The sequence below is a fragment of the Paenibacillus oceani genome (genome assembly GCF_014705615.1).
Lineage (GTDB): Bacteria > Bacillota > Bacilli > Paenibacillales > NBRC-103111 > Paenibacillus_AB > Paenibacillus_AB oceani.
The window spans coordinates 1-57671 of the sequence record NZ_JACXJA010000036.1; the positions used below are offsets into that span (position 1 = coordinate 1).

The window sequence follows — 57671 nt, forward strand, 5'->3', positions numbered from 1 at the left end:
GGCATTCCTACTGTATATGGAATAAAGCTTGTGCATCTTTTCACACCTTAAAAATCTAAAAAATCTGTCTTGACTTCTTGTGCCACCATAATAGGTCGTCCGATTTAGTTTTGTGACATAGTTCTTTTCTCCCTTTACTAATTCAATATATCGTTTGTCGAAGAGAGATTCATATTTGCGAATAAGATCTTCCGACTCGAATGCCACTTGTATTTTATTGCTTGGGACAGATAAAGCGGAAAAAGAAGCAGGTACATTGTTCTCAAGAAGAAATCTATCAATTATAGGTCTTTTATTGATGAGTTCTTCATACGAATTATTTACCGTATAAAAGTTCAATCTGGATCTGTCAGGAGCTTCGTGTAAAAAAGCATCAGTTAAAGTATCTATCTTTTCATTAGGCACTAATCCAATAAATAGCTTATTTTTTTCATGATCATAATACATCCCTCCGAACGATTCCTTATCAATTGTTGCAGCCACTGTTTTGGCTTTATTAATAATGGATTTTCTTTTTTTAATTTCTTCAAACTCCGCCTCAGTAAGATGCACACCGAGGTACTTTAATGCTTGGGGACTATACTTCTCCTCTACAATTATTCCTTTTACATTGGCTTCATCCACTTCTAAAAAGAAATTTTTCTTGAATCGCATGGTGTTTTCTACCGCCTCTAGATCTTTTTCCGTTAACGCAGCAGGTGTCGTATCTTGTGGATTAGACTTCTCTGAGAATACTAAACTACCTTGTGACATGATAGCACCTGTAAGCAACAAAACTGCCGAAATCCTGAAAATGTTTCTTCTCAATATAATTACCTCCTACTTTGTTATATTATGGTATTTAACCACAACTAAAAAATACCATATTCTAGGTTTAATGTAAATGTGCTATAATTAATTATACAAAAAGTAGAAATGAGGTGGCTTATGAGAAAAGCAATACTGATATTCTCTCTTGTTACACTGTCAATGCTTTCAACCCAAAATTCAGCCGAAACTTCTAACGTTATTGAAACTACGTTATTTCCTGCTGATGTCACCGTTAATAACAAACAGCTGACATTTTCAACGACAAGTCCTATGTTAAACTATGGAGGAAAAGCCTACTTGCCGGTAAGAGATTTATTTGAACAAGCCGGAGGAATCGTCAGCTATGACGAAAAAAATAGGACAATCAAAATCAACACCCCTACGTATGAACATAAAAAATCAGAGATCAGCTCCATGAGTAGTCAGGGAGTCTACTCACTTTATATCCATTCCGGCAAAAAGAGTTATAAATATGGCGAACTAATAGATGTATGGGGGACATTCCTTTATACGGGAGAAGAAGATGCTGTTATCGGTCACGGTTCCCCGCTCCTTACGTTTGGCATTGAAGACTCGCAAGGCAATTTGGGGTCAGACCGGAACGATCTATACTTCTTTGAAGAAATGATAACAAAAAAAACGATGTACACCTCCGCTTTTTCATGGGATCTTATTAAAGGATTAAACTACATTAGAAGCGGTATTGAAGATCCGGCATTGTTTGAAGCCAACTTCAAAAACCCCTGGTATTTAGAAAAAGGCCGGTACACAATTCATGTAAAGTTCGGGAACTCGATAGATGGAAAGCCTTTGGATTTAACGAGTAATCTGGTAATTCATGTAGAATGATTGGAGTCCAGCCGGCAGCGTGGATCCTGAACTATTGTCAGACACTCGACTCGGAATAAAAGCAACGAATACTCCACTATCATCAAAACTAGCAGCTCTCAGAGGGAACATCCTTCATGCATGCGTGTACGATAAGTGATGTTTGCAGCGCTTATTTCCTCGAAATCTTCTATTTTGGACGCAATAAGAGATGTTTGGAGTGCTTAAATGCTCGGTTTGGACGGTCTGCAGCCAAAAAAGCTAGTTTTAGAAGTCGCAAACATCTCTTATTTGCCCCCATATGCACAGTATCAGAAAATTAAGAGCTGATAACAGCTCTTATTTCTAGGGATGTGTTACAGATATCCTCATTCAACTCCCAGCAGCATGCAGTAATCCGATTTTCAGCTTAAACAGTTGCCCCTCCTCACCCATGTCGGATACATTCGGACATGGGTTGCAGCTCCGATTTAGGGAAGCTTTTCGTTTGAACACAATTCCGTAAGCGGACTGAAAACCGGTCTTTCCTTTAAAATGCTGGATCTCCTCCTCTCGGCCCGCGTCACATCCGCTCCTCTGTCCTGCAAAAAAGTCTTTTCCGCGCCTCGTGCCACTCCCTGCGTGTGATGTCCGGTCAATCGGTGGCCGTTCCACTCTGTGCAGGAAAAAATTAGTTTTTTGTCTGTTCCCTCTTTGATCTTTTCCCTCCTCCTCCTGGCCCGCGTCACATCCGCTTCTCCGTCCTGCAAGAAAACGTCTTTTCCGCACCACGTGCCACATCCTGCGTGTGATGCTCGGTCAATCGGCGGCTGTTCCACCTTGTGCGGTTAAAAAATATTAGTTTTTTGCCTGTTCCCCCTTTTCAAGCTTCCACTTGTCTGATAACCTGATAATAAGAACAGTAAAAAAACATTGGAGCTCGTCCATTTGTCTGTTTTAACCAGTTCATAACGTTTCAGAACGGTACCAGTTACGAGACTATTTGAAAGCGAGGCAACCAGCCTTATGAAAGTGTCGTTATTTATTACGTGTCTGGCCGACATGATGTACCCCGAAGTTGGCGAAAGCGTTGTCAGACTGCTCCACAAATACGGGTGCGAGGTGGATTTCCCCGAGCTTCAGACTTGCTGCGGGCAGCCGGCGTTCAACAGCGGCTATCAGGACGAAGCGCGCGTCGTCGCCCGGCAATGGATCAGCGCCTTCGAGCATAGCGATTACGTCGTCTCCCCATCCGGCTCCTGCACCGGGATGATTCATCATTATTACCCGGACTTGTTCCGTGACGAGCCGGAATGGAAAGCGAAGGCCGAGGCGATTATCGCCAAAACGTACGAGTTTTCGCAATTTCTCGTGAAGGTGCTCGGGGTTACCGATGTGGGGGCGTCCTTCGCCGGTAAAGTGACGTATCACCCTTCTTGTCATGCGATGAGACTGCTTGGCATCCGTTCCGAACCGGGACAACTAATGGAGCACGTGCGCGGGATGGAGCTTGTCGATCTGCCCCACTGCGAAGACTGCTGCGGATTCGGCGGTACGTTCGCGGTCAAGATGGCGGACATGTCCGAAGCCATGGTATGCGAGAAAGCGAAAAACGTCCTGGCGACCGGCGCCGAAGTACTCGTCGGCACGGATATGGGCTGTCTGATGAATATCGACGGGCGGCTTAATAAGGAAGGCAAGCCGGTACGCGTAATGCATCTGGCTCAACTGCTGGAGCAAGGAGGAACGGCCCGATGAGTGGAACGGCACAGCACAACGAACAAGCGGACGAATTGGCCAAAATCGGCAGCGGTTTAAAAAAGCGGACCGAAATCGCACTGGGCGACGAATTTCTGCGCAAGGCGGTCGCGTTTACGACAGATAAGCTGAAGACGGGACGTCTGAAAGCGATGGACGATTTCGGGGACTGGGAGATGTGGCGCGAACGAGGCCGGGCGATCCGCGAGCATGTCGTGTCGCACCTGGATTACTATTTGACCCAATTCTCGGACAATGTCGTCAAAACCGGCGGCCATGTGCATTTTTGCCGGAGCGGGGAAGATGCCGTCCGGACGTTTCTCGATATCGCCCGGAAAGCGGAAGCGAAGCTGGTCGCCAAAGGCAAGTCGATGGTGTCCGAAGAAATTCATCTGAACCACCGGCTCGAGGAGATCGGCATCGAAGCGGTCGAAACCGATCTGGGCGAGTACATCCTGCAGCTCGCGAAAGAAACGCCGTCCCACTTGATCATCCCGGCTATTCATAAAAACAAGCAGCAAATCGCCGACCTGTTCTCCGATCATTCCGGGGAGAAGTTCCCGGCGGAGACGAAGCCGCTCGCCGATTATGCCCGCCACAAGCTGCGGAATATTTTTCTGGAGGCCGACATCGGACTGACCGGCTGCAACTTCGGCATAGCCGAGAGCGGTACCGTTACGCTGGTATCCAACGAGGGCAACGCGCGGATGGTATCGACGATCCCGAAAATCCACGTTGTCGTCATGGGGATGGAACGGCTCGTTCCAACGTTCGCCGACGTTGAAGTGATGCTGAATCTGCTGGCCCGGAGTGCCACAGGGCAAAAGCTCACCACTTACACCTCGTTCGTCACCGGCCCGAGGAGAGAAGGCGATCTGGACGGACCGGAGGAACTGCACGTTCTCGTGCTAGACAACGGGCGGTCGTCCCAGCTCGGCGACCCGCAGTTTCAGGAAGTGCTGCACTGCATCCGCTGCGCGGCCTGCCTGAACGTATGTCCCGTCTACAAACACGTCGGCGGTCATACGTACGGCTCTGTATACAGCGGACCGATCGGAGCGGTGCTGACTCCGCTGCTGCAGCAGGACTACAAGGAAGCCGGCGAGTTGTCGTACGCGTCCAGCTTGTGCGGAGCGTGCTACGAGGCGTGCCCGGTCAAAATTCCGCTCCACGATATGCTGGTCCAGCTGAGGCACCGCAAAGTGAAGCTGAAAATGACCCCGGTCGCAGAGCGAATCGCCTTCAAAACGTACGCCACGACTTTTGGCAACATCACGTTATACAAAATGGCCGGCAAAGCCGCGTATTGGATGCAGCAGCCGCTCCTTCGCGAAGGGTCGATCCGCCGGGCGCCCGGTCCGTTGGCGGGCTGGACGCAGTCGCGTTTCCTGCGCATGAAGTCGAAGCAGTCGTTCCGCGACCGATGGGCGCAGCTGCAGCAGGAGATGAGCCGTACGCCAAACCGGCCGGAAGCATCGGGTGGAGCCGGATCGAACGGGCAAGTCCCGTCGAATCCGTCGCAATCGTCGCAGCCGGGCGGCACCAGCAAAGAGGAGGGACGAACATGAGCCAAGCCGATAACCATTCGCATACGGGCCCAGGTGCAGCCGGAACGATCTCCGGCCGAGAAGATTTCATGCGCAATATCGCCAGCAAGCTCGGGCGCTCCGCGCCGATGACAACACCGCCCGAGCGGCTCGTCACGGGCGTGCCGGAGCCGTACGCGGCGCGGCGCACTACGGTGCAGGAGCGGATCGACCAGTTCTCGGCGAACTGGTCGGCGCTCACCGGCACCGTCTGGACCGCGCGCGCGGCGGATGCGGCCGATGCCGTGCCCGCATGTGCGCGGCGCGTCTGCGCGGAGCGCGGCATCGATCGGGTGTCCCGCTGGGATCACCCCGATCTTGCCGCGCTGCCGCTGGACGACGCGCTGGCCGCGGATGGCATCGCCGTCGTGCCGTGGCGCGCCGATGGCGCAGCTGACGCCGACGCCGAAACAGGCGCGGCTCCCGGCAGCGCATGGATTGCGCGCAGCCCGCTGCTGCGCGCGACCGAGCGGTGCCGGCTCGGCATCGTGTGGGCCGATTACGCGATCGCGAACACCGGCACGCTCGTGCTGCTGGCGCACGGTGGACGCGGCCGTTCCGTCAGTCTGCTGACGGACACGCTACTCGCCGTCGTCCCTGCCGACCGGATCGTTACACGAATGGGCGAAGCGTTCGAAGCGATCCGCCGCGATTATCCGGAAGCAGCCGCCATGCCGTCGTCGATCAACCTGATTACCGGTCCGAGCCGCAGCGCCGACATCGAGAACGATCTGACGATCGGCATTCACGGCCCGGGCAGCGTGTACGCCGTCATTCTCGAAACCTAACCGGAAAGGAAATGAACGAACCTATGAAATTGGTAACGATTCAAACGGAAACGGGCCCGCAGCTCGGAATAGCGACAAACGAAGGCATTCTGCAGCTCGATAAAGCACTCGGCTTGCTGCCGGACTCGGCAGTGCCCCGTACAACGGAGGAGGCGATCGCAGGCGGCACGACCGCGATCGGGAAGCTGTCCGCCTATGCTGCCCGGCTGTCTGAACAGCCCGCCGAAACGAAAGCGGCCGTATGGGCTGCACCTTCCGATCTCGTCTTCGGTCCCTGCGTGCCGAATCCGGGCAAAATCATATGCGTCGGCCTGAACTACCGCAAGCATGCGGAAGAGACGAACGCCCCGATCCCGCAATACCCGATCTTGTTCAACAAGTTCAACAATACGCTGAACGGACACCTGGGCGACGTTCCATTGCCGAAAGTATCGTCCAAAGTCGATTACGAGGCGGAACTGGTCATCGTCATCGGATCGCCTGCCAAATACGTATCCAAAGAAGCGGCGCTGAACCATGTATTCGGCTACTGCGCGGTCAACGACGTATCCGCCCGCGATTTGCAACTGCGGACCCAGCAATGGCTGCTTGGCAAAAGCTGCGACGGCTTCAGCCCGCTCGGCCCTTATCTGGTGACGGCCGACGAGGTCGGTGACCCGAATCAACTGGAGATCAAGCTGACGCTTAACGGTGAGGTGCGTCAGCATTCCAATACGTCGGATATGATCTTCTACGTCGACGAAATCGTCAGCTACATCTCGCAGCATATGACGCTGCACCCCGGTGACATCATTCTGACCGGAACTCCGGAAGGTGTCGTGCTCGGACTGCCCGAAGACCAGCAAGTATGGCTCAAGGACGGAGACGTCGTAACCGTCGAGATCGAGAGGCTCGGAACGCTGACCAACCGGTTCGTGAACGAAGCTTGATGGAGAGCAAGCCCGCCCCTAAAAAAAAGGGCGGGCTTATTCTTTAAATCGGCCGAGCAATATAAGAAATTAGGGGCCATATGGGAACAACTCGACCTCCAACGCTGTCGATAAAGTTTCTAGCGGGCTAGCGGATTAGTGGTTTAGCGGTTCAATGGTTTAATGGTTAAATGGTTAAATGGTTAGCCGTTTAGTGGTTTAGTCGTTTAGGTGTTTTGCGGTTTGCGGTTTGCGGGTGCGGGCGCGGTCTAGCGGAAGATTTACTTCCGTTATCTGTTGGGTGGAGCCGGAAATCAGCGTTTAGCGGAACATTTTATTCCTCTATTTCACTCACATCCGCCCCTATCCCCCAAGAAAGCAAAAATAGCGGAAACCATAGTTCCGCTATCCTGTGAAATTCGCGACTTTTGCCGCAATAGCGGAAACCACACTTCCGCTCTTCTGCAAAATGTCGAGTTAAATATTGCCAATCCGAGGTACCCGCTTCGACTCAACAAACAAATAACAGTCATTTGCAGCCTCTATTTACGGCAAAATGGGAAGGCGAATGTGAATAAAGGCGGTTTGTACCTCTTATTTCCAATCGAATGGTTAAGTCAGCACCATTTAGCGAAAATAGAAGCTAAAAACCGCTCTTATTTCCTTGCTCACGCGGGTTTCAGACAAAATAGAAGGTACAAACCGCTCTTATTCGGCGGCTCCTTCCTCATCCTCTCCGCCCACACGACTCCCGGCTCGCGGTGCCGCGTCACACGTCAGCTACCCAAGCTCGTGAAGCCCGGGACCGGTAGTAACTAGTAACCAGCGACTAGCAAACTCTAACCAATAACTAGTAAACCAGCAACCAGTACCAGCAACTTGTAAGTTGTAACTTGTAACTTGCAACCAGTAACCAGTGACCAGTAACTAGCAACAGTAACCAGCACAAGCAGCCAGTAACAACCAGCCAACTACCGTTCTTACAGCGCAGCCGCTGCGCCGACCGCCTTCAGCCAAGCTTTGGCGATCAGAGCGTGGCCGGCGGGCGACGGGTGAACGCCGTCCGGCGCCCAATACGAAGGCGTGGCCGATGTGGACGCCTGAGCGAACAAACCGTCCAGCGGAACGAGCTTCGCGCCGAATTCGCGGGCCAGGTGCCGGACGACGTCGATTTTCGGGTCCAAATCTTCGCGCCACTTTTTCCGGTCCTCCGGTACGGGCAGCACGAACGGCTCGACCATGATGATGCCGGCTCCCAGCTCTTCTTTGGTACGAGTGAGCAATTGGCGATACTCCTTCTCGAATTGCTCCGCGGATGTTTCATCGCCCCGGTCGTAACGTCTCCATGTATCGTTGATGCCGATGTAGATCGACACCCAGGCCGGACGCAGTTCGATGCAGTCGGCGTCCCAGCGGCCGACGAGATCTTTCGCGCGGTTGCCGCTGATTCCCCGGTTCAGAAATCGGACCTGCAGCTCCGGATAAGCGGCCGCGAACAACGCAGCCGTCATCAGCGCATAACCTCTCCCCAGATCGGCGGACGCCTCTTTATTGCGCCCCGCGTCGGTGATGCTGTCTCCCTGAAAAAGTACAGTGTCTCCTTGCTTGATCTGCAGCTCCATCTCGATTGCCCCTCCGCCTTCTCATTTTTTCCGGTATTCATACCCGATAAATCCGCGAAATACGAGCTCGATGTCTTGTCTAAGCTGCTGTACAAACTTGCGATCCGGATTCAGACCGATGAGATTATCCCGACCGGAACCCGAGCGCGAGCAGAAGCAGGACACGCCATCCGGGCATTGAAACGTTCAGCCGCCCCTGATCATTCCAGCAGCCTCTTCCGTTCCTTGTTGGCCCGGGCCAGCATGTCCTTGCTGTAAACCGTAACTTCCCCAGCGGATTCCGCATGAAGGACCGAATACACCGTGATCGTCTCCGGATCGGGGATCGCCGAGGAGAGCAAGCTCCACAGCTCGAAGTAATAACCTGGCTTGCCTTCGATCGCCAGTACAAAACCTTGATTCATCCTGTGACCGCTGAGCACGTCAAACAGCGTTTTCTCGGAGATCTTCAGTTCAGACCCGTTCCACCGGTATGAAGCGGTGTTGGCCTCATTAAGCACCCGGTCTCCCTGAACGAGTGTACGTCTGCCTTCCGCATCCGTCGTTCGTTCGGCTTTATACAAAGCGAACCGGATCTTATCCTTAGACGAGCCTCCGGCAACCGACATGCCGATCCACAAGACAACCGCACTGCACGAGACCGCCAAGAAAGCGAAAATCCATCTTTTCACTCGGTATCCTCCGGTTTGCGTAATGGATGCTTCGGACGAACTTACCCATCCATTTTATTCCACTCGGGACACTTTGTAAATGATGAAAAGGGTCAAAATCATTGCTCCCGCCGATTAAGCGTTTTTACCAAAGACGACCCCTCCGTCGATATACAGCGGGGAGCCCATCATAAATTTCGATTCGTCGGAAGCGAGAAACAACGCGGCGTTCGCCACGTCGGCCGGTCTGCCCAGATCGCCGCTCAGCTGCCGCTTCTTCAGCGATTCGATCGCGGCTTCGGGGTCGTCGTAGGACGTCTTCAAATAGTTCTCGACGAACGGCGTCATAATCGTGCCGGGCAGCAGGGCGTTAATCCGGATGCCGTACGGGGCATAGTCGACCTGCATCGATTTCGTCAGCGACAGCACCGCTCCCTTGGTAGCGGCGTACGAAGCTCTGCGCGCCAGGCCGATCTCGGCGATGCAAGACGACATGTTGATGATTGAGCCGGACTTCTGCTCCATCATAGGAGGAAGCGCATACTTCGAAGCCAGGTAGACGCCCTTGATATTGACGCTCATGACCCGGTCCCAGGCTTCCGGTTCGATTTCGTGCAGCATGCCGACGCCGCTTATGCCGGCGTTGTTGAACAATACGTCGATCCGGCCGTACAACCGTATCGTCTCATCGATCATCCCCTTCGCGGAGGCAGGATCGGTGACGTCCGCGTGCAGCGATACAGCCTGTCCGCCCGCCGCTTCGATAAGTCCGGTCGTCTCCTTGGCTTTCTCGAGATCAATATCCGCGACGACGACGATCGCCTGCTCGCGGCCGAACAGCAGCGCCGTCTCCTGACCGATGCCGGAGCCCGCTCCGGTAATTACACATACTTTCTGATGCAGTCTCATCGTAAGTTCTCCTTCCGTTCCCATAAAAATGCGTTATCCCGATACAAGAATAATATTCGCGTACGGCGTGCAATCTCCTGTCCGGATCACCGCACGGGATTCGGGACATAGCCGTTTAAAGGTAACATGGGGTACGGCCATCATCGCAATCTGCGGAAATTGCCGCTTCAGCAGCTCGTAACGTTCCGGACTCGCCTCGATCATCTCTTCCGTGACGATGATCCGATCGATCACGAACTCTTTGTCCACGGCCGTCAACACATCCACAACCGTCGGGATATCGTCGACCAGCGCCAGATCGAGGCGCTCCGGCCCCGGGGGGACGGGGAAGCCGCGGTCGCATACCGTAAGCATGTCGGTATGACCGGTCTCCGCCAATATGCGGCTAAGCACGGGGTTTAAGATGCCGCCTCGTTTCATCACTTCCTCTCCCCTTCCGATACGGCCAAAACGTGGTTCCGCTGATCCAGCGTAATTTGTTCGCGTAAGGAAGGGAGCGGCCGCTTCAAATAAAACCGCTCCTTGCCATCCACAGCCGTCACCCCTACAAGCTCCCAGCCGTCCAAACCCAGCTCGTTCAGCTTGGCGCTTGTATCGGTATCGCAATATTCCCAGCGGAGCCATCCCGCCATCTTCATTCCTCCATTCGGAACGCGACGACCCGGGCGGGCGCGCCACTGCTGTCCCTGATTTTGACCGGCATTGCGAATACGTGCCAGTTACCTGCCGCGAGCTCCGGTTCGTCCAATTGCAGTCCTTCCGCGACCCAAATATCCGCCCCGAGCAGCAGCCGATGCGTCTCCCGGTTCTCGTCCCCCGTGCCGCCGATGCTGAAATGATCAATGCCGACCCCGCGGACTTGATGCCGGACCAGTAGACGGGCCGCCTCGTTCGAGACGTAAGGAGAGCCGAATACCCATTCCTTCGACCAGCTTCTTTTCTCTCCCCAACCTGTATACAGAAGCACAACGGTCTCCTCGTTCATCCGCTCCGTATACGGCTCCAGATCCGCCGCCGTAATCGGCTCTCCCGACTGCTTTCCGTTCAGCGGAATGAACAGCGCCGGGCCTTGAAACTCGTCAACCGGGTACTGGTCCAGCGTTTTGGAGAAATCGCCCAGATGCGCCGGCGCGTCCATATGCGTACCCGAGTGCAAGTTCATCGTAAGTTTTTCCAGCGTCCAGCCGTCCCGCGCGCCGATTAGCAAGTACTCCAACTTCGGCGGCTCGAACTCGGGGAGAACCGGGCTGTTATGGTACAGCTCCTGCGACAAATCCACCATTTTACCGATTCGCATAGCGCTGCCTCCTTTAACGGTCCATATGGTCGTCTGGCTGCGCAGCTTTTACGGTAAGACCGCCGTCCACCATCAGCAAATGCCCGTTCACCTGCATCGCTTCATCCGAGGCGAGGAAAACGACCGCATCGCCGATCTGTCTGGCCGTCCCGAGCCGTTTCATCGGATTCGCCTCCACCTCTTTACGCCGGATTTCCGGGTCGGCCAAAAAGTCGGTGCACATATCCGTGTCGACCGTGCTCGGCCCGACTGCATTAACGTTGATGTTATACCGGCCAAGCTCGATAGCCATGCCTTTCGTCAACATGTGCGCCGCCGCTTTGGACGACTGGTAATGCGGAATGACCGGACTGGTCACCATCAGGCTGGCGGTCGACAGCACGTTGACGATTTTGCCGTAACGTCTCTCGGTCATACCGGCCGCCGCCCGCTGGGAGCACAAAAAGATCGATTTGACGTTCGTATTATACGTGCGGTCCCACGTTTCTTCCTTGATTTTCAAAAACGGCTCGAACGGAGCGATCCCGGCGTTGTTGACCAAAATATCGACGTGCCCCAGCTCGTTCTCGATCTGATCGAACATGGCCTCCACCTGTTCCTTGACACCTACGTCCGCCCGGACGACCATCGCTTTGACGCCGAGCGTCTCGGCCTGCTCCTTCACCTTCTCGGCCAGTTCACGCGACCGTTCCGATGTATAATTCACAGCGACATTCGCGCCTTCCTCCGCCAGCCGGATGACGACCGCCTCGCCGATGCCGCGGCTTCCTCCCGTTACCAGCGCGACTTTGTTACTCAATCGTTTCATTTGAACGCTTCCTCTCCGTTGTCTGGATACCCTGCCCGGTGCCGGCGTCAGCCTACAAGCTAGGACCGATCCGGTTAATGCTGAACTCGATATGTCCGAGAATTTCTGCCTTCGTCAGTTTCCCGTCGCTAATCTCGCGGATTTCCTGCCATATCCGTTCTCCCGCCTCTTCGAGCACAAGCGTGCCGCTTAACATATCGCTCACATCGACGTCCATATTGTCAGTCATCCGATCGTACATTTTTTTGTTGCCAGTAATTTTAATGACCGGAATTACAGCCGACCCGGTCGGCGTTCCGCGGCCGGTCGTAAAGCAGACGATGTGCGCGCCGCCCGCCGCCATACCGGATACGCATTCGATATCGTTGCCGGGAGAATCCATAAAGTACAGGCCGCCCTGCGGAATCGTCTCGGCATACTCGATAACGCCTTCGATCGGCGCGGTGCCGCATTTGGATATGCAGCCAAGCGACTTCTCCTCGATCGTCGACAGCCCACCGGCAATATTGCCCGGACTCGGGTTGCCGCCGCGCATATCGGCGCCCATCCGCTCCACTTCTTTCTCGAAACGGTCAACGATGTGATATAGCTTCTCCGACACGTCCGATGTCCGGCAGCGTCCGGCGAGTACATGCTCGGCGCCAATAATCTCCGTCGTTTCGCCGATGACGACCGTTCCGCCCTCCTGGATCAGGCTGTCAGCAGCCGCACCGAGCGCCGGATTGGAAGCCAGCCCCGACGTCGCGTCGGAGCCGCCGCACTTGACGCCGAGTTTCAGCTCGCTTAGCGGAATCGCCGTCTTCTCCATCTCATCCAGCTGCCCCCGCATACGCCGCGCCAGCTCGGTGCCGTGCTGGATCGCCTTGACGGAGCCCCCCACAGATTGGATGTCGTACACTTCGACAGGTTTACCGGTAACCTTAATCGCTTCGGCCAACTCCACCGGATCGATCACTTCACAGCCGAGGCTGATAATGATGACGCCCCCGACATTCGGATTTTTGCCTGTGCCCGCCAGCACGTCGAACGTCCGCTGCTTATCCGCCCCGATCTGGCTGCAGCCGTGCTGATGCGGAATCGCCACCGTTTCCGGCACAAGCTGGGTAATGCGGCTGCACACTTGGTTGGCGCATATTACAGTTGGGATGATCAACAAATGATTGCGAATACCGGCCTCTCCGTTCGGCCTGCGATATCCGAGAAATGTGTTTCCGCTCATATCGATTCCGCTCCCTTCGCCTTGTCCCCGCGTCCGCGGATGCCTTCGAGATTGTGCACATGCACATGGGCGCCCTTCGGAATCGCTGTCGTCGCCTGTCCGATGACTTCGCCGTATTTGCGTACTTTCGCGCCTGCTTCGATATCCATTATCGCGATCTTATGACCAAACGGAATCGGCTCTGAAGCGGTAAGCGCTTCCTTTCCGCCCGGCACCATATAATAAAGCGTCTCTCCGGCTGTTATGTCCCTTATTGCGGTCGCCACATGATCCGAAGCGTCCATGACGAGCGCATCGGCTCCAGCCTGAATGTGTCCTGCCATCGTCCCGACATCCTTTCGTTTTCAATTAAGTTTATCGATAACCCCAATCTAACAAGGTTTTCACTTGCTGTCAATCGTTTTGTTCCTGTACAATGTGAATAACCCAATCACACCGATTTATCGGTAACTTCATGCTGCGAAGGAAGAGAACCGTTGGTCACCATATATGATATTGCCAAGCAAGCGAATGTGTCCGCCATGACCGTATCCAAAGTCATTAACAATACCGGTAAAATCAGCGAGAAAACCCGGAGCCGCATCAAAAAGATTATGGAAGAAATGAACTACGTGCCCAACTCGATGGCGCGCAGTCTCGTGCTGCAAGAAACGAAGATGCTGTCTCTGCTCATCCCGGACATCACGAATCCTTTCTTTACGACACTGGCCCGCGGCGCCGAGGATGCCGCCATGCGGCTCGGCTACAAGCTGCTGTTCGGCAACAGCGACGAAAGTCTGACGAAGGAAAAAGAATACGTTGACATGATTTTATCGACGCGGGTGGACGGCGTGCTGTTCTCCGCAGCTTCCGATCTGTCCGGTCCGCATCTGCAGACGCTCCGCCTGCACCGGATTCCGTTCGTTCTGCTCGACCGAGCCGTTCCCGGCCACGAATGCGACACCGTCACGGGCGACAGCCGGGAAGGAGCGCGCAAGCTCGTCGAGCATCTGATCTCGCTCGGCCACCGCCGCATCGCGCTCGTGAACGGCTCGCTGGCCGTATCGACCGCCAGAGACCGGCTGGCCGGATACAACGATGCATTGAAGCTTAACGATATTGCCGTCGACGACACACTGCTGCTGGAGTCGAACTACAAACATTTCGAGGACGGACCGCTGCTGCGCTCAATGCTGGAGCTGCCCGATCCCCCGACCGCCGTGTTCGCGGGCAACAACTTCCTCGCCGTCGGCCTCATCCGCAAGCTGCTCGAGCTGGGTGTCCGGGTACCGGAGCAAATGTCCGTCGTCTGCTTCGACGACCTGGGAGCGTCGGTCATCGATCCATTTTTTACGGTCGCCTCGCAGCCCGCTTACCAGTTCGGGGCGATGGGCATCCAGCTTCTGGTCGACCGGATCAAGGGCGCGACTACGCCGGAATGGAAAAAAATCGTGCTGCCTTCCGAGCTCGTCGTCAGAAGCTCATCCGCCCCGCCGCCTGCCGAATAAGCAAGCAAGAAAGCCGTCCGGTATTGATTGATGCCGGGCGGTTCTTTGGCGTGCAAGCCTATCCGTTGATGCGTGGAAGCAAGGGATGGGTCCCTACGATCCAGCCGCCCGTGGATGAGGTGGTGTTGGGTACACGCACTCCGGCTTCAGATCAGACCCGTAACTAGCTTTCTTCGAACTGACCTGTTCAGATGCGCCGAATACGTAAAAAGTAAGTACGGGCTCTTTCACAATTTAAGAGTCTCTGGCATCCTCTATTTCCGGCCTTTTCGAGAAATTCATGCAAATAGAGGCGGTTTGTAATCCTTATTTCAATCAAACGGGTGGGATTGCGCCCTATTCGCCGATTTTTAGAGCCTCAAACCGCTCTTATTTCCCCAGCCAAGCGGTTATTGAACAAAATAAAGGCTGCAAACCGCTCTTATCCACTTTATCCGGCTCCTTCCCGAATCGGGATAAAACCGCCTCTCTCGATCGCGTGGCCGCCCGCTTCGCTTTGGAGCCATTCCAGCATCCGGGACGCCGGGCTGTCCTGCGGCTCATCTTCGCGCGTAACCGCGTACAGGACGGCCGTATACGGGTACGTCCCCGCGCGGATCGTCTCCTTACTGGCCGCAACGCCGTTCACCGCGACAAACTTGACGCTCTCCCTCTTGTGCATCTCGCTGGCAAAATAATAAAACGAATAGCCGAGCGCATTTTTTGCGTTGGAGTAGGCCGCCACCGTATCGATCAGGCCGCCCATGCCGGTTATTTTGCGTTCTTTCGGCGCTTCCGCCAAATGGCCTCCTTGCATCACCTTGGACTCCATATACGTCTGGCTGCCGGAGTTCGGCTCCCGCTGATAAGCGACGATCGCATCGTCCGCTCCCCCAACCTCGCTCCAATTTGCAGCTTGGCCCGCATAGATGTCGCGGATTTGCTGCACGGTCAGGCTGTCGACCGGATTGTCCCGGTGGACAAGGAAAATAAACGCATCCTTGCCGATCGGGGTTAGCTTCATCCGAACCCCTCTGGATTCGGCCAAACGGCGCTCCTCCTCCGAAGGACCGGCCGCGAGGATCAGGTCCGCTTTCTTGTCAATCAGATTCAGATAGGCGTTATGCGTCGTATGAAAATGAACGAACAGCTCTGTCTGCGGCCGGTTCATGCCGGTCAGCCGGTGGGCCAGTTCCCTCCCCAGCGGAATGGCGGCAGTCGCGCCGTCCACCTTCGGGTAGGTCTGAACGGTAAAGGGATACGTCCGCGGCAGCAGCAAACCAACCGCCAGTACGGCCGCAAGCACAGCCGGGACGGAGAGCAGCCCGAGGATCACCTTCCATAAGCCCGCCCGGTTCCGCTGCAAATAAACGAGCAGGATAGCGCAGCACGCGGCGAATAGACCCGGAGCCGCTGCCGCGGCAAGTCCGATATATTTGACGGAAAAGGCAGGAACATAATGACGGATATGTTCGATCAGAGGCGACGCCCAATAAGCGTACACCCAATAGAGAAACCATTCGGAGCCCTCCATGCCGTCCATCGGCCCTTCGCTGATGCGATAAGCGGCGTACCAGATGACCGGGCCCAGCAAAGTCATCGGTATCGTGCAGCCATATACAAACAGCGGTCTTCTTCGGCTAAAGGCTGCCAGCATCATACCGGCCGTACCGAACAACAGTGCTGCCGCAAATCCGTATATCAGCTTAAGCGACCATAAGCCCGTGTCGTTTAACCGGTCCGTTTCGATCCGGGAAAAGGCACCGTTTTCAATGACGGCGGCCAGAAGTACAGTCAGCACGAAGTAAAAGATTCCGTATAAAATACTCATTCCCGCCGCATCCGCCAGCTTGCCCGCAAAACCTTCCCGCTTCCGGGGAGCCGGCGGCAGCGGCGCTACGGAACCTTTCTCCTCCACTGTTGTCATGGACATCGCCCCATTTCTCAGCCTTAAGCGCTCAGTCTCTTCTCTATGAAACTAAACTCTCTTATATTAGCCTCTTTCTTGCCGTTCAGGTCATCCATACAAGCTGCATCCGTTCGAAGACATACACTGTACGCAAAAGGAGGAGATTACATGAAGCGAACCATTCCATCAAAAACGGCAGTCAAAAAAGTAGCAATCCAAAAAGCAGCAGTCAAAAAAATAGCAGCCAAGAAAACGGCGGCTAAAAAAGCAACGGCCAAAAAAGCGGTCATTGCCCAACGGCTGCCTTCGCTTTCGTTATGGAGCGATATCAACTTTTCGGGGAGACGGCTTCGGTTCCGCGGCAATATCGGAGTGCGCAGTCTGGTCGTTTTCAACTATAATGACGTTTTGTCCAGCTTTGAAGTGGACGGTACGAATCAGAGCACACTCGTCCTGTTCCAGGACGCCAATTATCAGGGTGCCCGCCGTGTGTACCGCGGCTCGACCGCGATCGCCAATCTCGGCGACTTCAACGATCTGGCGTCCTCTTTCGTCTTGTCCCGCGGCCGGTTAAGCGATGCGCAAATCAACCGGATTCAAAATCGCGGCACGGCGCCCGGAAACTTCGCCGAAGTGTTCTCCAATGGAGTGCTACGGCGTTCCAAATCTGTGAAGTAACCCCCGCTTCGCGGTCTGTTGCCATCCCGCCCCGAGCCGGCCCGCCCTATGCGCGGTGTCCGGCTTGGCGAGTTTCGGCCTAGCCCTCCGCCTGCTCCAAATGCTTCGTGCAGTTAAACAGCTCGCACGCCCACGTGCCGTCGCCGGCTTTACGCACCAGCGTTACCGACGTGTTCCCGATAAAAGAAAACGTTTCGCCGAGCGGGACCAGCCTCCGTATCGTCTGGCCGATCAAGCCGCCGTGACTGACGACCAGTATCCGCTTGCCCGGATGAAGCGTTGCTATTTCCTCCAACGCCTGCACGCCGCGGTCCGCAACCGATTCCCGCGGCTCCGCGCCGAGATCAAGCTTTTTCCAGTCCGCCCCCCACTTGCTTACCCGATCTTCTTCGGTCGTCCCTTCGATCTGCCCCAAATTCACTTCGCGCAGCCTGATATCGGTCCGAATTTCGATGCCTCTGCCCTCAATCGCTTTACGAGCCGTCTCCAGAGCGCGGATCAGATCGCTGCTGTACACGGCGTCCCAGGATTCGTCGAGCAAACGGCGAGCCAGCCGCTCCGCCTGCCTTCTTCCCTCTTCGTTCAGAGGAATATCCGTATGCCCTTGCGCCCTCCACTGCGTATTCCAGTCGGTAATCCCGTGCCTAACCAATCCGATTACAGTCATCGTCAGCTCTTCGCCTCCTCTGGTTTCGTTTACGCCTGCTTTGGGTTGTAAAGTATTATTTTAACAAAAATCGTTCATTCCTGTATATCCTTTTGTTCGCTGCCGTTTCAAAAACGCCTGATACGGGGTAAGCCTTAACTGTTGAGACTGACGTGCAGAGAGGAGATAGATCCATGAATGACTCCAGACCCTTAAACAACGGTTCCTTGCCGCCATGCTGAAGGATCATATCCGCGGCCAAACCCATCCGCTAGTCCGGCTGCTGAACCCGAGACGAGCTAGAATGGCTGTGTAACGACGGCCGGCGCCAAATGCCCGGAACAAGACGAGTCCCGTATCCGGTACGCCGGATACGGGACTCGTCTTGTTCATCGCATCAGAGCCGGGCGAACAGCATCGCCGCCGCCGACAAGAGCAGCAGGGCACCCGCCAACAGCAGCAGCCTTCTGCCTCCGATCTTATCCGTCAGCCTGCGCCACAGCTTCTGCCGGATGTCGGTTCCCCAGCCCTCGTATTTGCCCGAGAACGAATGAGTGAGGTTGTACAGCTCGCGGACCGAATCGTTCATCGCTTTGACGGCGATCGGATGGATCTTGCTCAGGATGAGCGTATGCGGATAAGTTGCCTTGTTCGCGTCCACGTCCGAATTCACGACCGTGTAGCCGAGCCGCTTCGCCTCGTCCGCCGCCTTGCGCACATCGTCACCGCTTGCGAAGCGGAGCCAGTGATACACTTCCCGGGGGATGCCGAACCGGTCCCCTTTCTCCGCCAGCGATTGGAGCAGCACATTATTTTTCGAATACAGTTTCTCGACCTGATTCGGTTTCAAGTATTCGTAGAACGACCAGTCCGCGTCTTCGCGTTCGGAAGCGATCCACCGGTACTTTGGATATTCCGCCATCACATTCTCCGCCAATTGGCGGTGGGGCGTACCTCCCGGCTTCGCATAATAATAAAACTCCAGCCGGGATTCGGTATTGATGCGGCCGATATACACAGCTTGCAGGGAGTCGGAAAATATATGTTCCAGACGTCTCTCCAGAATGCCCAGCTTTCCTTGTGCAGTATCCCGCTCTTCCTTGTCCGTCGCGATCGCATACAGATTAATGACGATCGAGAGCAGACGGGAAAATCCGGGAAGCGGCGTTTGTCCGGAATGAGACGCATCGATGAGCACGTTCATCTGTTCCTTCTGATCGGTAGTGCGATGAAAGTAGTCCCACTGTTTCGACTTGATTGCCATGGATTCATCCCCTGTTGCGGCCAAATTCATTCAATATTCGGGGTTGCGTAAACCATTCTACGTCAACGTCTCCTATCTGTAAACCGCAAATCCAATAGTTGCGGCTTAAATTTATTAAACCGGAATTGCGCCGAATTAACCGGAATGGAGAAATATATCCCGCCGCAACAGAAAAAAACCGGGGAGCCGTTTTCGTCGGCTACACCGGTTTTTCAATAAACCACTATTTATTCGACTACGATCGCATCGCGCTGGGCGATCAGACAAAGCTCCGCCGCCTTGAACGCGTGCGCCTGGGTCATCGCGATCTCGGTCCGGTTCAGGCAGTCCAGGATCAGCTCGCCGAAGAACGGATAGCCGATCTGGCCGCTGACCGCGAAATGCTTCTCACCTTCGCCGTTTACGAGGTACAAATGGTTGCCTTCCTTCGTGCGGGCGATGTCGATATATTTACGCAGCTCGATATACCCTTCCGTTCCCATAATAATCGTCCGCCCGTCTCCCCAAGTGCCGAGACCGTCCGGCGTCAACCAGTCGACGCGGAAATAGTTCGTCGCTCCGTTATCTCCGACAAGCGTCGCGTCCCCGAAATCTTCCAGCTCGGGATATTGCTTGCATTTGTAGTTCGCCACTTTGCTATGTACGACCTTGGCGTCCTGGCAGCCGGAGAAAAACAAAAACTGCTCAATCTGATGGCTGCCGATATCGCACAAAATGCCGCCGTACTTTTCTTTCTGGAAAAACCAGTCGGGCCGGGACGGAGCGTTCAGCCGGTGCGGGCCGGTGCCGATTACTTGCACGACGCGCCCGATCGCGCCTTCCTTAATAAGCTGCCCGGCATAGATCGCGCTCTCGACATGCAGCCGCTCGCTGTAATAAACCATATATTTAAGCCCGGTGCGGCTCGTCATTTCTTTGGCTGCGGCTAGCTGCTCCAGCGTGGTGAACGGCGTTTTGTCGGTAAAATAATCTTTGCCGTGCTCCATCGCACGAAGTCCAAGCGCACAACGCTCGGATGGCACCGCAGCGGCCGCAATCAGCTTGACTTCCGGATCTTCCAGCACTTGACGCTCCGATTCCGCAACGTTCACCTTGGGAAATCTGGCGCAAAACGCCTGAACCTTGGCCGGGTCCGGATCGTAGACCCACTTCAGTGTAGCGCCCGCCTCAGTCAAGCCGTTACACATGCCGTAGATATGCCCATGATCGAGCGCCACGGCGGCAAAGACGAATTGCCCGGGTTCGACTACCGGTTTCGGTTTTCCTTGCGGGGCGTAGTTCATGCCGTCGCTTTTCTGCATGCCTAAGGCTCCTCCTCCACGCTTTCTGTGCGAAAGCTCCACATTTTCCAATTATCCTCTTCATGCTACCACGGTTGGGACGAATTGTCTTTATCGTGAGTATACAATCCGTCCTCTGAATTAACTCTCATTGGTCTGAATCGGATGTTTGCAGGAGAGGAGCCCAGATGCAGAGACACGGCCGGTGCTGTGGACCGGATAGCAGACAGCCGCTCCTGACAGATCGGGGCGATACGTCCGCTTGATCGTAGATGGCTACTGGCTTAACTTGGTTATTTTCTGACTGACTTGTTCCGCAGCTTCGCGGAGCGCCGTATTTAAATCTTTGCTCCCCAGAATGACGCTGTCCAGCTTGCCGCCCAGAACCCCGTTCGCCATCTGGGTATGTTTGCTGTAGGGCACCGCAGCTGCATATTTCAATTGGCGAATCCTTTGTACGTAACCCCTCTTAATCAGCCCTTCTGGGTGATTACCCGGGTTACGGGTTGTCCGCTGTATATCGAGACGGACGAAGCAAAATACAGCGTCGAGCCGGGGCAAGCGTTGATCATACCTGCGCATACCCGGTACAGAATCAAGCCGCTTGGAAGGGAATACGTTACGCATTGGCTGAATATGAACCTGATCTTGTTCGATCACCTCGATTTACTCCATACCCTTAAAACTCCCTATGTCACGACCGTTTCCGCCGGAAACAAGATCGGCCGTCTGCACGGGGAGATTACCGGTTTAATGAACCGGGAGCATGCCAGGGGCCGCGCTTCCCTGATCGCCATGTTACAGCTCAAACGCCGGATCTATTCCCTGCTTGAACTGATTATGTCTTTCCCTGACGTCAATTTTGCCACTGTCGAAGAAATCGGCAAGTTCGAACGGTTTCGTCCTGTTTTATCCCATATCGAACGCCATCTTGCCGGGAATATTAAAGTATCCCGTCTTGCCGAGCTGATGTATATATCGAACTCTCATTTTTACAAAGAATTTCAGGAAGCTTTCGGTTTGCCTCCGATGCAGTACTTCTCGCAGCAAAGACTGAGGAAAGCGCAATATTTACTCGCTACGACGGATTTGACCATCAAGGAGATCGGCAACCGGGGCGGCTACGGCAATCCCTATTCGTTTAACCGGTTTTTCAAATCAATGCACGGTTCCAGCCCGGGCCAGTACAAAAAAACGGCGGCAAACAGCATGCATTCCATCCCCTTTTAGCAAATACATGTTCAAAGCATATCCTATCGGTTGAAACGACGGTATCAGTACTCCGGTAGTCTGCTGTGTGTTTCCGGCTTCGCGGGCTTTTGCCGGAGGGCCCCGCCGGCCGATGCTGCCTCCCCCCCGACGCGATCGTCGTGTCGCCCCGCCGGTTGTGGTACAATAAACTTGTTTTATTACAACGAGTTCAGCACACAGTGGGAGGCGCAGCACATTATGGAACAAGTTATTATCGTAGGCGCGGGGCCTTGCGGCTTATCGGCAGCACTGGAGCTGCAGCGGGCCGGCTTCGATCCGCTCCTTATCGAGAAGCAATCGGTCGTTCATTCGATCTATTTATATCCGACCTATATGCATTTTTTCAGTACGCCGGAGCTGCTGGAGATCGGCGGCATCCCGTTCTCGACACCGAACGAGAAGCCTACGAGAGCGGAAGCGCTGAACTATTACCGCAACGTGGCGCTTCGCGCGAACATCCGAATCCGCTCCTACGAGCAGGTGACCGGGATCGTCCGGACAGACGACGGGTTCCGCGTAACCAGCCTGGACAAAGCGGGACGCGCCGGCAGCTACGAAGCGAAACATGTCATTTTGGCGACCGGATATTTCGATCATCCCAATATGATCGGCATTCCCGGCGAGCAGTTGCCCAAGGTCAGCCACTTTTTCCGGGAGGCGCACCCTTACACGGGTATGAAGGTGGCGATTATTGGAGGCAACAATTCGGCCGTCGATGCAGCGATGGAGCTGATCCGGGTCGGTGCGGAAGTGACGGTCGTCTACCGCAGAGACTCGATCTCGCCAAGCGTGAAGCCTTGGGTCCGCCCGTTGTTCGACAGCATGGTGACCAAGGGACGCATCCGTATGCTATTCCGGTCGCGGGTAGTTGCGATTGAAGAAACGCATATTGTTGTGGAAAGCGGCGACGACACGACCGAGCTGGAGAACGACTTCGTGCTCGCTCTGACCGGCTTTCGGCCGGACCGCGAGTTTCTGCAATCGGCCGGCATCCGCATGGAGGGCGATCCGGAGAAGCCGTTGTTCGATCCGGAGACGATGAAGACGAACGTACCCGGCCTCTACCTTGCAGGCGTCATTGCGGCAGGCGCCGATGCGAACGAGATTTTCATCGAGACCGGACGCCACCACGGGGTGGCCATTACCCGGCATATTTTGCAGCAGCGTTCGGAATAGAAATGGAGGGGGCCGTTGTTGATTGAAAAGGATTGATGTAGCTTCAACGATACTTCTGGACGAGACCCGCCAAAAAATCGTCATGGTCCGAAGTCACAAGGACGGCAAGTTTAACTGGACGACGCCGGGCGGAGCCGTCGAACCGGGCGAGACGCTCGAACAGGCGGCCATCCGCGAGACGAAGGAAGAATGCGGATACGACGTGCGGATCGGCAGCCTGCACTCGGTCAGGGAGATGTTTTTTGAGACAAGCGGCCATCATGTCGTCATCTTTACCTTTTATGCGACCATCACCGGCGGCGAACTGGAGATTATGGACCCTGACGGCGATATTGTGGAAGTGTGTTGGATGGAGCTCCCCGCGGCCAACGAGCTGATGACGTATTTGCCGGAGAAGCTGAGCGGCATGGATGACGCTCCTTCCGGTTCGGCCCCTTACTATTTTCAAGGCACCTTGTAGTTCGAATAACGCCTGAACGGTAACGTAAATGCAGCCATTCCGCGAGGTAGGCCTTGCCGGAAGAGGAGGTTTTCTTGCGGGCATGATACGCCTCCGCTTCGCTGAAAGCGAAATCCGCTGGCATTGGACTGGCGATAGGCTAATAACGAAGTAAGCGTCTTTGGCACCCCCTATTCCCGTATTATTCGGCTGCTAGAGACGAATAAAAGCGATTTGTACCTCTTATTTCATCCAACTGACGGGGTCCGCACCCTTTTCGCAGATTTTAGCATCCTCAAACCGCTCTTATTTCCCCGATCGAGCGAGTTCGGACCCAATAAAAGCTTCAAACCGCTCCTATCCGGTTCCTCCCTGCTTATAACGTCGAATGTCACAGCGTAAACAGCAGGCATTGGAGATCATGAAAATGTCCTCCCCCTTTCGCACTTTAGATGCAGAGACAAAGTGAAATATTGTTTAGTAAGCGCCGGCAACTCGCCTCTCAAGAGTTCCCGGTGCTTTCTCATTCTTCCGATCGCTGCTTGGGTTAACTCCGATCACATCCCCCATAAACAAAACCGGATTAAAATACGTCGTTACCTCAAGGGTTGTTACGTCATTTCGTTTACAACGTAACAATGTTACGTTACACTCGTTTCGTCAGGAGGTGCCGATGTGGAGCAAGAGCTAATCTCCAAAAAGGAACTGCTCGAATTAACTTCGATCTCGTACAGGCAGCAGTACCGGTGGAAGCGCAAAAACTTAATTCCCGAAGAATGGTTCGTCCGCAACTCCACCTATACCGGTCAAAAGACGTTTTTTCCAAAAGCGGACAATTTGGCCCGGATCGACAAAATTAAAAATATGAAGGGAACGGCTTCGCCTGAAAGGGATTTTTCATATCGGCGGTCTTGTAAATGCCGGGGCTATCGAGCTGCTGCTCCACAACTGCTGTAGGGTGAAGGAGATCGGCGGAGAGCAGATCGTCGTTCGGCGGGCCGAAGGCCTCTGGTGAAACAGCTGATCGGGTCGATGTTTCTGCCCGCCGACTTTTATGAAGGTACTTTGACGGTAGAGTCAATCGAGGGGGATTCGATCTATGTGGAGCAAATTTTGCAGGAGTTGTCCAATGCGCCGGAGAGTTACGAATCGACGGATACGCCAAAGTCGGAAGTCAATTTACCTGTGAACGGATCGGATTAAACGGTTTTATGTCGCTTAAAGGAAATTGCAGCGCCGAATCGTTCGAATCCCGGGGAAGCTTCCGCATACAAGGTTTACTCAACGCCGGGACCATCGATATCGAACTGCATTCTGAATGCCGGGCCCGGGAAATCGGCGGGGATCGCATCTGCGTCCGTAAAAGCAGGAAAGCCAACCCGATCGCGAAGCTGGTCAAAGCGCTGACTTTTAATAACGAACAATTAACCGTCGAGACAATTGAGTGTGACGATATCCAATTGGAGTATACGAAGGCCGACATAGTCCGTGGAAATCACATATCGATCGGTCCTGGCTGCGAGATCGGATTGGTCGAATATTCGGGCAAGTTTGCCCAGCATCAGGACGCCAAGGTGAAAGACCGCCGAAAGATCTAGATGTTGCGAAGCAACTGATTTATTTCCCAAGAAATAATAGGACCTTAGACTCATCGCAATCCATCGAACTTAGCTAGTTACCCCTGAAAGAAAGCTAACCTATCCAGAAAAATGCTAACCTATCCAGCTTTGTTGAAAGTCGCAAACTTAAACGGCTCAGGAACAAAATAACAGTTTCTGGCACCCTTTATTTTCGGCCATATCGAAAAATCGATGAAAATAGAGGCGGTTTGCACCCCTTATTTCAATCAATTGGTGGGTTCTGCGCCCTTACCGCGGAATATAAGAGCTCCAAAGCGCTTTTATTTCTCCATTCAAGGGCGTTTCGGACAAAATAAAAGCTGCAAATCGCTCTTATTCGCTAGTTCCCTCCTCTTGCCCAAAGCAGGGATGCGAGCCGTGCTGCCACGAGGATGAATGGCCCTATATAAGCGGTGTCTATTCTACGTTCGCAATATCCCGGTTCTCTCTAACGCCTCAGTCGGCTTGAACATTTGAACCATTAGGAATAACTTCGAAACAAATCCTTTCCACTTCTAAGGCCCCTACATAAGTCGCAGCTTTTCAGCTTTTCAACTTTTCATCGTTTACCGTGTCCCAGTTAGCCTGTCGCCACAGCGGGTTTGAATATCCTCTCCATTGTACACAAGAAGAGCACGAGACCCCTCGCGCGAAGTCCCGTGCCCCTTTACTGCGCTTCATTCGTTCCGGCGTCGCCGTTACCCGGCTGCTTCGCCCGGTACGGATACTCGTCGATTTGCCTGCATATTTCGTGCTGCCAATCCGTATCTCGGGTCATCGAGGCCATGAGCGAAGCATTTTCCAAATAAGCCATTTCCCAACATATCTTGGCATTCACTTGCATGCATTGTTCAAGCTCCGTTTGTTCCGACGGAGTTAATTTCCTTTTCACCGAAAACGTCCACAATTCCGCCAATCGCAAATGTACCGGATGCAAGGTCATTCCCATCTTCGTCCCTCCATAGTTGCCATTGTACCCAAGAATGAGACGATTCAAAGCCGGGAGGTGAAAAAATGCATGCTGGACGATGCAAGGACGGAGCATACGACGGAGCACAGAGCACAGGACGCACGCAACAGCCTCAATCGACCAAGATCCGGCCGGCCGTAGCGATCCGGGACCCGTGCCGCTGTGGCAGCCCGGTCCGAAGACAAATTCACTGGCACTTCCACTCGCCTACTGCCATGTGCTTGACCACCACTATGTGACGTCAAAGCACCGTGCGCTGGGAACTGCGCACGGTGCGGAAAAGCGATCTATCCTGACTAGCTCTAGCCCTGCTGTTCGGTCGGGACCGCACCCCCGCGCTGCTGCACAACATGGGTCAGCTCATGACCCAGCAGCTCTTGGCCTTGGCGGCTGTCCGGATTGTACTGGCCTTGACGGAAAAAGATATCGCTGCCGGTCGTAAACGCCGTCGCCCCGATCGATTCGGCCATCCGGTCCGCGCTCGCATCGGTGTGGATGTTCACATCCGAGAAGCCGGAACCGAAGGCAGACTCCATCTTCGCTTGAACCTGCATATCCATCGGACTGCCGCCGCCCCGCTTCTGCTCGATCTCTTGCTCCAAGGATGCGTCGGCATCGAAGCCTTCGCCCGAGCTTGCTCGCTGAATCGCTTCTGCCGAGCGCTTCATCTGGAGCTCCTCTTCTTCCAGCTCCGGGCCTTCGGATTCGCGCTGGATGCCTTCCGCCGAGCGCTTCATCTGAAGCTCCTCTTCCTCCAGCTCCGGACCTTCGAATTCGCGCTGAACGGGCGCCGTATCCGCAGACGCCGAGGAGATCCGGTCCGCCACCAGCTTGCCGACCTGATCCGCTTCCTGCTCATAAGCATCGCCGGCAGGTCCCACGGTCAGCTTGGCCTGAACTCCCGCCGGCAGCGGGGCAGCGCTGGGACCGGCACCGGTCAGTATGCTGCCGATCGCCTTGTTGCCGATCGTTCGCTGCAGCTGCATCATCGGATGATCGGCGGCCGCCCCCGCCGGTTTATGGCTTTGTTTCGATTGTCTCGCCAGATCGCCGTCCGGACGTTTATGTACGCCGCTATGCATGGACATCTGTACGACCTCCTATTTAGATGGATCGGATTCATGTTACGGATTCGTTCCGATGATGATAAGCCGATTATCGAATAATTCAACTATACCACAATTCCAGCCGACCCGATGGGACAAATTGTATATCGGTCCTATTTTTTCTCCAATGTCATAATCGCAATATCGTCGAATTGTTTCGCTCCGTCTGCAAACCGGTCAACGTCACCAAGCATGGCCTCAAGCACCCCGGGACCGTCCGCCCCGCGAAGCAGCTCCAGCAGCGTTTGCAGCTTGTGCGAGCCGTACTGCCGGCCCGAGCGGTCCTCCGCTTCCGTAATGCCGTCGGTGTACAGCACGATCCGGTCTCCGCTTTCGATCATCGTCTCGTGATCGGAATACACGGTGTCGTCCATAACGCCCAAGGGCAAATGCTTTCGCGCCGCCAGCGGAACGAGACCGCCGTCGCGCCGGAGCACGTACGGGGTGCAATGGCCCCCTTCGCTGTAAGTCAGCGTCCCGCTTTCGACGTCCAGCACACCGCAAAAAATGGTCGCAAACATCGTTGAATCGTCTTTGTACAGCTCCCGGTTCACTTCCGTCAGCAGCTCCCCCGGAGACATCCCCTCCGACATCCGACCTTTGATAAGCGTCATAATCATGGCCATAAACAATGCCGCCGGAATCCCTTTATCCGAGACGTCGCCCAGCGCGAAAAACAGTTCCCGCTCCCCCAGCCGGAAATAATCGTAAAAATCGCCGCCGACCTCACGCGCGGGACGGAGCAGCGCATGGACTTCAGCAGCAAACCGGTCAGCCGGCCGATGATCGTCCGTCCCTACCTGATCTCCGGCAAGCGCCGCCGATACGTCAGGCTCCTGCCAGAGCGCCGACGCCGCTTTTTTCCACGACAGCTCCTTCGGAAGAAAGCTCATCTGGATCCGCTGGGCGATCCGCAGCTCGCTCTCCATCCGCTCTTTGGCCGCAACCGTCTCCTTCAGCGCCGCCATCGATTTTTCCAGGGCGTCGTATAACATCGCGTTCTCCAGAGAGACCGCCGTCGGCGATGCGATCGATTCGAGCAGCTTGACGTCGCGGTCGGTGAACGCCTTGCCGTCCCGTTTGTTCAGCACCTGCAGAACGCCGATCACCGCGCCTTTGCTAAAAATCGGGACACAGAGCAGATTACGCGTCGCATAGTCGACCCGGTTCGCCACCTTGGACGACCAGCGCGGATCTTGCGAAGCGTCGTCGATTTTTACCGGCTGTCCGTTCTCCGCTACCCAGCCCGCTACGCCCTCCCCCATCTTGAGGCGGATTTCGCGAACTTCCTCGCCCTTCGAACCGGTGGCCAGCTCGAAGTACAGCTCCCCCTTCTCGCGATCTACGAGAATGACCGAGGACGCTTCCGCATGGAGGACACGGGCGCTCGTCTCCATAATTTTGCGGAGCAGATCCTGCTTGCGGATCGTCGAATTCATTTCCAGACTCACTTCGAACAGCTGCATGGTCCGCCTGAGCTCCGCATCCGAAGCCCGGCGTCTCCGTTCCCCCCATATCCATCCCGCAAACGCCAGGATGGCCGGCAGCAAGAAAGGGAGCGTCTCCATGACGTCATCTCCCCCGTCTATCCTGTAAGTAACGTTAGCCGCTTCTACGCAGCCTGACCGCGCCCGCCGCATGTATCGAACGGGAAGCAAGCGCTACTCGCGTGTTGCCTGGAGCGCTTCGTCCTCGGTAGCGCATAGCTTGAAGATGCTGCTGAACCCGGACATGTCGAACACTTCTCTAACTTGCTCGCTCAGATGGGCCAGGGCGAGACGGCCCTGGATCGCCTTCACTTTTTTGGCGGCAAGCAGCAGGCTGCGAAGCCCGGCGCTGCTGACATACTCCAGACCGCCCAGATTAAAGACAAAACGACTGGCCCCCGCTTCCACCGATTGCAGAAAACTTGCCTCCAGATGGCCCGATGTGTTCGCATCCAGTCTTCCGCTTATGGCAAACACCATAATCCCGTCGTCTGTTCGCTCAGCAATGTTCATCCGTCTCTTCCTCCTCCTCGTGCTGACGCAGACGCATCGTCAAGCACAGCTCATTGCGTCCCTCTACACGGGCATAAGTCTTGCTCTCGGTTAACGATTTGGCGAAATGAATGCCCAGCCCGCCGATCTTCCGATCCTCCAGACTGGCTTCCACATCCGGCTCCGGCCGGTTCAGCGGATTAAAGGCGATGCCGTCGTCCGAGATCGAAATATCCAGAACGTCACCGTTCAAGGCAAGTCCGATCTCGATCCGCCGGCTGCCTTCCTGCCCTTCTCCGTACCCGTATGAGATGATGTTCGTGACCAGCTCGTCGCAGATCAGGTTCACCCGGTACAACACGCGATTATCCATGCCGAGCGCTTCGGCCGTTTCATTCAGAAAGAGGCGGAGCCGCTCCAGCTCCGGCAGTTCGTTTCGCAAGCTTATGCTTGTGGTTTTCATCCCCCTGCCCCTTCCACGCCATATAGTTTACCGCACGATCATGCCATCTTCATCAGCATATTCTCGAGCAGCCGGACACGCGCGCTTGTGGCGTGCAGCAATCCGATGCCGATCTCGGGATACAGCCGGATCAGTCTGGATAATTGAGCGCCATGCATCGCCAGCAGGAGAGCATCATCGAAGATCACCTCCGCCGTAACCGAAGAGGCCGCCCCGTCCAGCGCCGACGTCTCCCCTAACGACTGCTTGGAGCTGATGACACCGATCGTTCCGCCGCTAACCCCCTCCAAGCCGTTGCTCAGCTCTACGGTTCCTTCGATGACGATATACAAGCTCGGCGACGGCTCTCCCCGGCGAAGCAGAATCGCTCCCTCCGGATGCACCTCTTCCTGCGAGATGCCGGCCAGATGCCCAAGCTCGTCGACCGACAGATCGGAAAACAACGAGACTTGCTTCAAAAAAATCACTTTGTCGAGCATCGACAGCATTTTCCGCGCTTCCTTCACGGCGGACCGCTCCCCTTCCTCTACCGCATGCGCCGCAATCCGGCTCAGCCATTCGTCCGGCCATGTCCGGGCGTCTTCGATCAGCGCTCTCGGATGACCGGAGCCGCTGTCGTCCGCATGTTCCATCCGTTTCAAAAAATCGAGAAGCGCACCCGACAACCGCCGGTCGCCGATGCCTTCCGCCAACACTTCCATGCCGTTCTCGCGCACTTCCTCGTTATCGTCCCTTATCGTATCCTGAAGCGACAGGACGACACGTTCGTCCGACAGCTGGGCGAGCACCGCCCACACCCCTTCCAGAAGCGAAAGATGAATCTCGACGACCCGCTGGGCCGCAAGCTCGGACAGCTCCGGCTTGCCCAGTCTGTCGAGCGCTTCGGGCAAAGCTCCTTCGCGGCTCGATGTCGTAATCCGCTGAATGCACAAATCGATCAGATCTTGACGGATCGTCTTTTCATCCAGAATGTACGCCAGCGCGGTTACGGACAAGTTCCAGATGAACGGGTTGCCGCCTGCGGCATGCTCCAGCAACACCGGTACGGCAGGCTGGCCGATATCGATAAACGCATCCAGAATCGCTTTGCGAATTTCTTTATCGGCAAGCGGGATCATCGCCAGCAAAGCAGGGGCCGCTTCCGTATACCCCAGCTTGCCGAGCCCGTGGATGGCGGCGGCCCGGACTGCGGGCTTCGGGTCCTCCAGAAGCGTCATCAGCCATGGCGCGTACGAGGTCAGCTTCAAATCCGCCACCGTGCGGCAGCCGTAAATCGCCCATTCTCCGCCCTTGTCAAGCATCGAGACGAGCGTCTCCTCGCAGGCGGGATAGCTTTCTTCACTTTCGAGCGCATACAGCGCCTTGATCCCTTCGTGCACGACCCGGGGCTGGGCGTCCAGCAGCTTGGCTCTCAGAAAGAAGTGGGCCTGGCTTTTCATATGCTTCGCCCGCCCTAGCAGCTTGACGCATTCCGCTCTCACTTCCTCATCGGGATCTTCGAGAAAGGCGGCGACCTGCACGAGTTCCTGCAGCGATGCCGTCTGTAAATTCATTGCCCGCAAGGCGGCGAACCGGATACGTGCGCTGCCGTCGCCGGTCAGGCCGATCAGATGCGGGAAGAAGGTGGAATCCTTCACCTTGCCGATCAGTTCCAGAGCCAGCTCGCGGACATAATCGTTCGGGTGCTTCAGGTAGCCGAGAATGGCCGATAACGATTTGGAGCTGTTCATCGCCCCCAGAAACGAGACGGCGTTTTCGGACAAGTCCGCAAATAACGACTGTACGCTGCCGACCAGCTCGCGAATGTACAGATGCCGGCCGTACCAGGCTACGACGATGAGGACCAGGCTGAGCGCGATACCGATCCACGCCAGCGGCGCGAGCCCGAGCCAGCTCATTGAATGAGTCATCGACAGAAACGACCCGATCAAAATCCCGCCCGAAGCAGCAAGCCCTTGCGCGTAATAACGAAACCCGTCCCGCTCCGAGATCGGCATCATCTTAAAGAAAAGCTGGTAGCACGGCTCGGCGATATAATAAAGTAAAATATACAACACCGCATATGAAAACGATATGACGCCGAGCCCGTAGGGTCCGTTCATCGACACCGAGACGAGGCCGAAGCCTCCGGCGAACAGCAAGGAGATGCCGAGCAGCACATTGCTGGCGCCGAGCTTGTTCATCAGCTTGCCCGAGACGGTCTGCAGGCCCAGACATAAAGTAAACTGCAAGGCGGTGATGAGCCCGTAAAATGCGGTCAAGTCCCCTTCGTTTGTAAAATGCGCTTCCGCAACGTTGAAGTATTGATACTCCATCATAAAGTACAGCGTAGGCATCAGCGTCATTAATCCGATCGCCGTGAGCAGAAACGGACTGGCGACGATTTGTTTCATATAATACCGGTTCGTCCTCTCGTCCTGCCGGACCGTTTCGGGAGCCTCCTGCTTGCGCGCCGCTTCCTTGATCATCAGCGGCGTTAAATAGCGGGCGAGCGACTTCCTGAAAAACCCGTACCCGATCAGCAGCATCACCGGCGCAAGCGCATATACCGCCACCGTGCCGAACCATTTGCCGATCAGATAAGCGCCGATCCCCGCCGTAATGCCTCCCATCGTCGTCGAAGCGACGAACACCGGCATCAGCCGCTTCGCCTGCTGGGTCGGGCACAGATCGAATGCCGTGCTCCACAGCAGCAGCGTCAGCTGGCGGACGACGAAGTTCGAGGAGACGAACAGAATCGGATAATAATAGCGGAAGTCGAAGCCGCCGGCCATAAAAGCCAGCAGCACGGCACCGTTTCCGATCAGGATGAACAGCATGATCAGGTACAGGATCCGCATAAACCGGTCCTTAGCGGTCCGTCCGGCGAGCTTCGCAAGCAGCCAGCCTTCGACCGGCATGATGACCGCTTCCGCGATGTAGACGTAAGGCAGAAACTGTACGCCGAACCGTTGATTGAATAAAGCCATGAATGCCGTATAATTCAGCGACTCCGCTACTCCCCCGAAATAAAAAACCGGAAGCATCGTGAACAGCTTCCGGGCATCCTCTCCACGCAGCCCGAACCACCGATTTAAGGCAGCTTGCATGCAATCAAGTCCTATCCGTTGGTCTATGAATCCGTTGCTTCATTCAAAGATCCAGTTTTTTATAAAATGCGATCCGGTCTTCGCCGTCGTAATAATAATTCGGATACCGGCCGATCAGGCCGAAGCCGCGCTTCTGAAACATCCGTTGAATCGGGATATACTCCGGCAGGTCGCACGTATAAGTCAAAATGTAACGGCCGTTGATGGAGCGGATGTACCGCTCCAGAGCATCAAACAGCATCCCTGCAATGCCGAACCGTCTGTAATTCCGGTGGACGACCAGATAGTCCCATAGGTAGCCATCCGTCCGGTGCTCGTTTTCCTTGCAGCTTGTAACGCCTACAATATCGCCATCTTCATTTTCCACATACCAGTACTTATGGTGCATCTGCTTCAGGCTCTCGAACGGCCCTTTGCGAAAATGCTCGATCTCTCCCGGCGTGTGCCGCTGATCGTCAAACGACCATTCAGACAAAAAAAACTGGCTGATCCGCGCAGCGTCTTGCTCGTTTTCCATTAACATAATGCGAAACTCGTCTTCCTTGCTACTTGCCGCTTGCTGCCCCCCGCTCACACCTGTTCCTCCCTTTCTCCCTCGTCAGGAAACCGACAATGTTCCGTTCCAGTCTTCGGTCGTGCCTTTCTGGAAATATTCATCACAGATATAGAAGTACAATTGAGCTGCTTTATCCTGCCTGTTTTGCTTAATGACCATCAAAAACGCTTCCCGCGCATCGTAAAACCGGCCTACCTGGTAATACGTGACCGCTTCCTCGAACCGCGCCCTCGTCTTGTCTTTAAGCGTCCGGATCGTATCCGGATCACCCTGATATACATCGTATAGATGCAGCGGCTCCTTCATGCCGCCCACTTGAATCAGGCCGAGATTCCGGTACTGGAAACCGGAGGCTCCGTCCAGCGACTGCACGATGCTGTCCGTGATCAGAATCGAAGCGCCCAGCGGCTCCGTCAAACGTTCCAGAATCGTGGATACGTTCACGTTGTCCGAGATGACGTTGCTTTCCAGTCTCTGCTCCTCACCTATAATGCCGAGACGCAGCGGCCCTTTGTGCAGGCCGACTCCGATATCGACCGGACGGTAACCCGAGTTGGCGCGGTGTGTATTGTAAAGCTCGACCTCCCGCCGCATCTCGATGGCCGCCTTCAGCGCATCGTCCGCTTGGCCGGGAAACAGCGCCATAAAGCCGGCTCCGGAATATTTGTTGATCATCCCGCTGTTATTGCGCACGTACGGCCCGAACCGTTTCAAAAACGAATTGACGAAATTGAAGTTTTGTTCCGGCGTCATCCGTTTGGACAGCATGTAAAAGCTACGGATATTGAATATCATCGTACTCATGTTTTGTTCGACTTGATCGCCCAGTTCGACGTCCAGAATCGTGTCCTTGTTCAAAAAGCGCAAAAACTGCTGGGGCACGAACCGGTAATACGCCTGGCTTAACGCCTCGACCTTCCCGATATATTCGCGGATGCGCTCGGCCATCGTATTGACGCTTTCGCCGAGATCGGCGATCTCGTCGCGGGTGCGGATGTTCACCGCCGTATCCCAGTTGCCCCGGGCGATGTCTCCGACCGTGCGGCGCAGCTTGCGCAGCGAGGACAGCTGAATGAACGTCATAAGCAGCAGCACGGCCAGCAGCCCCGCCGAAATCACCACAATATTGCGGACGATCGTCTGCAGCAGCTCCCGCCGGTGAGACAGCAGCGACTCCATGTTTTTGCTCGTTTCGAAAACACCGACGATGTTCCCCGCCGAGTTGTAGATCGGTGCGATCGCGTAGTTCCAGACGCCTGTATCGTCCTGCCAGCCTCCGGTCATGACTTTCCCTTCGAACGCCACCTTGGAGTTTTCCTCCGTGATCGGGAACGGGTTGAACATATGCATCTCGTCGTCATCTTCCAGGATGCGGTAGATGAGTCCGTTCTCCACCTTGTATACCGCCTTGTAGAAGCCGCGGTTGGCGCTGTCCGAGTTGTTGTCGAACATGGTGTTAATCTTCTGACGGAACGCGTTGAACGTCTCCCCGCGATATTCGACGGGAGAGTCGATCGCCTCCAGCCTGTCCCCGTCGATCAGATTTTGCCCGTTCGCGGCGAGCAGCGACAGCTCACGGTACGTCTCCTCATCCATCTTGGATACGAAATTGTTGAAAATCAGCGTCGACAGCAGAACCATAGCGGCCGCAACCGCCGGGATGAACACGATCGCCTGCTTGAACAGCAGCGACGTCCGTCTGTTAAGCAGATCGATATAAACCAGTCTGAGCGCAAACAGGACCAGAAGCACGCCGAGCGCCGCAACCGTCCATACCATCCATCGGTACGCGGCGTACCCGGCCGAGTATCGCACGCTTGAAAAAGAAGGCTTCAGTGTGCCGTCCGTCAACCGCCAGTTCATCTGCGTATCGTCCACGATGATGATGCCGCCGTCCGGGCTCAGGCTGATGTCCGTCTTCTCATACGGGATACTGATGCCGCTGGCCTCGGTTTTGGCGGTGTTGACCAGCTCCTCGATGATGTACGGCTGTGCCGGATCTAGACGGCTGATCGCCTGCGAATTGTAATCGATGAAGACGAGCCGTCCCGCCGAATCCAGCCTTAGGCTTTCCGGAAAGTTGCGCCTCGTCCGGTCAAGCCCCGGCAGCGGATAAACCATACGCGACGTTCCGTCCGCCAGCGCCTGATAAATTTCTCCGCTGCGGGCCGAATAAAAAATGCTCCCCGCGGTGACCCCGTCGATTTCGGCCAAATATTTGTTGCCAGGCAAGTTAAACGCGTATACCGCCCTAGGCTCCGCATCTCCTTCGGCGAACCGGTATTCGGTCACTTTACTCCCTTCGTCGTTGAAAAAGTATAACTCGCCCTGTTTGATTTGCGGGCTCTTCAATCCGCCGATCCGGTACCGTTTGTTTTTGGGATCGTTGTAGTCCTGATTGAACAATACCCGCTCCAGCTTACCGCCCGCGTCGTACCGGACGATCTGCTCCGATTTGACCGTAAGTCCGTAAGGATCGAGCAGCGTCCTTACCGTGTACAGCCGGTTTAACTCGTCGACGGCCATATCGTTGAACCGGAACAGCTCTCCGTTTCTGCCCGCCTCGCTGTGGATCGAGTATTGCAGCGTGCCTTCCTTGTCCAGCTTGTGAATCGTCTTCTTCGAGTTGTCAATGACGTACAGATTGCCCGACTGATCGGCAATCGCCCTCGAGAGACTGACGAACGGAAGTTCGCGGCTCAGCGGATTTTGCTTAATTAGGTGCCGCTCCTGGAACACGAACATGGCCGCGGCAGCGGCAAGCAGCAGGGCAAACACCAATACCGCTACGGACTTCTTCATGGGCTTCTCCTCGTTTTCTCGTATTCCATCCACCGGTTTACTCGTGCAGCTCGATCGTGAACGCAGCGGCGTTCCAGACGACCTCAAGTCCGATCGCCTCAGCCAATAGGCGAAGCGGGATGTACGTTCGTTCCGCGATCAGAAGCGGGGCCGTATCCAGCGCAACCGGCACGCCGTTCACATAAGCCGTCCCGCTGCCGATCGTAAGCTCGGCCGTTCCGTATTCCGTACTGACGGTAGCGGTTTGCGTATCGCCGTCCCATTCGACCGCCGCGCCTAACGATTCGGATACGGCGCGAAGCGGAATGAACGCCTGGCCGTCCAGCACAACCGGAGGCACGTCCAGCTTTAAGGGGATCGTGGGCGATATCAGGTTTTGCACCGGCAGCGGCAGCGCACGGCTTCCCGGCTCGCTTGCGATCTGTTCCGCGACGGCTCCGAGAGCCTGCAGCTCCGCTTCCGTGTAAGTTTCGAATTGCAGCGCTTTGATCCGTTCAAGCAGCTCTGCCGTCAGCCCGCCCAATTCCGCGGCGATCGCCGCTTGAATATCCGCGGCGGCGCCGTCCGGCGCCGCCTGTTCCGTGGCCGTCCATTCATCGAGCAGCCCGGACAAGCCATCGATCCTTGCAAAGAGCAGCTCTTTCTCCAATTGCCGCGCCGCAGCTTCGACCGCAGACAGCGTGCGGACGGCCGATTCGAGCCGTTCCGTCTCGCCGGCTGCTTCCGCCGACTTCTTGTCCGCCATGATGGCCGACTTGGCCTTCGCTAGCACCTCGAGACCCTCTGTTATGCCGCCGGACTGATCGGCTGCAGCGCCAAGCAGTTCCACAAGCGTCTTCATCGCTCGCAGCGCTTCGTCCTTGTCCCCGGCCGCGGCGGCTGCAAGCATGGCGGCTTTCGCGTCTTCCGCCTGCGCCTCGAGCAGTTCGGGGCTTTGCGGCTCCGTGCCGCCTCCGCTTCCCGGTTCCGCTTCAGGCGCCGCCAGCTTGGCCATGATCGCCTCGGGATTGTTGACCAGAGACAGATGACGCAGAGCTTCCGCCGTCTCGCCTTTCTTGAGCGCTTCCAGCATCGCGGATCTTGCTTTGGCATCTTCGAGCTGGGTCGACAGTCCCGCAAGCATATCCAACTTGCCTCCGGCAGTGGCCGCTTCCTGCTCCGCCTCCAATTGCTTGATCTGCGCGGCGAGAACGGCGATCTCCTGTTCCAGCTCGTCCGGTGTCAGGAGCGATTTCAGTTCGCCCTTGCCGGGCACCTCCATCGTGACGCGTAGGGCGTCGACCTCATCCGGCGATAAAACCGCTTTCCCTGCCGGATCATTCAGCGATTCCGCGCCGGTCACCCGGTCCATGCCGAACCAGGCTGTCCCGTCGGGGCTGTAAAACAGTCCTTGTCCGGACGGCTTCACCGTAGAAGACGCCGCCTGGTAAATTTCCGGCGTAAGCGCGTCCAGCGCCACCTTAACCGTCCCGATAATAACCGCCGCTGCGGCGGATTCGGATTCGCCGACAGGCGCAGACGGGGCCGGCCGGGCTGCCCCGACCCGAAATGTTCCCTGTGAAGATCCGCCTTCCAGCCTCGCTTCCCCGATCGTCTCCGTACCTGCGAACAAGACGATTTTGACCTGGGCAGGATCGGCGACATGCAGATTCAGAACGCGGACCGGTTTGCCGGCCGGGGTTCTGCCGGCGATCGGCTTTCCTTTGGAATCGAACAACACATAATCGGTAGCTTTCAGCTTTTTGTCCGGGCTCGCCGTAAATTCGCTCAGCAGCTCGCCGACCGCCGGCTTTAAAGTCCATTTGCCGGAGAAGGGCTTGTCCGGAGGCGGCTTAGCCTCTCCTAAACCGTCGTCGATCGTCTCGTAAGGGAGAATACCCGGCCGGTAAGTCCGCACCAGCGCTCCCCCGGCAGAGGCGTTCAGCTTGCCGACTGCGTTCAGGTAGGCGATCTGTGACGTCAGGAGAGCCGCTTCCGTCTGCTCGAATGCTTCTCTCGCATCCGTCCGTTGCTCCGAAGCCGCCAGTCCGAGCCGGATCATCGACTCGGTCTTCTCTTGGGCTTCCAGCGCCGCATCGCGCGCCCGGAGCGCTTCGGCATACGATTCTTCCGCGCCCTTCGCATCCAGATACGACTGCCTGACGGCCGTTATGACGGCGCTCCTGCTCTCTTTCTCCTTCAACTCCGCCGCTTGCTGCTCCATCGTCGCGAGCGGCAAGCCGTTGCGGAGATCGTCCAGATAACGCAAGCCGTCGAATTCGCCCTGAAACAGCTGCTTCGGAATCGGGAGGACGATCCACACATACCCTTCCCAATCGCTGCGCACCTGGTCCAGCAACGACTCGTAGCCGGCCGAAAACAGGTCCATATCGACCGGCTGACCCGCATACATCCGGTCGAACACTTTCATGCGCGCCGCACCGAATTTGGCAGCGTACAGATGACGGGTTACGCTCAGCTTCTCGTCTGCGAGACGACGATTGTGCATATCCTGAATCAAGCCGATATTCGTCTTCAGCGCCTCCGCAATATATCCCGGCAAGGCGTTTTGCGACAGGTCCGCATACAGCGGCTCGAAGGTCATCGCAAAGGGCAGTTCCGTCCGTTCCCCGAGCTTCTCTCCGAACGCCAGCCGGGAGCCCTTGGCTACAAGCTGTGCCTGCTTATATGCCGAAGCCGCCCGGGCAAGTGCATCCTCCGCCGTTTCTTTGTCCGGCTGCTTGGCCAGCCCGTACCTCAGCCGCTGCTGGACCGCTTCGAGCGCCTTCCCGGCCTCGTCCCACCGCTGCCGCGCCTTCTGCTCCGCCTGCATGTCCTGATAGACTTGCAAATACGCGCTCTCCGTCTCGAATCGCACCTCGAGCGCCTGCTGCCTCAGCTTCTCACGCCACACTTCCAGCTGCATGCGGGCTTGCGGCACCTTCATCCGGATTTGAAGCTGCTGGCTTATATTTTTCGGCTTCGCAAACAAGCCGGCAGCTTTCTCCTCTTCGCTTTTTTGCGCGTAATGCGCCTGCTCGAGCTCCGCTTCCTTCAGCCTGACTTCGCTTCGCCCGTCGCGGAGCTGCGGGCTGCGCTTAAGCGCCAGGTCGACCGCCTCGGTCATCGTCAGCGATCTCAGCTCCGCTCCCGCCACTCCAGGAGAAACCGCCATCGGAGCGGCGATCGCGAGCAGTAGAGCCAGTCCGAGCTTCATTCGGCTTGCCATGTTCACAGTGAGGCTCTCCTTTTACTGATTGGATACATCCCGATTCACCGCTATAGTGAAAAAGTCCCTGCCGTGCTGCAACTGCGTTTTTTGGCCCCCATCCGGGCCTGACCCCGATACTTCAAGCCGTTCCCGGAAATTTAGTTCCTCCGGAAGTCGATTCTTGTACCTGGAATATATTGCTGGCCGATGGTTTTTCTAGTACTATGAAACTAATTATATCATCTCTTCATCTATATAGGTGAACAAGATTGGAAGAATGTGATAATGGGAAACGTTGTTTGCGGAGGGGCCATGCTGCAGTGCAGCTTCGGTGCCGCCCCCAGTTCTTTAATGGTGCTGCCAGCGAATCGGGTGATCACTTCGATGCCGATCGCAAACATTATGGACAACAAACCGATGCTGAACATCTTGCCTTTCGGGATGTGCCAGTCCATGGCGAATCCGGCGGTCGCGGCCGCTACGGCGGCCAAGTTCGGAACGTTAACTCCGGTTCCGTGCGTCCCGGTCACCGCTGCGCCGTGGGCGCCCGGTTGTCCGACAGTGCAGATCGGCAATATGCCGGCGCTGAATAATACGTCCAAGTGCATGTGCAATTGGGGAGGCGTCATTCAGATCGTCCAGCCCGGTCAGATGACCATTCAAGTACCATGATATTATGCGTTAGGAAGTGAACTCGTTGGCTTTAAATACCAAGACGCTTGAAAATGTGTTCAGACCGATTTTGAATCCGCTGGTCTACAAAGTGCTGAGGCCGCTCCGGGAGGCCAAAAAGCTTCCGGGCATCCTGATCAAGAAGTTCCAGGCCGCCGTCAAAGGAATAATCGGGACGAGAGAAACGTCTCTGAAAAACTACGTAGCCGTCGGTTCTTATTACGTATCAAAACGTCTTCTCGTCGTCGCAGTCCTCATCGTACTCGTTCTCTCGTACTTCCTGTTTATTAAACCGCCCGCCCTCGTAAACAAATGGTTCAACCGGGTCCCGGTCGTTATCGAGAACAGCCCCAAGGCGATGACGGTGTCCGGCCAAGCGAAAGTTGTCGACCAGGCCAAGCAGCCCCGTTATACGGGCGGCCTCGAAGGCGGTCTCTACATGGGAAGCGGCAAGCTGTACAGCGAGACGGGAAGCCTGCTATACGAAGGCGAGTTCGACAAAGGCCTGAAGCAAGGAGGCGGCTCCTTGTACGACGGGCAAGGAAAGCTGCTCTACAAAGGCCAGTTCGCTGCCGACCAGTACAACGGTCCCGGGACGTTGTTCCAAGCCGACCGCAAGATCCGGTACACCGGCGAATTCCAGAACGGCAAGTTCGGCGGCGCGGGCAAATTGTACGCCGATAACGGCTCTTTGCTCTATGAAGGGCTGTTCCTCGAGAACATGTACCATGGAGCGGGCAAGCTGTTCGGACAGAACGGCCAGATCCGCTACGAAGGCGAATTTGCCGCCGGCGAATTCAACGGAACCGGCAAACAGTACGATGAATTAGGGCGGCTCGTCTACGAAGGAGCGTTTAAAGGCGGACGCTACTCCGGAGAAGGCGCCGAGTATAACCCGGCCACAGGCTTGGTCAAGTACAAGGGCCAGTTCGCCGCCGGAGCTTACGCCGGTTCCGGTGAGCTATCGGACGACAACGGCGTTGTCCGGCTGAAAGGAACGTTCCGGGGCGGCCTGTTGACGGGAACGGGCGAAGCGTATGACGCCGCAGGCAAACCGCTTTACAAAGGCGATTTTGTCGACGGGCTGTACGACGGTGTCGGGACGCTGCTGGATTCGGCTGGAACCCCGGTGCTGAAGTCGTTTTTCGAGCAAGGCCGGATCAGCCTCCAATCGTTTATCGACCTGCCCAGCAAAAAGATCGAAGAGCTTCTCGGCAAGCCGGGAGAAGTCGCGCTGCTGGATCAGGTTCAGCCGCTGGACATGACCGCGGCCGGGAACGCTTCGGCTGACGCCGCTGGTACGGATCGCGCAGGCGCCGCAGCGGCCGACACCGCCAGTCTCAAGTTCCAGCTGCATTATCCGGATTACCAGATGTCTTTTCTTGCCGTTCCCTCCAAGTCCAATCCGAAGGAAGCCGTCGTCTCCGAAGTATCGGTATGGGGCAGCAAACCGCTCTCGGTGCTCCAGCCGGGAATCGAGACGTTTAACGGCTCGGAGAAGACGAATGCCGAGGGCTTCACCGTGCTGGAGCTTCGCGCGTCCGCTCCTGGCGGAATGACGGTCAACCGGTATTACCGCGGCGACTACTTGTATGAGCTCACCTTCAACAAAGGCGAGACCGCTGCGTTCCAGCTCGAAATTTCGGCGATCGAACGGGCGAAGCGATAACAAGCCGCCCGTTTCTGCAAGCAAGAGGCTGTCTCCCGCGAGGGGACAGCCTCTTCACTTGTCTTATCGGACCTGCCGGTCCGCGGACGGGCCGTGGGAGCCGCCTGCTCCTGCGGCTTCTTAGCCGTTCCCCCGCCTTACTCCGGCTTGTTCTCCAGGCTGACGGCCGCCTCGGACAACGTGACGATCTCCGGGTTGCCCTTCGTTTCCGCCTCGGCAGCCCCCTCGCCCTCGCCCGTTGTGCTGCGGTACGCCCACCAGCGCACTCGTACGGTCCGCGCCTCGGCTACTTGGCGAAGCTTGATGCCGATCCGGAACGTTCCCTTCTGCGGGTAAGCGACGATACCAGTCTGGATATCCGGCAGCTCGGCTTCGAATTCGCTCCCCGTAAATACGTCCGCCGCCCCGAAATAAGCGCGCTGGCCGCTGTTCAGCATATCCGATACCGCGTCGTACGTCCGTTCCTCGATATTCGTCACGATATACACATCCCCAGGGCCGTAACCGTGCTCGATTTCTTGGGATACGAAGCTTTTGACCGCCTTGCCGAACGACAGAGCCGACTTGGCAAACGGCGATATCGGGATATCAACGAAGCCGCTGCGCAGCTCCTCCGTGCCGGACAGCGGAGCGGCCTGCTCCGTCTTCTTCGCCGCTTCCGGCGTTTCCTTATCCCGCTCGGCGCTCCGCATCGCTTCGCGAATAAGAGCCGGCGAAAGCTCAGGCATGCTGTCCGGCCCCGCCGGAACGCTCCGGTTACGTCTTGCTTCGGCCAAAGCAAGACGGTACGCCGCCGAAGGATTATAGACGAACTCGCCGAACGGAACCTGCTCCACCCGTTCGATCACATAAGTCGGTCCCATTTGCAGCAAGCCGATTTTGGCCAAATAAATACACGGATCGGACGAGGATTCCAGCGACACTTCCAGCGGCTGCTTCAGGAAATCGTCCATCAGCTGCTCTTCGACCGAGCCGTGCATAATATGGACGACTCCCGTTTCTCTGGACATCCCGTCGATCCGCTTATCACCTACGCGCAGTACGGCCGATCCGGGAATAACGCCGATCTGGGCTTTCCCGGAGCCTACAGCATCCGCACACAGCTCGATTTGAAATGCATATTCGGTCTCCTGGGCGTCCGAAGGCTCGGCAAATCGGACGGTGCTGCCGCCGGGAGCGGCGAGCCTTTCCGTAGCCAGCTCGTATTCCAGCTCAACCTTACCGGCTTGCAGCGTCTTCTCGATCCGGATCATCGCGTGGAACGTCTGCCCAGGGTTCACATATTTCGGCGTAACCTGCAGCACCCGCACCTGGGAGCTCTGATAGAGGACGACCGTCTGTTCGGTCAGGCCGGCCATCGGCAGCGCGGACGGGTCCGGAGCCTCCTCCCGGATAAACAGTCGGTAGCTTTCCAGCATCCGGTTGTACTCGCTCACTTCATCGGAACGAACCGTCGAGTTGGCGATCGAATGGACCGGCTCCTTGCCCTTCTCGTCGTAAGAGATGCACAGGTAGACGTTTTTGGCGTATTCGTTATTCGTAAAACCGTCCATCATCGACAGCTTCAGCGTAACCGGCGCAGGTACGACAATCTCCCGTCCGAGTGCATCGATCGCCGCCCCCATCTCCACCGATACGGATTTGTCGTCCACGGCGATCACCTGCATCCCCGTAATGACACCGCTGCCGAACAACAGCCGGTTCATCATGCGCCGCTTATCGTTGAAATATTTTTGCTCCGATTCGAAGTCCCGTACCGTCAGAAGCTTGCCGTAAAAATACCGGTTCCTTTCGAACGGGTAATATCGCGATTTTTTCATTGGGGTCCCTTCCCTTCGGTTTATTCCAAGCCCGAGTCCAGCTCCAGGCGGGTATGGATGTCGATCCTCTTATCGCGGTCCACATCGATAAGCACCGTGCCGTGCGGCATGGACGATTGCCGATCGAGCGTAAGCAGCGTCGGCTCCGACAGTACCGTGTTGATTCCGATGTACGTATGCATATCCGCATGCATCCACGGCTGCAGGATGACGAGTCTGCCTTCCGCGTATGCCGGCTGCTGATCCTCGATAATGTTCTCGACCATCATCCGCTGCTTGTCGCTGCGCACGCATTCCGGCGGCAGCATCACGCAGAAGCAGTACGGATTGTCGCCGTACAACCGGGTGAACATCTGCCGCAGCTCAGACGACTCCTGCATATGCTTCAGCTGATGCTGCTCCACGATGAAAGGCTCCACTCCCGTATAAATATGCAGCATCTGCGACAAACCTTGCCTTGTTCCGCGTAATTTATACAGCTCGGGCGCCCGCTTCATCAGCGTCCGCAGCTTCGGTTCGTCCCAGCTCTCGGCGATATCAAGCGCCAGCCAGCGGCTGAGCCAGGTCAAGTACGGACCGGCAACTCCGTCCGGATCGAACGTGGAGCTGATCTTGTCGATCTTCTCTTCCATTTCCGCGAAAAACGTGCCGAACAAGGCGAGAAACCGTTCCAAAAACTTGGAACCGCCCGGATCTTCCTGATAGATGGACGGCAGGTGGACGATCGGAGACTGCCTCGGAAAATGAACGCGCAGCCTGCTGACAACCGGGGCCGTCCGTTCGCTGCCGGCGAGCTCGAGACGGTACCACAAGTACCTGCCTTTTGCGTTCATCAGCAAGGCGTCCCGCGGATTGACGATCGGCTCCGACCATAAGTGGCGCGAAGCTTTCCATTTGCGCGCCAGCGGGATGTCCGGATTGCCAAAATACTCGCTGTAATCGACGACTTCGCCTTCCAGTACGCCGTACCGGTCGTCCGTGGCAAAGCAGGTAAAGCGGATTTGCGTTTCTTCCGGAATATCGGCCAGCAGCTCGATTTTGTGCCACTCGGTCTCTTCCTCCACACTGTCCAGCTCTCCCGACACGTACCACGCTTCCGGCAAGCCCGCATCCGCCAGCGTCATCGTCCGCGATTGCAGCTCGAGGAGAGTGATGACGCCCTTCTCCCGGTCGAGCGCGTAGATCCGGTTTTTGCGGTCATGGAGCAGCTTATCGACCCGGGAGCGATAACCGGATACTTTTGCCGTACATTCTCCGGAAGCCGCGTATTGGAAAATAAACCGCTCGTCCTCCGAAGAACCTTCACGACTTCCGTCTCCTACATACACGGCGCCTTCGGCATCAACAGCCACCCCGGCCGGCGTACCGGTCTGAACGGTCCGGGTGACTGCGGGGTCTTCCCCGTACCGGCCGAACCGCGTGACCGTCTTACGGACCGAATCCAGCAGCACCGGCTCGCCTTCGCCTGCACTCACGAGAGAAAACCGGCCGCACAGGTCGCGAACCGACGCGGCGCTGTCCAGCCGCATCGTTTCGTGTTCGAATACGCGGACGACCTCCCCCGAAGAATTCCACTGCAGGACGGCGATACGGCTCCCAGCCGGCACCTCCGCGCTGTCAGGCGAGCCGCCTGCGGGATCGAGCGGAACGACCGTGTACAGATGGCGCCCTTTGTCGGCTGCCGCCGCAAGCGGGTACAGTTCGATTCCGTTCCAGCGCCGGGCCGTCCATAACAGCTGGCCGTTGGACGGCGCTACGGAGCTGATCCGGTTATCTCCGCCGGGGTCGGCCATGTACAGGCAGTCTCCCTCTGCTGCAAGATAGGACCGGTTCGTAAACAGCTGGTGCCCCGGCGAAAACAACGGCTCCGTATGGCGGTTCTCGTAGTCGTGCACCCAAAGTCCCGCCCGGGTGTCGAGCACGTACAGCTTGCTGCCCGGACCTACGGCGAAATCGGCCACTTCGTCCGCACCGTCGATCTCGTACGAATGTACCGATTTGTACACCGAATATTTGTCCGTCCGCTCGATGGAAATTCCCGAGCTGCGAACGCTCATATTGGCCATCCGGCCGTTGTGCCAGTCCGCCGGTTTGTTGAATGAGAAAAACCGTGCCGCCCGCCGCATGCGGTCCCCCCCTGTCTGAAGCTTAAGCAAGCCGCTGCACCCGGCGCGCCGGTTCTACAAGTCCGACACGCCGATCAGCTCAATCTCATGCTTTCCTGAATAAACGAGCCCGTATGGAGGAAGATGGATGTCGCCTCCTCCGTCCTTGCGCACCGCAGTCCCTTCGGCGTCAAGCCACAGATCCTGCACGTAGACGACACCCTTCAGCCTGCTTACCGCCCCGTATATGTCGCCCTTATACACCGTCCGGCCGAACCGCCAGCCTTCGCCGTCTCCATGCCCCATCGGGCGGAGAAGACGTCCCAGCTCGTTTACGATAAACGCGGGGTTGTCTTTGTAGGAAGGCTGGACCACGACGACCGCATGCACGGTGACCTGGATATACTCGGCCGGGATAACATGCAGTTCCGTCGTCAGCAGTCGGTGCCGGTCCAAGTGGCGGCGGACCGTCTCCAGAAACCCCGGTCCGGCCCGCGGCTTCTCGCTCTCGCTGTAAGGGACGACGACGACCGTCATATGCGCGGCCGCTTTCTCCCGCGGATAATCTCTCATGTCCGGCTTATACAGCGGAATCGCCTTAACTCTGGCGACGCGCAGTCCCGGCGTTTCTTTGGCGATCGCCTCATAGTCTTCGACCGTCACGGCTCTTGTCGGCCTGTTCAGCTCATGCATCACCCGAAGCTTGGCGTTCTCCAGCGTCTCCTCCTCGGTGCCGCCGGAGGCTGCGGCCGGATTCGTCACTTCGATGCCGGCCCACTCCGGATGCCGGGCGGCGAACGAATCGATCATGCCCTTCTTGACGTTCCCCCGCTGCCCGCCGCCGGACTGCAAAGCGGCAAACCGGATGTTCGGTACGCCCGACTTGGCCGGGATGGCGCCTTGCTCATTGTTGCCGAAACGGATCAGCCCTTCGGCCCGATCATATATGTAGTGCCGGTCCGTCGACCGGGAATTGTCAAAGTCGTCAACCTGGCTCCAATCCTCCCACGTCAGCTGTCCCGAGACGCTATCGCGGGAGGCGACCTGCAGCTGCATGCCCGGACTTCGGAACGTGCCCGAACGGGAAATGTCGAACTCTTGATCCGGCAATCCGTTGCTCGCTCCGACCCACAGCCGGTCTTCCGCAGCCGGATCGAAGGCGATCAGACGAATCCGATTCTGGCCTTCCGGCGGGACCGCTCCTTGGCGGCCGTCTCCGAAATCGATCCGGAGCGAACCGGCGGAAGAGTCCTTGGACAGGACGCAGCATTCGTCATCCACACGGCAATTCTCCAAAGCTTCCACCGTTCTCCATTCCCGCCAGTCGCCTTGATCATCCCGAACTTGCACGACGACACGCCCGGTCCAAGCCAAATACCGGGCGGTCTCGCAGCTTTGTCCGGCTTCTCCGTCCGAGTCGAAATGGACGGTCTCGCTGAAGGTCCGGACCTGTTCGGCCCGAACCGCATTGATGCACAGGCTCTCCAGCTTCGGGGAAAGCTCGTACCCTTCCCGCTCCAGGACACAGACGAGCCAGTACCGCTTCTTGTCGTCCGCAGGATACATCGCTCTCGGACTCATCCGGGACGTCAGCCGGAACGTCAGTCTGCCGGACTGCGACAGACTCGCCGTCGTGTCGCCGATCGTCTGCACCGGAACCCAGCCGTCTCCGTTCTCCCCGCCCGCGTATTTCCAGGATACAGCGGCGGACGAGATCGGCGGCGGCTCATGGTCCGTATCGCCGCGCCCGACCAACACCGGATACCGGTCCGACAGCCGTACCGACAGCTCGATGTCGGTGTCCGGCGGCAGCTCGCGGTCGAAGCCTACGAACAGCCGGCTGCCTTTGCGCGCTTCCGGGCCGAACGCATAAAAGGCGATGCCCGTCTTCAAGTTCGCCGTAAAATCGCCGGCCGCCGTATCGGTCCTCACCATCACTTTCTCGAGAACGGCGGGGATCAGCCGGAGCGCCTCAAGCGTCTCGTACGACTGATCGAACGCTTGCAGCGGCGTCCCTCCGGGAATCGTGAGCGGCTGACGCGCACCGAAAAAGGCGACCTCGCACGAGGCGGAGGCAGCCAGACGCGGCTTTACTCCAAGCAGCTTCAAAAACTTGAGCTCGCTTCTCGCCGTAATCCGGTTTAAATAATACTGCTGCATTTCCGTCATCCACGCCATCAGCTCGAGCATCGTCAGCCCCGGATCGTGAGCGTTTTCGTCCGTCCACTCGGGAAATAGTTTCGGTATCGCCTCGCGCGCTTCCCGAACCATTTGCTCGAACATGCGATCGTCCAAATTGGGCAACGGCAGCATCGTCTATCTCCTCGCTCTCCGGCCTTCAGGCCTTGATGGTCTCCCGATCCTACAAAGCATGGACCGACACTTTATGGGTTCCGCTGACGATAACGCCGTGAGGAATATGCAGGGGGCGGTTACCGTCGATTTCAACCCGGCGGTCGTCTTCCAGCATATAAACGGACATGTACAGCTTCTCTACAAACGAGATCGAACGGATCGTCTTCAACAACGCGTAAAATACGGACGGATGCACCGTTTGTCCGATTTCCCATCCCTGTCCGTCAAAGTTGCCGCCAAGCGGATCGAGAAACCGGTTCAGCTTCTGAACCGCCTCGAGTTCCGCCGGAAGCACATCGTCGAAGTGCTCCACCGCGACTACCGCCGTAATCGAAATTTCCAGAAATACCGGGGGGACGACCCGGATATTTTCCGGCCAGGCCACCAGCGAGGAAGCGCGCTGCAGCACATACGTCTCAACCCGTTTCTTCAGCTCGGGAAATGCCGGCAATCCCGCCTGGCCTTCCTTGGGCAGCACGACCAGCGTCATCGCCCCGGGCGCTTTCTCCATCTTCGCATTCCGGTTCGCCATACATTTCACTTTGGCTATATTCGGATAAGCGTCCCGGGCCAGCCATTCGAAGTCTTCCGCCGTAACCGCCCTGCCGTGATGCTTCAACAGCTGCGGTCCGCGCCGGACGGCCGAATCCATCGTCTCCGGATCGCAGCCGCCGGCGGCCGGCTCCACGTTAGTAACGCCGCCGACGAAGGCGATCGAGTTCTGCAGAGCGGTAATCGTGCCTGCCGGCGTATTGCCCTTCCTGCCTGCCGTCACCCGGTAGGTGACCCTGACTTTCTCCAGTCCGTCCTTCGGCGGCTCCAGCCCGTGAACCCCATCGCCGAACCGAAGCTGGCCGAACGTGCGGTCAATCGTATAGTGGCGGGATTTGGCAGTCGAGCCGGCGAAGTGGGCGACCTCTTGCCATCGGACCCAGACGCGCTGCAGTTGCCTGTCGCTGTCGCGGATCGCTTCGTACTCGGGCTCTCCCGCTTCGTCGAACGCCGCGACGTCTTCTTCCGTAATCCGTACCGTCTCGTCGACCCATACTTCCTCGGAGACGATATTTTTCCGGCTCAGCTTGTACACGCCCTCGTCGAGCGCCCGGCTTTCCGGATATTCCGCGGCTACCGTTTCCTGCTGAACGACTCTTACCGTATTCAAAAACAACCCTTTGATCCGCGGAAAATCGTCGCTGTCGCTTATATGATCGTAGCGGTCGTCCCGGTTCACGGCCCGAATCCAGCAGCCCCTCTCTCCAAAAACAACGTCTTCGGCGAAATCTGCAGGCCCGACGAATTGAAGCGTCCCGCTTTCGGTTAACCCTTTCGTACCGTCGATCAGCTTCAGCGGAGCCCACTGAGACCGGACTCCGGGAGCGGCCGAGCGCAAATATTCCCATTCGAGATACGGCACCGACTCTGCCTTCATCCGCTGCGGCACGACGGCGGCGTAGATCGAGACCGGTCCGCGGACCGGAGGGCGGTCGAAGCCGAGGACGAGCGTAGGATGTTTGCCTTCCAGCGGTACGAACGGCTCGAAGCCACCCTTCTCGGAACGGCTGTGACGCGTCCGGTTTTCATAAACCGTATTGTTGAGCGTCAGGCACCGCTCCAGCGCGTACACCCGCTCCTCATACCGGTAGGCCAGCTTCACCTCTTCCACCCACGGAGACAGGTACACGGGGAACGGAGCGTACGCGTTCTCCATCTGAAGAATACGTCCGCGAATCCAATAGTTGAAATGCCCGTTCACGTACACGGGAGCCAGATCGCCCGGGCACCGGAAGCCGATCCGCTTGCGGACCGCTTCGCTGCCGGGGTGATAGAACAGCTTCTCCGCTTCTTTGCCTGCGTCCAGACGGACCCAGGACGAGCCGTTCCAATATTCCCAGATGACCCCGGTGATCGATACTTTCGGCGGATCGGGCTTCTCGAACTGCGATTTCTTCATGACCAATTTCCAGTCAATCGCCGGCACGTGCTCCGGTATAAACCGGTTCTCGATCGCTTTTAATGAAAACGACAGGTCGATCATCCCGTCCCTCTTGCAGAACGCTTCCCGGCTTGCCAAGTAAAAAGTACCGTACTGGGCGAACTGGTCGCCGAAAGGATAAAACCCGGCGGGATCCGCTTGTATATCGTTAAAAAACATAATGTCCGGATTCAGTCCGCCCTGACTGGCGCTGTCCTCGTAGTCTGTTTTCACCGCAATCCGGTCGAGCGACAATCCGCTCTCCGCCAGCGACTTCTTGCCGGGCTCATGGGGCTGCAGACGGCACTGAATCCAGCGTCCCTGCGTACCGTTCACTTCAACCTCGGCAATTTCGCCCGGAGTCGACTTGGTCAGCACGATCCGGTTGCCCGCACCCCACACCGCATCGAACGGAAGCCAGCCGTCCTTGGACGAATACAGCCACTGCACCCATTCCGGCCGGGTCAGCTGACTGCACATCTGAACCTCGTCCCTCCGGGCCGAATTGCCGATCTCCACTTCGATTCTAGCCGTCTCGAATACCGTGAACATATCGTCATGGGACAAATACATCGCATGCGCCTGCAAGTTGTCCCTGCCCCCGATCACAAAAAGCGGGGTTGACGCAGCTTGCCCCCTCGCCGGATCGGTTAGCAGCTCTTCCGGGACCCGGACGATCGAATCGTGTTTTTTACTCGACAAAAAGGCGGCGTGCCAGCGGGCCGGCGTCAAGAAGACGGACCTTTCCGTCTCAAACGGAACTTCTCCGTCCGCTCCGGCCGCATGAATCCGCGTCCCGGCTTGGATCAGCACCGGCTCCTTCGTGCCTTCATTCAGCGTGAACGCCGCATAACTGACGGACGGGCGCGCAGGCAGAAGCGATACGTCGAACAAGTTCAAAAAGGCGACTAAGTTTTTGGCAGGCACCCGGTTGAGCCTTTTGACGTTTTCGTGGTACATGTCCGCAAACAGGGCGAACAGGGCGGCACCGGGATCCGGATCTTCCGGCGTAAACCGCCATTCGGGCGTGTAAAACGGCGCCAGTTCTTTCATTCGTGCGAATAAATCCGCCATCGTGCGGGGATCAAGCTGCGGAGGATTCACGATTCCACCCCCTCGCCGTATGTAGGTTGGACATTGCGGCCGGTTCCTTCTTTCCGTTTAGTGCGTGCCTTCGAATAAATAGAACGGATATACCTGATTGAACAAATTGTTAGTCGTGCGGACCGTGTACTGAATCCGGACGTGGACCTTGCCCAGCATCTCCCGGTCGGGCGTCGCCGTTACTTCCACTTCGTCCACCCTCGGCTCCCAGATCCGGATCGCCTCCCGCACATTGCCTTCCAGCAGCGCAAGCGTCGTATCGTCGGTCGGTCCGAAGGCGAATTCCGCAACTTCGCAGCCGAAGTCCGGGCGCATTACCCTCTCTCCCCGCGTAGTGCCGAGTATGATCCGGATCGATTCGTATATATCTTCCTCGTATTCGGACATCCGGATTTTCCCCGTGGCCGGATCGACCTGAATCGGGAATTTCCAGCCGCGTCCCAAAAACTCGTTTGACATCGTAATCGCGCGCTCCTTCCTCTGCGCAGCTTTCCGCCGCCGGCACGCCGGATCAGTTGATTTTGACCATCGTCCCTTTAATATTGATCATTCCGTCCGACTTGATATCGAGCGCGGCCCCCGACTTGATCGTCATCGTAGCGGAAGCTTCGATATTGACCTGCGTCGATTTGATGTTGATCTCTTTGGCGCTTTCGATCTTCACGCTGCCCTTGGCATCGATCTTGATTACCGTGGAACTGCTGGATATCGTAATTTCGTTGGCCGAGCCGCCCTGGATCGATATTTGGTTGTTGCCGCTGCTGTCGGCGATCGTCAGCGAATCGTCCTTGTCTGCGAAAACGGCGGTTTGCCCTTTTTTCGTTTTGATTGTAATCGTTTCTTCGCCGGCTTTATCGGTAAATAAAATCTGGTTGCCGGAGCGGGATACGATTTTCCGCTCGTCGTTTTTGTCCGCAGGAGAAGGCGGCGCCTGCTTGCTGTTCCACAACGTGCCGATAACGATCGGATAGCGGATCTGGCCGAGGTGAAAGGCGACCAGCACTTCGTCTCCGACCTCCGGGATGAACAGGCTGCCCATCTCCTTACCCGCCATCATCGTCGCGATCCGCGCCCAGCCGGTCTCCGCCTTCTCGTCGTGAAGCGGCAGGTGGAGCTTGACCCGGCCCAGCTTGTCCGGATCGTTATTGTTCGTTACGATGCCGATCATGACGCCGTCGATACGCGTATTCAGAACGTTCGGCGACAGTTCTGCGGGAAAATTCATCATACGGCGTTCCCTCCCAACTGGAATCGCGTCACATAGCCGTCATCGTCGAGAACGTGGCTGGCAGAAGTGATGTAATACGTCTGATTGTACGTATCGCCCACGCCGCTCAGCTTCAAGTACCGTCCGGCCCGTATCTCCGGAATGCCGATGCACTCGGCGTGTCCCGTCACCAGCTTCATCGAGCGGTGATTGAGATAAGCGTCCGCATAGTTTTTCGCTTCGTCGTTCGAGCTGGCGTTCATATATAACGTTTCCGTATAGTCCCCGATTTTGGAGAGCACGTCTTTGCCGGTTTTCGAATTGCTGCCCAGCTTCGTGATCGATCCGGCTTCGCTTTGCACGACCTTTTGCTCCTTATCGTCCCAGAACCGGATCTTCACCCCGGTCAGCTGTTCGGCCAAATTGTGCTCGATCGATAACGCGCGCAGTTCTTTGCCCAGCGCCAACGTCGTCACCGGCGTCATCTGGGTGAGCGGCTTGCGAAAATAGAGATGTTTGCCGACCACGAAAAAGTCGTAGTTGAGCAGCCCGGCCAAATGCTGGATATAATGAAAGTCGTCCATCATATTTTGCGAGATCGTCGGCAGCTGGATCGTCGTATCGTCAACATGCGCCGTAGCTTTATGCCTTGAAGCGATTTCTTTGACCACATCGCTGTATTTTTTGTCGTTCCAGGTTTGCATCCGGGTCCCCTTCATCATGAAGAAGCTTAAATCCATCCCTCTGACGTTCACAACGCCGCCGTCGTTCTCCATAAATTCCACGGTGACGGAGGTAATATATCCGCTGAATACGAGCTCGAGCTTGTCCAGGTAACCGAGCGAGATGTCGATGGAAGCGCCGAGTTGGAATACGTTCAGCCACTTCCAACTGCCGGAATCCCATTCATACGCATTCGTGACGCGGATCAGGAACGAATCCGCAGTCGCTTCCGTCGTCGTTTCGACGCGGACCATGGAGAGCGGAATACTGTCGTCGATTTTGCTTCCGTTTACTTTGACGACTGCGGCCGGAGCGAAAAATTGAGCGTACTTCTTTTCCAGACTGTCGAACGGGTACGAGTCGGTTTCCAGCTTTAATTCCGCCATCGCTCAGTCCAGCCTCGGAACGGTAATTCGTCTTCCGGTTTGCAGCCTGGCCGGATTGTCGATCCGGTTCGCTTTGGCGATCTCCCGCCACATCCCGGGGTCTTTGTACTCATGGGCGGCGATCATCCACAGCTCCTCGCCCTGGCTCAGCATCTTTTGTTTCGTCCGGTCGGACGAATGCCGGGGGATATGCTGCAGCTGCTCCTCCTTCGTATACCAGGAACGGAACGTAACTTTCAGCTTCGCGCGCACCGGTATGCCCGAATCGAGAAACATCGTGAACGAATGCGCCACTTTTTCGACAACGCCTTTGAAATCGACGGAGCCCCATACGAACCGGCACACGGGAGGAGCGTGAAGCTCTCTTTCCACATCGAGCAGGCCCGTAATCTTTTTGGTGTAATCCCGCACGTCCGTTCCTTTTTCGTAGGTATCGAAAAATAAATCCATCGTGAGCGTCGTCGTATTGCCGCTGACGAACTGCCCCACCGGCATCGACAGCCCGGGAACCCGTTCCCATTTGTAATGATTGCTCGCATCCATCGCGTATTCGCTCGGGTTAAACAACACCTCGATATTTTCTTTGCTGTTGCCCCGGTCAACGATGATCATCGCTTTTTTGAGCGCCAATCGGTTTCACTGCCTTTCCTGTTAGTCCGGCGAATCCACTATAACCCGCGCGTCTGCCTGTCGAAGCGGATTTTTTTCTCGATCTCGCGGTAGACGCGGTCGGCTATTTTTTTGATATCGAACTGCGGCAGCTTCTTCACCATTTCCTGAAGCTCGCCCAAGTCGAGCGCCGGAGCCGCTTCTTCGCGGGCGGTCTCCGCAGCCGGCGGCGCGGCTGTCTGGGGCGTCCGGCGGTAATCCAGCTCGGCCGGATCTTCGGCCCATGAGCTGGCCGACGGCTCCGCTGCAGCGGTTTCCAGCTTGTGCTCCAGCGGAGCCGCAACCCGCGCAAGCGCCGACTCGCGCCCGGTTGGCGGGAATGCAGCCGCCGGCACCTGCTGCGAAGCCGCTGCAGGGAGCGGGCGATTCAACCGGATCGGCTCCAATAAGGGCGAGGCGGCTCCGGATGATCCGATCCCGCGAAGTCCGACCGTTCCTGTCGGACCACTCGCAGCAGGGCTCTGTCCTGTGCCGGACCGTTGTTCTGCGGCTCCCGGACTTGTCCGTTTCGTTAGTTCCCCCGCCAACGGTCCGCCAAGGCCGTTGGTAACCGGTCTCGTTTGATACGCGCCCGAGGCGGGGCGGAACGTCAGCCGATCGCTGCGGATGATCGTGAGCTTGTCAGGTCCGCGCGGTGCGGGCTGACGACCCGGAACCGCCGCAACGGCCGCATTCGTCCGCCTCCCGGCGACGGCGCTTATTCCCGGAAGACCCGGCAATCGCGCGGGTCGGTATATATTCGTTCGGGAGCTGAATTGGTTGAAGCTGCGATAGACGGTCAAATTTGTGCCGCCTTGCGAAAGGGCGGACCGGAAAGGCCCGTCCAATCTCCCCGGAGCCGCGAGACGGGTCGGAACCGCGGCTGCGAAACCGGCAGTTTCGCTTGCACGCGCTCCGCCTGCAGACGGCTCCGCACCGGAGGCCGCGTATCGGGATAACGGGCTCCCCGCGCTTGTTCTGTTCGGCGGTTCTCCGGGATATCGGCTCGCAGCCGGTTCCGCTTTATCCTTGTGCGCGAATCGGATGCCTGCCGTCTGTCTCTCGGACAACCCGGGTGAATCAGCAACGAGGGAGGACGCATGTGCAGGCTGAATCCCCTTGGGCCGCAGCGGTTGAGCGTTCTCTCCCGCTTCCTGCAGCGTCGTCATTGGTCGGCTGACCGCCATCGCAGCACTTCGTCCGTTCCGTCGATGGGCGGTCAGCGGCTCCTCTGCGGTTCCGCCGCTTGCACCCGGCTTCCTGCGAAGCCATATCGACGGCGTCTCCGCCTGGAGCCGCCATCCGCTGCCGGATGCGGAACCGATCGGCCGCGGCCCTTCGTGACTCGTCCGCCTATCCGCCGCTGTCACCCGGCCAGACCGGTTTGCCTCGCGGCTCGCCTGATCGGCGTTCCCGCCTATTGGCGAGCGGGCCGGGCCGCCGCGAATCGCCGCGAAACCTCGCCGATTGGCCATTAACGTCCTGTCGTCTGCCAGCAGTGACAACGAGCGGGCCGCAGGCCGCATCCCTCCGGCTGCGTGTAATGGCTCTTTTCCGGATACGCCCTCTGACTTGGAGAGCGTCGGAAGCGGCGGCGTGGTAAAACCAGTTCTGAGAATAGTCGGGTCAGCGGAAAGAGACGGTTTGCGTGTGCGCTGCTGCAATCGCCGCTCTTCCGGGATGCTGTTCGTATGTACATCGTTCCAAAGATCATCCGGGCGTAGATGTGGAGCTTCAGATCTTGTCCCGGCATTTTTGATGGACCGGTCCGGCCCGCGCAGGGAACCGATTTTCCGGTTCAGCCCGTGTGACAGGCTGGAGACGGAAAGCGGTCGGCGCCCCGTTCCCGCATCATCATGCGGCTCGTCCATCCGGACAGTCATCTGGAGTGGGCTGCCTGCAGCCGGACTGCCGGATCGGAGCCCCGCTGCCGGGTATTCCGGACGGCTGCCGTCTTTCCGCATCCGGCCTGTCCGCAGCTGATCCCGGTCTGCCGACGGGTTACCCGTCGGCAGCGGACTGATCGTCCGACTGGCTCGCCGGTCATCCGTGCTCATTCGCGGAATCGCGTATGCCGGAGAACGGTCTGCCATATGGCGCATGGCGTAGGTTCGCTGGATCGCGCCCCACTCCGCGATCCTGCCCAACATCGCAGCCAGCCTGCGTTCCGGCGTTCCGGCGATCGACGACATAGATTGCGTGGCCGGCGGCGATAACGCGAGCCCGATATCGGCAGCAGCGGAACGGGTGCCGAATAATTCAGGTTCCCCGGTTTTGTCTTTCTTGCCGGCCAATCTCCGGCTCCGTCCGCGGTCGGTCGAAGTGTCTTTAGACATAGCCATGCGGAGATCTGCTCCGGCCAGCGGGTCGGGCAACATATCCGGCCGCGATCCTTGGTCACGGGCCGTCTCGTCTGCCGAACGGCGCAAGGCGCGGGTCAGCTTATATCCGTTTCGCTCCGCCACGCGGCCGAGCATCGCAGTCATCTCCCGCTCCAGCGACCCGGCAGCCTGCGTAATGAGGCTTGCAGCCGGCGACGCTGCCGCAAGAGGTAGATCAGCAGCACTGGAGCGTGGGCTGCTGCTTACTGCTGCGCCGGCTTTATCGGCGGGTACGGCTGTGTCCCGGTCCGATTCGCGACCGGTTGGTGCTGGTTTGGTTTTAGCCAAGCGGAGGTCCGCTCCTCCGGCCAACAAGCCGGATAAAAGCCGCCGCGCAGAATAATGCGCCTTCGCGTCTGCCGAACGACGCAAAACGTCGGTTGGCTTGAATCCGCTCCGCCCGGCCGGGCGGCCCAACATCTCTGTCGGACTTCGGCCCCGCGTTCCCGCATCGGTCATCGGCGTGCCCCTTGCAGTTACCGTCCATTCCGGAAGCCGGATATCGGCGGAGCCGGCAGGGGATACGCTTCGTTCAACCGCAACCGCACCCTTTGCGCTTTTATTCAAACCTGCTGTGGAGTCGGCCGTTTGTCGTCTACTCTTCGGTTTCTCGCTATAGAGCTCATGTGCCCCCTCGGTTGCAAGAGTCGAATTGCTCTTGTATATACGCTGTGTAAGAAGCGGAACTGGACGCAGCTGTTCCGGGCTGTATGGCTGCCCCGTCAGGATATGCCAGTTTGCCATCCAGGTCTCATTGGCGAAATCCGAAGCGGGTATTGGAACAAATAACCGGTCTGCCGGGCGGTTGTCTCGCGTCCTGTTTCCGGCCGTCGTCCCGCCGTCGTAGTCAGCAACTTGTACATTTATGGCCGTGTACGGCGATCCCGGACGATCGGAGCGAACGGAAACCGTGCGGTTCACGACCGAGGAACGTGCCGTACTCCGGTTATTCCTCATCGCCTTGACCGGATTGGGAAACAGGCTTACTGGATCGGCCGGCGTTTTTCTTAAAATACCGGGAGCAGGTTGTGCAGCCCTTCTGCCCCCGTCCCTCCCCTGCCAACCCGGGAGCTCAGCGGACGCCGGGACGCCTCTCGCCTGGGCCTGCCGTAAATGGCCGGCCATAACGGCTGCTCGCCGGCTTATCCGCAAAGCGAAACGATGCGGATCGGCATGTCGACCGGGCCTGTGCGTGGCGGCGGTGTCGCCATCCGGATCAGGCCATTGCCGGCCGCTGAGCATGAGACCCCTCTCGCCGACAGGCGGGTTCGTTGCGGTTCTGGCAACATTAGGCTTGGCGCCGGTCCGCCGGATAACGGCACCGGAGCGCACATGCCCTTGTACCGGATTAGATACGGGTACAGCGTGTTTATATGGAAGACGGACCGGCTCCGGACCGGGCGACTCTGCAAGCGATACGAACGCGGCTGTCGAAACGCCGCGTCGAATCGTCTGTCGTTGTCCGGTCACGGAGAATCCTCTATTATGGTCGTTGTTTAAGCGAACGGGCGATGAAGCGGGCCCGTCGGAGTAGCCGGTTCGCCCAGTGGCGATTGCCGGATACGTCCCGTTTTCGTTTGGGAA

General features: G+C 56.9%; 47 protein-coding genes and 1 pseudogene (1 of these 48 running past the window's edge). 15 read left to right on the forward strand and 33 right to left on the reverse strand.

Annotated elements, in window-relative coordinates:
* A partial coding sequence (locus tag IDH45_RS23540; protein ID WP_190930585.1) for a hypothetical protein occupies positions 1-807 on the reverse strand: 807 nt, incomplete at its 3' end.
* A gap of 120 nt (positions 808-927) precedes the next feature.
* Here IDH45_RS23540 and IDH45_RS23545 point away from each other — a divergent pair.
* From IDH45_RS23545 to IDH45_RS23565, 5 genes are all read left to right on the forward strand, one after another.
* A complete protein-coding gene (locus IDH45_RS23545; RefSeq protein WP_190930586.1) occupies positions 928-1659 on the forward strand; it encodes a stalk domain-containing protein in 732 nt (243 codons plus the stop codon).
* A 984-nt stretch (positions 1660-2643) separates the two neighbouring features.
* Positions 2644-3375 carry a (Fe-S)-binding protein gene (locus IDH45_RS23550; RefSeq protein WP_190930587.1) on the forward strand — a complete coding sequence of 244 codons (732 nt, stop codon included), beginning with the start codon at positions 2644-2646 and terminating at the stop codon, positions 3373-3375.
* Entirely contained in the window at positions 3372-4943 is a 1572-nt protein-coding gene (locus IDH45_RS23555) for a LutB/LldF family L-lactate oxidation iron-sulfur protein (RefSeq protein ID WP_190930588.1), read from the forward strand. The genes IDH45_RS23550 and IDH45_RS23555 overlap by 4 nt, the downstream gene beginning before the upstream one ends.
* Positions 4940-5749, forward strand: a complete 810-nt coding sequence (locus IDH45_RS23560; RefSeq protein ID WP_190930589.1) for a LutC/YkgG family protein — start codon at positions 4940-4942, stop codon at positions 5747-5749. Before IDH45_RS23555 ends, IDH45_RS23560 begins: the two co-directional genes overlap by 4 nt.
* A gap of 23 nt (positions 5750-5772) precedes the next feature.
* Entirely contained in the window at positions 5773-6678 is a 906-nt protein-coding gene (locus IDH45_RS23565) for a fumarylacetoacetate hydrolase family protein (protein WP_190930590.1), read from the forward strand.
* Positions 6679-7637: 959 nt separating this feature from the next.
* On the opposite strand, the gene IDH45_RS23570 is transcribed toward IDH45_RS23565, so the two are convergent.
* The 9 genes from IDH45_RS23570 to IDH45_RS23610 all read right to left on the reverse strand — a co-directional run bounded on the left by IDH45_RS23570 (position 7638) and on the right by IDH45_RS23610 (position 13485).
* Positions 7638-8279 carry an SGNH/GDSL hydrolase family protein gene (locus tag IDH45_RS23570; RefSeq protein ID WP_190930591.1) on the reverse strand — a complete coding sequence of 214 codons (642 nt, stop codon included), beginning with the start codon at positions 8277-8279 and terminating at the stop codon, positions 7638-7640.
* Positions 8280-8479: 200 nt separating this feature from the next.
* The gene (locus tag IDH45_RS23575; RefSeq protein WP_190930592.1) at positions 8480-8950 is read right to left on the reverse strand and encodes a hypothetical protein; all 471 of its coding nucleotides are present in this window, start codon (positions 8948-8950) and stop codon (positions 8480-8482) included.
* A gap of 114 nt (positions 8951-9064) precedes the next feature.
* Complete coding sequence (locus IDH45_RS23580) at positions 9065-9838, reverse strand: SDR family NAD(P)-dependent oxidoreductase (RefSeq protein WP_190930593.1); 774 nt, start codon at positions 9836-9838, stop codon at positions 9065-9067.
* 33 nt (positions 9839-9871) lie between these two features.
* Positions 9872-10258 carry a D-ribose pyranase gene (rbsD, locus tag IDH45_RS23585; RefSeq protein ID WP_190930594.1) on the reverse strand — a complete coding sequence of 129 codons (387 nt, stop codon included), beginning with the start codon at positions 10256-10258 and terminating at the stop codon, positions 9872-9874.
* Positions 10258-10470: a hypothetical protein gene (locus tag IDH45_RS23590; RefSeq protein ID WP_190930595.1), complete on the reverse strand. Its 213-nt coding sequence runs from the start codon at positions 10468-10470 to the stop codon at positions 10258-10260. The genes rbsD and IDH45_RS23590 overlap by 1 nt, the downstream gene beginning before the upstream one ends.
* Positions 10471-10472: 2 nt before the next feature.
* Entirely contained in the window at positions 10473-11135 is a 663-nt protein-coding gene (locus tag IDH45_RS23595) for a cyclase family protein (RefSeq protein ID WP_190930596.1), read from the reverse strand.
* A gap of 13 nt (positions 11136-11148) precedes the next feature.
* Positions 11149-11943: an SDR family NAD(P)-dependent oxidoreductase gene (locus IDH45_RS23600; RefSeq protein ID WP_190930597.1), complete on the reverse strand. Its 795-nt coding sequence runs from the start codon at positions 11941-11943 to the stop codon at positions 11149-11151.
* A gap of 52 nt (positions 11944-11995) precedes the next feature.
* Positions 11996-13162, reverse strand: a complete 1167-nt coding sequence (locus IDH45_RS23605) for a UxaA family hydrolase (protein WP_190930598.1) — start codon at positions 13160-13162, stop codon at positions 11996-11998.
* Positions 13159-13485, reverse strand: a complete 327-nt coding sequence (locus tag IDH45_RS23610) for a UxaA family hydrolase (protein ID WP_190930599.1) — start codon at positions 13483-13485, stop codon at positions 13159-13161. The genes IDH45_RS23605 and IDH45_RS23610 overlap by 4 nt, the downstream gene beginning before the upstream one ends.
* Positions 13486-13638: 153 nt before the next feature.
* On the opposite strand from IDH45_RS23610, the gene IDH45_RS23615 reads away from it, so the two are divergent.
* Positions 13639-14649, forward strand: a complete 1011-nt coding sequence (locus IDH45_RS23615; RefSeq protein WP_190930600.1) for a LacI family DNA-binding transcriptional regulator — start codon at positions 13639-13641, stop codon at positions 14647-14649.
* A gap of 430 nt (positions 14650-15079) precedes the next feature.
* On the opposite strand, the gene IDH45_RS23620 is transcribed toward IDH45_RS23615, so the two are convergent.
* Entirely contained in the window at positions 15080-16555 is a 1476-nt protein-coding gene (locus IDH45_RS23620) for a PstS family phosphate ABC transporter substrate-binding protein (RefSeq protein WP_190930601.1), read from the reverse strand.
* Positions 16556-16705: 150 nt separating this feature from the next.
* On the opposite strand from IDH45_RS23620, the gene IDH45_RS23625 reads away from it, so the two are divergent.
* Entirely contained in the window at positions 16706-17215 is a 510-nt protein-coding gene (locus IDH45_RS23625) for a peptidase inhibitor family I36 protein (RefSeq protein ID WP_190930602.1), read from the forward strand.
* Between the two features lie 79 nt (positions 17216-17294).
* On the opposite strand, the gene IDH45_RS23630 is transcribed toward IDH45_RS23625, so the two are convergent.
* From IDH45_RS23630 to IDH45_RS23645, 4 genes are all read right to left on the reverse strand, one after another.
* The gene (locus IDH45_RS23630; RefSeq protein WP_190930603.1) at positions 17295-17882 is read right to left on the reverse strand and encodes a histidine phosphatase family protein; all 588 of its coding nucleotides are present in this window, start codon (positions 17880-17882) and stop codon (positions 17295-17297) included.
* Between the two features lie 376 nt (positions 17883-18258).
* Positions 18259-19125 (reverse strand): DUF695 domain-containing protein, encoded by an 867-nt coding sequence (locus tag IDH45_RS23635; RefSeq protein WP_190930604.1) that lies wholly within the window; start codon positions 19123-19125, stop codon positions 18259-18261.
* Positions 19126-19352: 227 nt separating this feature from the next.
* Positions 19353-20426: a Gfo/Idh/MocA family protein gene (locus tag IDH45_RS23640; RefSeq protein ID WP_190930605.1), complete on the reverse strand. Its 1074-nt coding sequence runs from the start codon at positions 20424-20426 to the stop codon at positions 19353-19355.
* 255 nt (positions 20427-20681) lie between these two features.
* Positions 20682-20846, reverse strand: coding sequence for a hypothetical protein (locus tag IDH45_RS23645; protein ID WP_190930606.1), 165 nt, complete (start codon positions 20844-20846; stop codon positions 20682-20684).
* Here IDH45_RS23645 and IDH45_RS23650 point away from each other — a divergent pair, their 5' ends adjacent.
* The 6 genes and pseudogenes from IDH45_RS23650 to IDH45_RS23675 all read left to right on the forward strand — a co-directional run bounded on the left by IDH45_RS23650 (position 20847) and on the right by IDH45_RS23675 (position 24869).
* Positions 20847-21635, forward strand: coding sequence for a helix-turn-helix domain-containing protein (locus IDH45_RS23650; protein WP_190930607.1), 789 nt, complete (start codon positions 20847-20849; stop codon positions 21633-21635).
* A gap of 219 nt (positions 21636-21854) precedes the next feature.
* Positions 21855-22832 carry a YpdA family putative bacillithiol disulfide reductase gene (locus IDH45_RS23655; protein WP_190930608.1) on the forward strand — a complete coding sequence of 326 codons (978 nt, stop codon included), beginning with the start codon at positions 21855-21857 and terminating at the stop codon, positions 22830-22832.
* A gap of 22 nt (positions 22833-22854) precedes the next feature.
* Positions 22855-23292 (forward strand): NUDIX hydrolase, encoded by a 438-nt coding sequence (locus IDH45_RS23660; RefSeq protein ID WP_190930609.1) that lies wholly within the window; start codon positions 22855-22857, stop codon positions 23290-23292.
* A 654-nt stretch (positions 23293-23946) separates the two neighbouring features.
* Positions 23947-24153, forward strand: a pseudogene (locus tag IDH45_RS23665) (DUF4004 family protein); the annotation flags it as partial.
* A gap of 129 nt (positions 24154-24282) precedes the next feature.
* On the forward strand, positions 24283-24474 hold the full coding sequence (locus IDH45_RS23670; protein WP_190930610.1) for a hypothetical protein: 192 nt from the start codon (positions 24283-24285) through the stop codon (positions 24472-24474).
* Between the two features lie 8 nt (positions 24475-24482).
* Positions 24483-24869, forward strand: coding sequence for a hypothetical protein (locus IDH45_RS23675; RefSeq protein WP_190930611.1), 387 nt, complete (start codon positions 24483-24485; stop codon positions 24867-24869).
* Positions 24870-25557: 688 nt separating this feature from the next.
* Here the strand turns inward: IDH45_RS23675 and IDH45_RS23680 are convergent.
* From IDH45_RS23680 to IDH45_RS23720, 9 genes are all read right to left on the reverse strand, one after another.
* Positions 25558-25839, reverse strand: coding sequence for a DUF7667 family protein (locus tag IDH45_RS23680; RefSeq protein WP_317891274.1), 282 nt, complete (start codon positions 25837-25839; stop codon positions 25558-25560).
* A gap of 323 nt (positions 25840-26162) precedes the next feature.
* Complete coding sequence (locus IDH45_RS23685; protein WP_190930612.1) at positions 26163-26948, reverse strand: eCIS core domain-containing protein; 786 nt, start codon at positions 26946-26948, stop codon at positions 26163-26165.
* Between the two features lie 131 nt (positions 26949-27079).
* Positions 27080-28534 carry a PP2C family protein-serine/threonine phosphatase gene (locus IDH45_RS23690; protein ID WP_190930613.1) on the reverse strand — a complete coding sequence of 485 codons (1455 nt, stop codon included), beginning with the start codon at positions 28532-28534 and terminating at the stop codon, positions 27080-27082.
* A 93-nt stretch (positions 28535-28627) separates the two neighbouring features.
* Positions 28628-28966: an STAS domain-containing protein gene (locus tag IDH45_RS23695; protein ID WP_190930614.1), complete on the reverse strand. Its 339-nt coding sequence runs from the start codon at positions 28964-28966 to the stop codon at positions 28628-28630.
* A complete protein-coding gene (locus IDH45_RS23700) occupies positions 28953-29408 on the reverse strand; it encodes an ATP-binding protein (RefSeq protein WP_190930615.1) in 456 nt (151 codons plus the stop codon). The genes IDH45_RS23695 and IDH45_RS23700 overlap by 14 nt, the downstream gene beginning before the upstream one ends.
* Before the next feature lie 38 nt (positions 29409-29446).
* On the reverse strand, positions 29447-32497 hold the full coding sequence (locus IDH45_RS23705; protein WP_190930616.1) for a HEAT repeat domain-containing protein: 3051 nt from the start codon (positions 32495-32497) through the stop codon (positions 29447-29449).
* Between the two features lie 43 nt (positions 32498-32540).
* Positions 32541-33071: a GNAT family N-acetyltransferase gene (locus tag IDH45_RS23710; RefSeq protein ID WP_190930617.1), complete on the reverse strand. Its 531-nt coding sequence runs from the start codon at positions 33069-33071 to the stop codon at positions 32541-32543.
* A 24-nt stretch (positions 33072-33095) separates the two neighbouring features.
* Entirely contained in the window at positions 33096-35855 is a 2760-nt protein-coding gene (locus IDH45_RS23715; protein ID WP_190930618.1) for a HAMP domain-containing protein, read from the reverse strand.
* 37 nt (positions 35856-35892) lie between these two features.
* Positions 35893-39063 carry a stalk domain-containing protein gene (locus IDH45_RS23720; protein WP_223836916.1) on the reverse strand — a complete coding sequence of 1057 codons (3171 nt, stop codon included), beginning with the start codon at positions 39061-39063 and terminating at the stop codon, positions 35893-35895.
* 267 nt (positions 39064-39330) lie between these two features.
* Here IDH45_RS23720 and IDH45_RS23725 point away from each other — a divergent pair, with 267 nt between their 5' ends.
* A complete protein-coding gene (locus tag IDH45_RS23725; RefSeq protein ID WP_190930620.1) occupies positions 39331-39717 on the forward strand; it encodes a DUF4280 domain-containing protein in 387 nt (128 codons plus the stop codon).
* 25 nt (positions 39718-39742) lie between these two features.
* Positions 39743-41386, forward strand: a complete 1644-nt coding sequence (locus IDH45_RS23730; RefSeq protein ID WP_190930621.1) for an MORN repeat-containing protein — start codon at positions 39743-39745, stop codon at positions 41384-41386.
* Positions 41387-41523: 137 nt separating this feature from the next.
* Here the strand turns inward: IDH45_RS23730 and IDH45_RS23735 are convergent, their stop codons facing one another.
* The 9 genes in view from IDH45_RS23735 to IDH45_RS23775 are tightly spaced (at most 57 nt apart) and all read right to left on the reverse strand, a layout consistent with a single transcriptional unit that may run on beyond the window.
* Positions 41524-43206: a hypothetical protein gene (locus tag IDH45_RS23735; RefSeq protein WP_190930622.1), complete on the reverse strand. Its 1683-nt coding sequence runs from the start codon at positions 43204-43206 to the stop codon at positions 41524-41526.
* 20 nt (positions 43207-43226) lie between these two features.
* Positions 43227-45332 carry a phage tail protein gene (locus tag IDH45_RS23740; protein WP_190930623.1) on the reverse strand — a complete coding sequence of 702 codons (2106 nt, stop codon included), beginning with the start codon at positions 45330-45332 and terminating at the stop codon, positions 43227-43229.
* 54 nt (positions 45333-45386) lie between these two features.
* Positions 45387-47624, reverse strand: a complete 2238-nt coding sequence (locus IDH45_RS23745; RefSeq protein ID WP_190930624.1) for a putative baseplate assembly protein — start codon at positions 47622-47624, stop codon at positions 45387-45389.
* A gap of 49 nt (positions 47625-47673) precedes the next feature.
* On the reverse strand, positions 47674-50742 hold the full coding sequence (locus IDH45_RS35050; protein ID WP_190930625.1) for a baseplate J/gp47 family protein: 3069 nt from the start codon (positions 50740-50742) through the stop codon (positions 47674-47676).
* Between the two features lie 57 nt (positions 50743-50799).
* Positions 50800-51201: a GPW/gp25 family protein gene (locus IDH45_RS23755; protein WP_190930626.1), complete on the reverse strand. Its 402-nt coding sequence runs from the start codon at positions 51199-51201 to the stop codon at positions 50800-50802.
* A gap of 52 nt (positions 51202-51253) precedes the next feature.
* Positions 51254-51970, reverse strand: a complete 717-nt coding sequence (locus IDH45_RS23760; protein WP_190930627.1) for a phage baseplate assembly protein V — start codon at positions 51968-51970, stop codon at positions 51254-51256.
* A complete protein-coding gene (locus tag IDH45_RS23765) occupies positions 51967-53058 on the reverse strand; it encodes a phage late control D family protein (protein ID WP_190930628.1) in 1092 nt (363 codons plus the stop codon). The genes IDH45_RS23760 and IDH45_RS23765 overlap by 4 nt, the downstream gene beginning before the upstream one ends.
* A 3-nt stretch (positions 53059-53061) precedes the next feature.
* Positions 53062-53688, reverse strand: coding sequence for a CIS tube protein (locus tag IDH45_RS23770; protein ID WP_223836914.1), 627 nt, complete (start codon positions 53686-53688; stop codon positions 53062-53064).
* 38 nt (positions 53689-53726) lie between these two features.
* Positions 53727-57671 carry the 3' portion of a hypothetical protein gene (locus IDH45_RS23775; protein WP_190930629.1) on the reverse strand. It continues 978 nt past the right edge of the window, so 3945 of the gene's 4923 nt are visible here — the last part of the coding sequence; its start codon lies off the right edge, out of view; its stop codon occupies positions 53727-53729.

Coding starts and splice junctions, on each gene's coding strand:
- IDH45_RS23580 (WP_190930593.1), bottom strand. CDS start 9,838: ATGAGACTGCATCAGAAAGTATGTGTAATTACCGGAGCGGGCTCCGGC.
- IDH45_RS23630 (WP_190930603.1), bottom strand. CDS start 17,882: ATGACTGTAATCGGATTGGTTAGGCACGGGATTACCGACTGGAATACG.
- IDH45_RS23705 (WP_190930616.1), bottom strand. CDS start 32,497: ATGCAAGCTGCCTTAAATCGGTGGTTCGGGCTGCGTGGAGAGGATGCC.
- IDH45_RS23735 (WP_190930622.1), bottom strand. CDS start 43,206: ATGAAAAAATCGCGATATTACCCGTTCGAAAGGAACCGGTATTTTTAC.
- IDH45_RS23570 (WP_190930591.1), bottom strand. CDS start 8,279: ATGGAGCTGCAGATCAAGCAAGGAGACACTGTACTTTTTCAGGGAGAC.
- IDH45_RS23745 (WP_190930624.1), bottom strand. CDS start 47,624: ATGCTGCCGTTGCCCAATTTGGACGATCGCATGTTCGAGCAAATGGTT.
- IDH45_RS23700 (WP_190930615.1), bottom strand. CDS start 29,408: ATGAAAACCACAAGCATAAGCTTGCGAAACGAACTGCCGGAGCTGGAG.
- IDH45_RS23655 (WP_190930608.1), top strand. CDS start 21,855: ATGGAACAAGTTATTATCGTAGGCGCGGGGCCTTGCGGCTTATCGGCA.
- IDH45_RS23560 (WP_190930589.1), top strand. CDS start 4,940: ATGAGCCAAGCCGATAACCATTCGCATACGGGCCCAGGTGCAGCCGGA.
- IDH45_RS23765 (WP_190930628.1), bottom strand. CDS start 53,058: ATGGCGGAATTAAAGCTGGAAACCGACTCGTACCCGTTCGACAGTCTG.
- IDH45_RS23640 (WP_190930605.1), bottom strand. CDS start 20,426: ATGCAGAAAAGCGACGGCATGAACTACGCCCCGCAAGGAAAACCGAAA.
- IDH45_RS23620 (WP_190930601.1), bottom strand. CDS start 16,555: ATGACAACAGTGGAGGAGAAAGGTTCCGTAGCGCCGCTGCCGCCGGCT.
- IDH45_RS23755 (WP_190930626.1), bottom strand. CDS start 51,201: ATGTCAAACGAGTTTTTGGGACGCGGCTGGAAATTCCCGATTCAGGTC.
- IDH45_RS23625 (WP_190930602.1), top strand. CDS start 16,706: ATGAAGCGAACCATTCCATCAAAAACGGCAGTCAAAAAAGTAGCAATC.
- IDH45_RS23715 (WP_190930618.1), bottom strand. CDS start 35,855: ATGAAGAAGTCCGTAGCGGTATTGGTGTTTGCCCTGCTGCTTGCCGCT.
- IDH45_RS23565 (WP_190930590.1), top strand. CDS start 5,773: ATGAAATTGGTAACGATTCAAACGGAAACGGGCCCGCAGCTCGGAATA.
- IDH45_RS23760 (WP_190930627.1), bottom strand. CDS start 51,970: ATGATGAATTTTCCCGCAGAACTGTCGCCGAACGTTCTGAATACGCGT.
- IDH45_RS23555 (WP_190930588.1), top strand. CDS start 3,372: ATGAGTGGAACGGCACAGCACAACGAACAAGCGGACGAATTGGCCAAA.
- IDH45_RS23685 (WP_190930612.1), bottom strand. CDS start 26,948: ATGTCCATGCATAGCGGCGTACATAAACGTCCGGACGGCGATCTGGCG.
- IDH45_RS23725 (WP_190930620.1), top strand. CDS start 39,331: ATGGGAAACGTTGTTTGCGGAGGGGCCATGCTGCAGTGCAGCTTCGGT.
- IDH45_RS23605 (WP_190930598.1), bottom strand. CDS start 13,162: ATGAGCGGAAACACATTTCTCGGATATCGCAGGCCGAACGGAGAGGCC.
- IDH45_RS23635 (WP_190930604.1), bottom strand. CDS start 19,125: ATGGCAATCAAGTCGAAACAGTGGGACTACTTTCATCGCACTACCGAT.
- IDH45_RS23680 (WP_317891274.1), bottom strand. CDS start 25,839: ATGGGAATGACCTTGCATCCGGTACATTTGCGATTGGCGGAATTGTGG.
- IDH45_RS23740 (WP_190930623.1), bottom strand. CDS start 45,332: ATGCGGCGGGCGGCACGGTTTTTCTCATTCAACAAACCGGCGGACTGG.
- rbsD (WP_190930594.1), bottom strand. CDS start 10,258: ATGAAACGAGGCGGCATCTTAAACCCCGTGCTTAGCCGCATATTGGCG.
- IDH45_RS23550 (WP_190930587.1), top strand. CDS start 2,644: ATGAAAGTGTCGTTATTTATTACGTGTCTGGCCGACATGATGTACCCC.
- IDH45_RS23545 (WP_190930586.1), top strand. CDS start 928: ATGAGAAAAGCAATACTGATATTCTCTCTTGTTACACTGTCAATGCTT.
- IDH45_RS23610 (WP_190930599.1), bottom strand. CDS start 13,485: ATGGCAGGACACATTCAGGCTGGAGCCGATGCGCTCGTCATGGACGCT.
- IDH45_RS23695 (WP_190930614.1), bottom strand. CDS start 28,966: ATGAACATTGCTGAGCGAACAGACGACGGGATTATGGTGTTTGCCATA.
- IDH45_RS23720 (WP_223836916.1), bottom strand. CDS start 39,063: ATGGCAAGCCGAATGAAGCTCGGACTGGCTCTACTGCTCGCGATCGCC.
- IDH45_RS23675 (WP_190930611.1), top strand. CDS start 24,483: ATGTCGCTTAAAGGAAATTGCAGCGCCGAATCGTTCGAATCCCGGGGA.
- IDH45_RS23690 (WP_190930613.1), bottom strand. CDS start 28,534: ATGGAGACGCTCCCTTTCTTGCTGCCGGCCATCCTGGCGTTTGCGGGA.
- IDH45_RS23595 (WP_190930596.1), bottom strand. CDS start 11,135: ATGCGAATCGGTAAAATGGTGGATTTGTCGCAGGAGCTGTACCATAAC.
- IDH45_RS23590 (WP_190930595.1), bottom strand. CDS start 10,470: ATGGCGGGATGGCTCCGCTGGGAATATTGCGATACCGATACAAGCGCC.
- IDH45_RS23600 (WP_190930597.1), bottom strand. CDS start 11,943: ATGAAACGATTGAGTAACAAAGTCGCGCTGGTAACGGGAGGAAGCCGC.